Below are 41,178 nucleotides of genomic sequence, written 5' to 3'. Positions count from 1 at the left end.
TTTATGTTGTTTTTCACTTAGTTTTATCTCGACAGCTTGCTTAACCATTTCCATTCATCCCCTTGGTTATTTTTTACAAGTCAAGAATAACATGGAAGGGAGAGTGAATTCAGCCGTTCTGCACTAGGAATATTAATGTCCAAAAGTGAAACCATCCAAAATATTATTAAACCAATTTTAGATTTCATGCAAACAATGCCTGGTTTTGTTTACTTAATTCCAGCAGTTGCTTTCTTTGGTATTGGGATGGTACCAGGAGTATTTGCTTCTGTGATTTTCTCTTTACCTCCTACTGTCCGGATGACAAATCTAGGAATCCGTTCCATCTCTACTGAACTAGTAGAAACCTCCAATTCTTTCGGAGGGACTGCTTGGCAAAGATTAGTCAAGCTTGATTTACCGATGGCCAAAGAAAATATTTTTGCTGGTATCAATCAAACGATTATGCTGACATTATCCATGGTTGTTATTGCTTCTATGATTGGAACGCCTGGATTAGGTCAGGGTGTTTTAGCAGCTGTACAACGTTCCGAAGTTGGGAATGGTTTTGTTTATGGTATAGGCATCGTCATTCTTGCGATTATTATAGATCGCTTTACACAAGCAATGAATCGTACAAAAACAAAAAAGACTTCAAAGAAGAAAAAAATAATTGTTACCATAATTATTTTATTAATTGTTATATTTTTTGTTGTAATGAGCGTGTTTTCTTCTTCAAATGAATCAAATGCAGGAACGATTACGCTTGCTTATGCGCAACAAGATGACCAAATTGTTGCTACGAATGTCATCTCACAAGTTTTAGAAGAACAAGGGTACAATGTTAATATGAGCTCATTAGATATCCCGGTTGTTTGGGAGTCTGTCGCTAATGGACAAGCTGATGCAATGACAAGTGCTTGGATACCAATTACCCATCAGGCACAATACGAAGAATTTAAAGATGACCTTGATGATTTAGGTCCTCAAATTGATGGACAAGCAAAGTTAGGATTAGTTGTCCCGTCATATATGGACGTAGATTCCATTGAAGATTTAGATGATCAAGCAAATCAGGAAATTATCGGCATTGAACCAGGCGCTGGAATTGTAACTGCGACGGATGAAACATTGGAAGCTTATCCAAACCTTGATGGCTGGGAGCAGGTCGTATCTTCAACAGGTGCGATGAATGCACAATTAGAGCGTGCCATTAATGCAAATGAAGAAATCGTCATTACAGGTTGGAATCCTTATTGGATATTTCAACGTTATGATTTGAAATATTTAGAGGACCCAGAAGGCACAATGGGTGATGCGGAGAGTATCAATAAAATGGCCCGTAAAGGGTTAGAAGACGATATGCCGGAAGCTTATGAAATTTTAAGTAACTTTGAATGGGATATTGACGATATGGAAGCTATCATGTTAGAAATCGAAGACGGTAAAGATCCAGAAGATGCTGCAAGTGATTGGATTGAAGAGAACCGCGATATGGTAGATGAGTGGGTTGAATAAAATTTTAACCGAGTAAGAGGAAATGCCACCTTCAAATGGACACTTAAACATTGAACAGTTATGGAGATCCTAGTCTCGAAATTCTGATATCCTCCCCTGAAGCAGACACTTTAGGGGAGGATTTTTATATAATTCTTTAGAATGCACGGCGGGTTTTATGGATAATTTTATATTATTGAACATCTGAAATAATATGTCACTCTATTAGCAATATATCCTAAAAAATCAAGTCGTAGTTTCTCTTCGAACTTTCACATTTTTAATTGTCCAATCGTAATGACTTAATAGACCCTTTTAAAGAAATAAATCCCTATTCACTTTTTGCATGAATTACTTCAAAACGCTCACAAACAAGAAGCATATCTTCCGTAAATTCCCGTCCAATTGCATGCAATTCATTTCTAAAGAACTCTTCATGGACTTCCCACCAATATTGGTAAGTCCTATCCCCTTCCCCTTCTGCAATAGCAAATGCTTCACCGACCTCATTCATTGGAGTGATCGTAACCTCTACTGTCTTCGTGATTGCTACAGGCTTATCTTCACTATTTAATATAATATTATAATTTCCCGTTGTTGGAAGCGGTTCATTCTCCAGTTCATAAAATATATGCCCTGAACAGGTTGCTGTTTTAATACCATCTATCACTAGCTTTGCAAGCGTATCAGGATCAGCCCCGAATTGCCATGCACTAACTGATTCAGGCTTCGATTGATTCTTCCAATATGCATTCCAGTATGCTTCTGCTGTTTGATTCATTATTTATATCCTCCATATCTTGCTCATGTGACTAATTCTTTCTCTTTCATGCTCTATTAAATTTCCCTGTATCTTCTTCAGAAAATGTTCTATCTCTATTGGTTGAAATATTACTCATCACACCTCTTTTTTATTCTATTATTTATATTTAAAATTCTAGATACCTATTTTAAGTTGTTATTTTTTCTTAAAACCTTCACTTTTTAGATAACTTTCTTCTTTTATATAGAAAACGTATTCTTTCCTAATAATATCATGGAATTAAAAATTAGGAGCTGCGTGTGCAATGATTAAAGGGAATGATGAGTTTGTTAGTGAAAAACAATTAAAAAAGTATGCAGAGCTTTATTTTGTTTTTTTCTATTTTAGCAGTCAGTCTGCTACTAATAGTTATTATGTTTATTACGTTGCCGCAATTAGGAGATGAAAGAAAAAACCTCATCAAAATGAAAGCTCAATCTTACACATTTGCTGTTATCATCTTTTATCTGTTGATAAGTATTGGCGAATCAATTTATGTAACTTATTGGACAGATAATAGTTTTGCAGGCATTGACCCACTAATTCTTCTTGTTGTGATTTCAGTTATTTATTTAACTACTTTATTATTCACAAAGAAAAGATACGGTGGTTGAATGAAGAACAGAATTCGCGAACTCAGAAAAGCCTCAAAATTATCGCAAGAAGAAATTGCAAAAAGATGTAAAGTATCCAGACAAACGGTAAATGCGATTGAGAATAATAAATATGACCCAACGTTACAACTAGCTTTTAATTTAGCTTCCCTATTGGGTACAACTGTTGATGAATTGTTTATCAATGATGCTAAAGCGTAATACTTATAAGTCCCTTTATGTGTGATTAAGGGGCTTTTATGTACTCCTTCTTATTTGAACAGACCTTTAATTTGATTTTTGAAATACTAAAATAAGCCAGTGTTGTGCTTGTTTTTGTTTTCCCCGCAATTATTTATTATATCTTTGAATACCGGCTGTCTTTAAGGTTTGTTTAGCATCCAATTACATTTTACCTTATCCATATGCTTTATCCGCTCTTGCTTGAAATTTCTTTGTCTATCTGCTTTTCCTGATGCCTCCAGCAACATTCGCTATTTTCCCCCTTTTTTCAACACAAATGTCAGAATTTGCGCTTTCCCGGGAAATATCACAAGTCATTAACGAAATATTTTCCTAAAAAAAACAGCCAAGAACCTTATAAATTAAGATGCTTGACTGACTACCCTGTCTCATGTCCAAAGGTTAAATTTCTACTTAAGTTTTCGTACAGATGAAAACAGCATTGGAATACAGACCATAATAAATGGAAGTATCATTATCCTCACTCATACACTCATTACAAATATCTCCTAAGGTATTTACATCAACGCAAAAGAGAATACAGATGATACTTCAGCGTCTCCATCATTTGTTCCTGTGTAAACTGCTCCGGATTTAATAAATGATGCATTGCCATTCCATCAACAATTGCATGAAGCCTGTTAACTTCCAGTTCCAAGTCTAGCCCTTCTTTAGCAATTTCTAATAACTGTATGGCACGAATGACATTTTTTAATCCTTCGTGCATATCGTTATAAACTTTATTACTCAATTCTTGAAGTGTTTTATCGACCAGGACCTTTGCGGAAAAAGCGAGCCACACCTCCATTTCGATTTTCCGTTCTTCATCGATAGGCAAAACTTCACTTACCCCCTCCGTTACAAAATGCAAGGGATCCTGATCTTTTGAATACGTCCTTGCCTTCGCTCTTTGCATAACGCGATCTGCTACGAGTTCCATAGAAAAGTGCAGTAATTCTGACTGTGATGCAAAATAATATCTTACCGCACCAACCGAGAGGCCGGAAGACTGCGCAATTCTTCTTACGGTTGCTTGTTCAATCCCCTCTTCCACGATGACTTTCCATGTCGTTTCTGCAATTTGGATTTTACGTTTTTGATGATCCACTTGTTTTGGCATGTTTTTATTTTAGCACACTTGTATTAAATAAACAATCGTGCTATTATTTAATTTAATACAGTTGTACTAAATAAATACAAAGGATGTGCTTCATTTGATTGGTTGGTTAATTATAGCTTGTGAAGTTGGATTTTGGATGTTTGTTTTAGCTGGATTAGGCTCCAGATATATATGGAAAAAGAAGAAATTGGGAGCCTTTCTGTTGATTTGTACACCTATTGTAGATCTTCTATTGCTTATTGTAACGGTGATTGATTTAAAAAACGGTGCTGTTGCTACTACTGTACATGGAATAGCTGCAGTTTATATTGGTGTAAGCATTGCTTTTGGCCATCGGATGATTCGATGGGCGGACGGACATTTTAATTATCAGTTTGGAAACGGTGAGAAGCCGATAAAAATAAAGTACGGAAAAGCGCATGCCAGGAAAGAGCGTGAAGGATGGTACCGGCATTTGCTCTCCTTATTCATTGGCGGCGGGATATTAGTAAGCATCACTCTTTATATTAACAATGATGCTCAGACGGAATCATTGATGCATATCACGTTGCTCTGGTCTCTCGTTATCTTCATCGATTTTATAATAAGTTTCAGCTATACACTTTTTCCGAAAAAGCAAAAAGGATAGTAAGTTTTGGAAGGAAGGATTATGATAAAAGTTGTGTTCATCAGGAATATGTAAACGTAAAATAAATGTTTAAGGACTTGGCTTAATGCCTCGATGATTAAGGTTTATCTGGAAAGGCTGAGGCAGTTTTTTCTTTCGTTACGTTGCACCCGGTCAAAAAACACTGTATATATGCACGCATTAGCGGAAAAGACAAATTCAGCATTCATATACCATTTTTAAGAATTCGAGGGTGCTTCCATTTGTATTTTGCATAAACGTTTCAGCATCTGTAAAGCCAACTTTTCTATAAACTTTTATTGCTCTTTGATTGAACGTCGCTACTGATAATATTATTTTTTTAGGCTTGTGCTTTAATTCAACAAAATTCAAAGCCTCCTTTACAAATTCCAAACCGCTCCCTTTTCCAGTTAAATTTGGTCTCATACCTAAGCCAATTTCAAACATCCTATCAGCAACCTCATTAATACTAATGAAAGCAACCAACTCATTTTCTTTTGTTACAGCAAACGTTGAGTCACCTCGTTGTTCAGAATCTAAAAATTCATCTAAATCTTCTTTGTCAGCTTTCATATCATAAAAAGAATAATCTCCATCATAATGCCAGTTAAAAGCAATATCTTCAGCCTGCTCTTGCGTCATCATAGTAAACTTATATAGCATTTTTTTATCCCCCTTCCGCAACTCAAATTACATTTCTCTTTTTAACATGACTGCCTCCGTGATTTAACCAAGCAGTAATGTTTATAACGTAAATTTTAATAACCTAAGTGTACCACACATTTCCATATTTTAAGCTTTAATCATAAAGTCATTGATCGTAATAAGACTCCTTTGATATTTTCCTTATTATTAGTATTGTGTTGAAAAAAGGAAGGTTTTCATTCATATATGACGTTTATATCTCAAAGAAATATAATTGTTCTCTGTTATATCGTGATATGCTTTTTGCTCATGCTGAAATTGGAAACCTTTTGCTTCATAAAAAGGAATTCCTTTTCGATTTCCCTTTTGAACGGAAACCCATTGTTCTATCGCCCCAAATTCCTTTTGTTGATGAGTAATTGCTTGAAGCAGCTGCGTACCGATTCCTTCATTTCTTCTGTCAGGATTTAGATACAGTACAAATATCTCACTCGTAGTACCATGAATCATTCCACCCCCGCCGGCACCTACTACCTCATCATCTTCCAGAGCAACAAAGTATCCTCCCCACTCCTTGGATGAATGTGTAACTTCGTTTAATATCCTTTGAGGATTATAAAAATCTCTTATCACTTTTTCCATATACAATTTAGAGTAAATATCACGGTACGTTGACCAATTGCTTTCTATACAAACTTTTGCTATCCCCTCCACGTGATTCGAATTTGCTTTGCATATTTTCATCCAGCCTCTCCTCCTGCCCAAGATTCATTATATATTTTAACTCTATAGCTATTTGTCAAATATTTTCCTTACTCTATTCCTATTCAAAATATTACATTATTCCCTCTATTCTATAAGTGATTAAAAATCAAAAGACATTTAATTGCATTTCAATTGCTATCCTTCCAGTTACTTGAAAAGAGATTTCTTTCAAAAGTATATTACAACAAAAAGGTAACTGCATTCTCTGATATACGAGAAGTCAGTTACCTTTTTTAATGTTTATTTTTTGACCAGAAACTCGCTCCCAGCAATACCTGGTGTCGTCATCTCTTTTGGATCCAGAATCGTATCCAGTTCCTGCTCTGTCAGAAGGTCATGTGCTTTGCAGATTTCTTTGATAGTCAGCCCGGTTTCAATTGCCTGCTTAACTACCTTGGCAGCTGTTTCATATCCTAAATGAGGATTCAATGCGGTGATGATGCCATAGCTTTCTTCCACATACTCACGACATCTTTCTACATTTGCTTCTATATCACTCACTGCATAGCGTGTAAATACATCTAAGCCATTATTCATTATTTGCAGAGACTGCAGTAAGTTAAAGGTAATAACAGGTCCCATCACGTTCAACTCAAATTGACCGGCTTCAGATGCCATACAAATCGACTGATCATTGCCCGCAACTTGAAAAGCAGTCTGATTCACCACTTCAATCATAACTGGATTTACTTTTCCAGGCATTATAGAAGAGCCCGGCTGTTTTGCAGGGAGACTGATTTCCTGAAGACCTGTCATTGGTCCAGATGCCATCAAGCGCAAATCATTACAAATTTTGGACATATTCATTGCCAACACTTTCAATGATGCTGAAAGTGCTGTATAAGCGTCTGTATTCTGTGTGCCGTCCACTAAATTTTTCGCTGAATGGAGCTTTACACCGAGTTGTCTGGATAATTGTGTTACTGCTTTTTCCATGTACTCAGGTTTGGCATTAAGACCCGTCCCGACAGCTGTTGCACCAATATTGACCGTCAGCATGGCCTCTGCTGCTTGCGTAATTCGATTTATATCCCGGCCGACTACTTCCGAATAAGCGCTGAATTCCTGGCTTAACTGGATAGGTACAGCATCTTGGAGGTGGGTTCGACCCATTTTCAACACATTCTGAAATTCTGCTTCTTTCTTCACCAGTTCCTTTTCCAAACTTTGCAAGGTTGAAATTAGCTCCTGAGACATGCGATAGGAAGCTATTTTTAAAGCTGTTGGAATCGTATCATTCGTGGACTGGGACATGTTGACATGCGTATTAGGCGAACAGAAATTATAATCCCCTTTTTCTTTTCCCAATATTTCCAACGCACGATTGGCCAAAACCTCGTTCATATTCATATTAATGGAGGTTCCTGCTCCTCCCTGAATCGAATCGACGACGAACTGATCCAATAGTTTTCCGTCGACCACTTCTTCGGCAGCGCTTACAATTGCTTGACCAATTGTCTCTGGCAACATCCCTGTATACATATTGGCTAGCGCCGCTGCTTTTTTCACCTCGGCAAGTGCGAGTATCAGCTCTTTGTGAACGGGAATTTCCGTGATAGGAAAGTTCTCAAGAGCACGTACCGTTTGAACGCCATAATAGGCATCCTGCGGAATTGTTTTTTGACCTAAAGCGTCTTGTTCTGTTCTAAATTCTGTGTTCTTCATTATATACACTTCCTGTACAAATACTTATCTACCACTTTCATTATACTATCAAAAGATAATAATTCCTACCCCTTCCCGGTTTTCCTGTTCGATCTATATATTCTGCTTCATTTCTGCGATGAAATTAATTATAATATCTACCTAAATGAAAAAGCGTACTTTTATTCAATTAAACCAGTACGCCTCTTTCGCAGTATTTATGATTACAATGTCGTAATAACCGGCCCTTCCTTCGTCAAAATAATGGTATGCTCATATTGGGCCACAAAACTTTCATCCGTTAGAAAAGTCCAACCGTCATCAGATTGGTAAACTTCTTCTTCCGACGTCGAGATAAACGGTTCAAAGGCAATCACCATATCATCCTTTAAAATTTCATCATCCCAGCGCGAGTAGTAATTGAAAATATGATCAGGTTCTTCATGAATGGAACGTCCAATGCCATGTCCAGTGAGATTTTTGATAACTGTTAAACCATGCTGTTTAGCAACATGATGTACCGCTTTTCCAAGTGCACTCTTTTTCGAGCCAGTTTTTGCTTTATCCAGTCCAGCGTCGAATGCTTCTTTCACGACGTCACATACTTTCTGTACAATCTCCTCTCCCTCTCCGACTACAAACGAAATTCCAGTATCTGCGAAATAACCATTTTTTGAGCCTGAAACATCAATATTAACAAGGTCTCCTTCTTGAATCGCCCGCTTCCCCGGAATTCCATGTGCTACTTCTTCATTTATGCTGATACATGTATACCCAGGAAAATCATATTCTCCTTTTGGCGCAGATTGAGCGTCTGCTTTTTCAAACATCTCCCCTGCAATTTCATCCAGTTCTTTCGTCGTTATTCCGGGTTTAGTACGTTGGACTAATTCATTTCGAATCGCTCCACAAATTTTACCAATTTCTTTTAATCCATTAAAATCCGCTTCTGTCTTTGCAATCATTACATATCCTCACTTATCTAGTATTTTTATCATCCGTTATCCATTTATATTCAAGTATAAACAAAACAACTATTTCTTCAAGGAAAAATCCGTTCAAAATGCTGAAATCAGAAAAAATGTTTTTTCCTTTTTAGAAAAGTAATTTTTTAAGTGTTAATAATCATAGTTTTTACCAATAAAAAAGAGAAGAAACAATTTCCTTCTAATAAAAATTCGTTTCCCCTCTTTCTTCTGAGTATATAGCTGTTGATAGTAATCATTAGGTGAATGCCAGTATCACCCATATAATAATACTAATGGTCTAATAAAACTGTTATCTTTCAATAAGGCTATTTTATCCCATATTTGTAAATTTTTTAGTATAGAAAGAATTCTACTTTTTAAATCGGTTCCCTGTATTCATATATACGAGCATAAATATAACGATTGCAACAAATAATACCATTCCTAAAACGAATAGCCAATCTCTTCCATATATATCACTCAGTACCCAAAGCAGCACTGAAAGAGATATGGCAAACATCATTTTCCCCATGAATTTACAGAGAGCAACGGTATCATACTGCTCCTTGTCTTCTTTAGGCAACATATTATAGCCCGAAATCAGAAAGGAACCTTTTCCATTGATTAGAAAAATGCCTGTCACAATAAATAATCCAATCATAATCTTTGCTACTATCATGTAAATCACCCTCTCACAAGTGATATAAAGTGAAATTTTATTCAGTGATTATATTTTCCTCCAAAAGGAGTTTTACTATATAATAGTATTTTATAAAGCTACTCCTCCTGGCTATAACATTCTTCCTTCTCTAGAATTTTAAAATACATTTCTTCTTTGACTTCATAAAAGCTGAATCTGGATAATCATTCACTTTCTATTTTTCCTTCTAGCATATAAGGTAATCTTACTTTACCCACTAACCACTCTTGAAATAAAATTACATAAGGGTTACTATTCCCGCCAATTCCAGCTAACACACTCAAGTCCTCTGGACAATATACAACGGTATGCAAAGTCCCGAAATAGGCCTTGTAATCCGTAAAAAACAATGGCGATGTTTCATTGTTAAAAATATGATACATAGACTTTGGCGTTAACTTGCTTCTTTCCAATGTTTTCAAATATTCTTTTCGACGCAATGACATTTGAATAGATGCTCTGTTCTTTTGATGGAGATGCTCTGATTCAAAATGATTTGTACAAATAATCCGTCTACTCTGATAAACAACTTGTTCTTCCGGCGATACCTCCACCACAGCATTATTTCCTGCTTTATCCATAATAGAAAAGTTTACACTATATTGATGCGGAATTTTTTGAATCAAGGAAATGGCTTCCTTTGTGTCAGCGCATTGTTCCAAAACCAGCCGGCAAATCGTTGTTGCTAAAAAACCAGTTTGACTGCTCTTTTCATTTACCATATGCAAGCCGATAACAAGCCCCTTCTCATTCATACCGTCCAACCTGCCAGTAACTTGCTGGCTGAATCCGATACTTGCATACCCTGTATCCGGTTTAGACAGCACAAGTCTGGCATCATAACATACATCATTAAAATCATAATTTCTTACATAATATGAATCATTGGCCATGGTCGTACAGCCCATGAAAGGCAATCGCATATCATAACCGCTAAACAGCTGGATTGCTGTGTTTATATGAATATCCATTCCTGCAGCCAGCCCCTCTATCTCATCCCAAAGCGTTACGGACAAACGCTTAATATATTTTTTTGCTTCTATTATATTTTCGTTTGTCTGTAAGGCTGCTTGCTCCTTCCATTTTGGATCTAATTTTAATACAGAGCCCTGCTTTAATCCAATGTCATATGCATTTCCTTTTAATAGAACAACTTCCACCTGCAGCTTTTTTCTTTTCGTCATAGTCCCCTCCCATTTGTGTGACAGGAATCATAATATCCGCGGTTTCCATCTGGTCACCCCGATACCATTCCAAGATAGAACCGGATGGGGTCCAGTTATTTACTAAACAATATTGCATTAATTTACGATAAGCGGTTTCAATTGTTGAAAAATCCTCCTTCAGCGCAAGACCAATACATAAGCTTTCCCTCATTTTTTCTGAAAAAGCGTCTGGAAAAAATGCCATATTTATTTTAGCGTCTACACCAAAGCCAATTTCAGCTTTGACCTGTTTGTTGGATCCGGATATATATCGTAAATACAAATTCTTCGTTGGAATACCCTTCTGCTTTAATTGTATACGTCTATCATAAAACGCCTGCTTAAATTGTCCTGCAGCCGATTCTGCTTCAAACCAAATAACTTCCTCTGCTAGCTTTTCAAACATATAAATCGTTTCTCCACCACTATCACTTTCCAAATAGTGGAGACTGATTTCCAGCTGCTTTTGATTTTCTTTTATGGTTTGAATCCACTTCTGCTTCATTTGCCTCTGGCTTTTCTCACCCGCTTTTAAGTAAAGTTGAATATCATGAATCGGAGCTCCCGCTGTTCGCAAGCTTGCGATTAGCTTGGCGAGCGGTACTTGCTCCTCAGCATACATGCGATAGTTACTGTTCTCTTGTCTTACTGATTTCAAAAGCCCCTTTTCTTCATAAAAGCGAAGAGTGCTTTTCGGTATTCCGGTCTGCATAGAAAATACCTTTATCGCCATCAACATACTCCCCTCCTGTCGTTTTTCTAGTTTAAGCATAAACCTTTATGTTACTTGAATGTCAAGCCTTATTAGAAAGCTTGACATGGAATTCAATTGCGATGATGATGTTTCCATTAAAAACACCTCTAATAGAGGATGTTCAAAAAGTCCAATAAAAATGACACGGCGAATTTCTGCGTTGACGAATTTTTTCCAATACTCACGTATTATAAAGCATACGCTCCGTTTGTAAAAAATTCGTCGCCTTGAACTTCTTGGTCCTATTTATCGTACTTTTTTGAACACGCACTAATATTAGTTTGGAATCTAACTTTAGAGGTGTTTTTAACATTTGATGCATTAAAGAACTGTAAACTATATCCCCGAACCACATCCTTTGTAACGAATTATTTTCAAAATGAGTTATGCGATACCACGGAATTCTTATACTAAACAACGGGCGTTACAGGCTGTATATCCTTCGATACATTTATCACAAAACAAAGCTTATGGCATCCAGTTAATGTGTTTCTTGCGTTCGATTAAATAACTTCACATTATCAATAGCGGGAAGTTGTCGTAAAACAGAGCTGCATAGCCAAAAAATACTGAAGATAATCATCGAAACGCCACAAATCATAACAGGAATTTCCGGTGCAAATGTTTCCCCTAAAACGCCGCCAATTAATGCACCTGCAGGCATCCCCAGTGAGGCTGCACTTGTTATCAAAGTAATGACTCTTCCGATAAACGTTGTCTCCACCTGTTTCTGTATGGATGAAAAGACAAGGATATTCAGCACTCCGATCGATATTGCGCCCATACCAAATAAAACCATGGATGCTGCGAGTGGTAAAATAGCGGTTCCTAGCCACAAGATTCCTGTACCAACGTATGAAAATATAATTAATTTTCCGAAATCAAAGTGTTTTATCTTCGGTGTAATCATTGTACCTGTCATAATTCCTAAAGACATGGAAGCAAGGTAAAATCCATATATCGCTTCTGTTCCATTTCCTTTAATAAGGGAGAAAGCAGGTAAATTTGTTGTCATGATAATCATGGCTATATTTACAAAAATAATGGAAAAAATCATTTTAGGAACTAAAGAATTTCTAATATAATGAAAACCTGCCCGTAGATCTATATAATAAATATGAACAGCAGAACGGACGGACTGTGATTTTTCTCCAGAAATAGCAGGCTGCTTAAAATTAAAAAATGCATAGGAAAGACTTACTAATAAGAGGCATCCAGCAGTAATTGAAATAGCTGGAACGGTGCCGATTATCGTGATGATAATACCTGCACCTGCAATAAACGCAATATCCATCGCTTCACGAATCGTCTGTAAATAGGAGTTTGCATCTATAACATTATCTTTCCCTACAATAACTGGCAGTATAGTTGATTCGATGGGATACGTATACTGTGTGAATAAAGCAATGATAAATAGCAAGCTTATGACATACCAGACATGTAACCCGATTGTGTAATGTAATAATGGAATCGTAAGCAAAATAACCGCTTTGATCAGGTTGCTGTAAACGAGACTATTTTTATATTTTGCATAATTAGCTAAGGGAGCAATTAAAAAAGATAATGCTCCGGCAGAGGTTATCGCAAAAAATGCAAATCCAGAATAGAGGACACTTCCGCTCAATTTTAAAACAAGCAGCATCCCTGCAACAGAATAAATACCATTTCCCAGACCATTAATAAAAACACCAGCAATTAGGATAAGAAAATTTCTTTCCAATATAAATGGGTTTATTTTTTTCATTCCTCTTCCTCCCCGCTAAATTCTTTGATCAGAAATTTAACTGTATAAGCGGATTGCTCTTCATGATCTTTTTCTTCATAAGATAAATGCCCATATTTATAAAAAAGAGCCTCTATATCCTTATTCAATTGATCAACCAGTTTTTCGGATAAATAGATATGTGAAGTTCTACCATCAACATGCCCTTCTGGAGATATCTGGTCAGGATTCTTAAATAACATGGCTTTTGCTCTATAAAACTTTTCAACAATTCCTTTTTCTGTTCGCGTACTTTCCACTTCTAAAATATCGTGCTTGACAAGTTGTTGAATATGATAATAAATCGTCCCTGGATTTTTCCCCATTAAATCAGCAGTTTGTTTAGGTGTCATTGGTTGTTCATAAAGCAATGCAATCATTCTTGATCTTAATGGATTAGATATTACTTTTTGCTGTTCCCAATTTATTTCCATTGTTTTCGCTTTGTCAAATTCTTTTCTATTCATGTTATCACCTTTCGTTTTATTATTTGTGTTTATAAATCGATTTGGAAATACAAAATTATTTATTTGTATTTATAATACGATTTGGATTTCCAAATGTCAATGATTTTTCTGACTATTATTATTAAATCGTTTAGTTGGAAAATAAAGTTTGTTACTATAATAAGTAGATTCGCTTCAATCAATGAAAATGTATTTATCTTCGTTTAAAATCGGTAATAACACCGTATCCATTCAATCATTGAGCTGAGCATAATAAATAAAAGGCAGGTGAAAAATACGGCATACTGTATTGCAATAATCATTGTCTCTGCTATTGTGGTTTTGGTTTAAAAACAACAATCGGCAAAAGCGATTCTTCTCTCGCTTCCTCTTTAGGTATGTCACATAACTTATGAAAATTATGATTACAATACTTCTTGTATTATTACTTATATTAGCAGGCATGTACTTGAGAAAATTGTATTGGGGAGCGCAAGTAAAAAAAAGCGGTAAAAGAACGTGATTTGCTTGAAAAAGAACAGTCTGATAGAAGTCATTAAGAGAAGGAAAAAGTGAGTGAGGGGTGCTTTCTGCTAAAATTAAATGGAAAAAATAATCGTACATTTCATTCATTATCAAAGAGCCCAGACTATATATTGGTATAGCCGGGGCTCTTTTATTTATCTTATTTCCAAAATATTTATCTCAGCTTATACACTCGCAATATCAATCGAAAAAGCATACGTTTCATAGACCGGATTTTTTTCCGCTTCTTCATCCTCCACGATCAGATAATACGTATCCCGTTTATCATATACTCTGGCTTGAAAAACAAATTTTTCTTTCGATGTCCGTTCCATTGCTTGAGAGGAAGAGCTGTCAGCAATAATAATATTTTCATTCGAGATGCGATTGCCAGTTTCGTCTGCAAAATAAACCCTTAATCTTCGCGGCAGCATCTTCTCAGCTACTTTATCCATTTGGAAAAATTCCAGATACATCACATTATTGGTGATTTTTCTTGTCGGTGTAGTCAGTTTGACACCTACCTTTGTCACGGTATTTGCAGATGACCTGTGGCGGTCGTTTTTAAATGTAATAACAGGAATGACCATTTCTTGCAACATTGCACCTCCATGCACATAGTTCGCTCCTGCTCCTTGAATAGCAAAACGGTTAATGCCTCGGGGAACTGTAACATATAATGGACTATCCTTCTCAAGCAGATAGTTCATAGGATAAGATAACGTTCCTTCAATCGACGACGCTTGGTCTGAAATAGAAAAACGTCGTTTAGTGACGATCGTATCTTCCGGTTTATTCGGCAGTTTTTGGCTCTTTTCCAAGCGGTCCCGCTGATAGAGGAACCCATGGTCTGCCGTCATTAGAATATTGGCGGCGCTCAAGGTATTAACCAAGCGATTGACAAGCACGCGGATATCGTTCATTGCTTCCTCTGCAGCTTGAAATACCTCCATTTCCGTATCCGCATTATCTCCCCTTGCATCGATAACATTGTGGTAAATATAAATTACCTTTTTCCCTTGCACAGCCTGCCGTAAATCGGCCCGATTCATGCTGGCAATCTCCTGGTACGGCATAGCCAGTGCATCCTGTGATGCATTCTGAAGGATTTGATTTCGATTCGCTATTCCTTTTGAAGAAACACTATCCAGCATCACGTCGCCATCGTTTGTATAAGACATGTGCTTATGCGGCAACAACGAAGCCATCCCCAGCGCCGTATAAGAAGGCAGCACACCTTGCATGGCCGATAACTTAGCTGCTCCGCCTCGTTCGTTATTTAATGCATCTGTCAATTCATTAGCAATTTCGTATCGTAATGCATCGGAAATAATAACAAAAATACGTTCTCCGTTTTCCAGATAGTTTTTAACAGATTGCTGATAAAAATCATTTTGCTGTGGAACATCAGGGATTGGCCATATCTGATGTTCCGTCCGCTCTTTGCTTCCGTTCCACTTCATGGCCAGCTCATCAATAAAACGATTTTCATAAACGTTTTCTATCTTTTCACGCACCGCATACAGACGTTCTTTGTCCACAATAGTATCATAAGCTACATAAAATTTTCGATAAGCCGTATCAACTCGATAATATGCATTTGTGTATGCTTGAATCATCTGGTTTGGTGACTGTTCCGGAATAAAATAATCCCATTTTTCCATCTGCCTCAGCAGTTGAATGGCATGATATAATGCTTTGTATTCATTTTCATACTCTGGATACCAATGCAGTCGTCTGCGTGTTGCAATAATATCCAGATAGCGGTCATAAGATGTTAAATCCTCCAAGATTTGTTCCGTTAAGTACTGAATCATCTTTTCGTCAAATTGAGGAAAAATATCCATATTTACCGTATGGTCCACGTCCCAATTTGTAATATAATCACTTGCTTGGAGCGTATCCGCTGCCTCTTTTGCTAATTGGTTAAATACTTGGCGCTCTTCCCGATGATTCATCCACTGATTCATCAACACGATGATATTCGTTGTACTATTACTTATGTAGGGCTTCCAGTTTTCCGGTAAATCCAGTGCATCATTTTGCTGTGCCAAATAAGTAAGCATTAAAGAAATCAACAAGGAATGTAACGATTTGTCAGATAGTGTATATCCGTAATACTTTTCAACAAGCTGCCAAAAAGCAGGCTCGGCATCATATTTTTGAATATTTTCCCATACTGAATCATCTCCATCCTGTTTCTTGCGCATCAATGTCCGGATAATATCATCCATGATATTCGTTGTACTTTTAGTCAGGGCAGCCAATACGGTTATATCGATGGCTTCTTCCGTATAAGTAGTAACCGGATATTTACGAAAAGATTGCAAGCGGGATTTATTATTGAAGAAAGCTTTATATTTTCGGAAAGCTTCTTTCAAACGGTCATCCGTAATTCCAAGTTCGCGCATAATGATGGTCAATTTGTCCGTCACAAATTCCTGACCAAGTTTATACTGATCGTAAAGCCAATCTTCATGTGGGCTTGGCTTTGACATATTGGAATAAAGCAAGAAGTGAGAGTCTGTGTCCTTTTTCTCCAGCTCATATTTCGTTGCAAATAGATTATGTTCTGTCACTTTCCAAACACGGACTGACTCCAGTTGGATTTCATCAATATCGTCTGTAAATTCGCCTTCTTCATCATACCAAAATACAATATGACGCTTTCTTCCATTGGTTAATTCTTTTTGAAAGGAATCTTGTAATAGACGGTGTACTTCGTTTAGGTTCATGTTGCTCCCTCACCTTATGTAGAACTTTTTAAATGTTTGGATGTATCCTATCATTATGATTTAGATATCAAGCCTATATTAATATATCATAAATTATTTTGCAGTTTTATTCAAAGTGGCTATAGATTCACTTCTGCCTTGACGTTACATAACACGTATATTAAAGTAATATGAAGATAAAATATAAAGAGTGTACTCTTTCCCCGCTACCATTTTACAGGGCTGGGGTGTTTTTTATTTGAGACAATAGCTATATACACAGAAATACATAAGTTGCTATAATACAGGCAAGGTAAAGACGCCAGCTGCTCATTTTACCTTGCCTGTTATTTTTAAATCTTCGCCAGTAAATTCCCTTCTATCGGCTTCTTGCCTTCCCCCTGTGGAATTTCAATGTTTTGGAACTTAGCATAGTTGACTTTCACGCCGTCATCCAGATCCAAATCAATTTTTTGATTGGCGATATGTGCAATCAGCTGATCATAATGTTGACACTCCAAGAGCTGCTTCTGCAATTTCTCTTTTTGCTTTTTCAGACGCGTCTGTTCCTGCTTAGATATATCCGAATCCAGCATCATATCGATTCTTTCCATTTCATCTTCATATTTCCGCTGTTGCGCATGCAGATAGTCTGTCCGAACTCGTGCCACCAGTCCTGGCTGATAACGATGCAAGTAAACAAGGGCCTTAAATCCATCCTGCTTCCCACTGTCAAACAGCCAGTAAATTGGCCGTTTCTGATAGGTTTGTACATGGTCTTTGTAAAATTCCTTCAAGAAATAGCGGCGAATCCGCTGTCTGGATGTTTCACTGGCTTTTCGCGTTAAGGTATCGGCAATAAAATCCAGATTTTCTTCCAGATGTTCCTCTCCAAATGTTGTCTTTAGGAGCGTTATGAACCGATTGACGATATCATCCTCAAAATACACATCATCAGTAATCGGAATCACATTTTCCTGATCTGGTTGAAAGGTTTGATAATTATCCAGTAAGAATTCTCCGCCAGCAAATGCCAACCCTTCTTCATCGAGTGAATAACGGCCGAACATTAAACCAACTGCATAGGAAAAGAATGATTTTACATCGCGAACTTGATCTGCGCGATTAACGGTAACATCTTTTTCCTCTACATCAGGTGTTAGTTCATCTTGAAGTCCGTAAAGATTGATAAAAATACGATTGAGTTCTTCTTCGTTTGCTTTTAAGGTTTGAAACCGATTTTCTGCTTCCTGTTGCCAGTTGGTGAAGGCTTCGGAAAGCTGGGTTGTTTCTTGTTGAAACTCTAGGAATGGGTGGGTTTTGAAATCCCAGGATGTTTCGAAAGAGTCCCAGTCGGCTTTGGAGATGGAAATGTTATCATAAATCAACTTTTCAATAACTAATTTCTTTTTATAGTCATTTATTATAGGGATACTTGCAATTTCTCCCACTTCATAAGTAATTGTTTCACCACCCACTAAATCGGCAAAATATTGTCCTACTTTAGAATTTAATATCCCTAATAAATAAATACTTGACTTAGAAAAAATCGATGGTCCAACAGCTGCAAAACAGGCATTTTCAAAATATCTCAAATGAAGTTTGCCATTAGTTACATAAGTCCATGTAATTCCATCCATAAAGTAATATTTTTCATTTCTTACTACAGACTTCTCTAAATTTTTTAATTCATATCCATTTTCTTCCCAATTAATCACAAATTCGTTGTTTCCAAACCATCGCTTAAATTTTCCGCCTTTATTTATTGGAAACCACCTTTTACTTGAATCATAGCTATTTAATGATGAATAATGTCTATTAACTTCAAACCAAAGTCTTAAAAATTTATTATCATTTGATGTACTAATACCCTTTTTTACATCTGCATACTGTTTTAAAGCATTATAATTCCTGTAAGAATCTAATGCTTTTTCAGATATCCAGTAACAGACAACATTTTTTGGGGTATATTCAAAGCTATCAAATTCTTTAATTACCGTCTGTTCTTCTGTTGAGTGCAATTTCGGAATACTATCTCGAACATCTTTATATTGGACATAATTAAATTTTGATTTATATTTCTTTAATTGCATATTTCTCCATACAGATACTGACGTGCCAAATGCAATACCCAATACCATATTCTCCATATGGAGTAGACTAACTAGCATTTTTTCAGTAATAAGTTTATGTCTTAATTGTTCAAAACTTGTTAAGAACATCCAATTTTGCATAGTGACAAGAACATTAAATCCGGTCTTTTTTACTTTTCCAAAGTTTGATTCCATAAATACTGAAAACAAATCCATTTTTGATAAAGGAAACTTATTACCAATAAAACTATGTAGTTTTTTATCCATTCCTTTGCTTGATAAATACGGCGGATTCGTCACCACCACATCATACTTCTTATCCAAAATCACTCCCTGATCAATCAGCCGCTCCACAACCGGCAATACATAATCTCTAAAATCCACCGCAAACATGTCGTCCAATTCAGCCTCTTGCAAATTATGTACCCGTTCCTTCAATGCCTCAAAATCAATCTCCGGAACTTCCAAAATCGATCCAAATAATTTGCCATCTTTAAAGGTGTTTATTAACACCTCAACATCCTCGCGCACATCCGTATCCCCAACAAATATATCCATATCCTGCTCCGTAATCGTATTACTCTCTTCAAAACCACGAATATTGGTATGAATCGGCGAACGAAAAATACGATGATTGTAACTACGTGCTTTCATCATCACAGAAAAATAAGCAAGTTGTGCTGCACGAGGGTCGATATCCAGCCCATACAGGTTATTTTCCAGGATTAATTTAGGAATATCCTGTCCGCGATAACCTTGTGATTGATAAAGTTTATAAAATACTTCAAACGCATAGACAAGAATATGGCCAGACCCCATGCACGGATCAAAAAATGTGATGGATTCCGGTTTTAAATTGGTATCTTTTAGTACTTCCAACTGCTGCACAACATGCTCAGGCTGCTCTGCCGCTTCCAAATAATATGGAAGCTGTTCCTGTAATGTCTTATCGGGGTGAGACTCCAGCCATAAACGACCTAAAGAGTTATCCACCATATATTGAACAATCCATCGCGGCGTAAATAATTCCGTTGCAGCCGGGATATTTTCTTTGCTGATTTTTTGGTTTTTCTTCAATGCCGCAAAAACCTCATCCTTTTTCTCGGAAATATAATACTGGTATAACCAACCAATAATCTCGACTTCTTGGGTCCAATCATCTTCTGCAATGTCGTTCACCATATCATAAATAACCGACGTTTCTGCTAATAGCTGATTCGGTAAAAGTAATTCCGTATAATCTGCTATCTGCTCAAACATCATCGGCATCATTTCACCCAGCTTATTACACTGCTTCACCAATATGTACTTAAACAAGTCTTCATCATCGTTCGCATCCTGTAATTCATATACTTTCTTCTCGTCAAGATCGAGGTCATCCACCAACATCAATATTTCTGTCATCGCATCCGGTTCCATTTTGCCTGATTCAATAGAAGAAAAAATGCGCACTCCCGTTGGCAAGTAATCATTTACCTCCATAAACCGCAACGCAATAAACCGGTTAAACCACGTATAAGCGACTTCCTCCATCACTTGTCCATAGCCTTTTTGTTCTATTTCCTGAAGCAGCTTTTCCCGCTGTTTTATCTCATATTGTTTATAATACTTTTGATTGATTAAAAAACCGTCCTGATAGACCTCGGGCTCTTTAACCTGTCCTTCCGTAATTCCCAGTTCAAATGCTTTTTGTACTACAGCTTCCATTAACTTTTTCCGTGCACTTGTCGCAAACTTCTTGATTGCACCTTTATCCATATCTGTTCCTCCTCATGCTACAAAGGATAGGCCCTATTATGAGCCTACCCTTCCTGCCTTTTACACCAAATGAATCGTTGTATCATCATCCAATTCATCCAATAGTTGTTTTCTTAATTCTTCTACAAATTGATCCACGTCTTCCGTTGATTTCATCGTTTTAGTTCCTTTGATTAATAGATTTTTACTTAGTGTTTTCGTTTGTTGCTGCTTAATAGGAGTTGTTTCCATTTGCTCAACTGGTTCTGAATCCGCTCTAGCTGGGGTTGACTCAACAACCTCAGTTGCCTGGAAAGCTACCTCTTGTCTTGCTTGCTCTAACTCTTCCAAACAACGCACTTTCAATCGGTCACTTTCCACCTGCATAGAAACTGCTTTATATAAGTCGTTTGTTCGATCCAAGCGTTCTTTTAAATCCTCGAATCGAGAACGAAATGTTGTCGCAAACTTTTGCTTCAAGTCCTCATCCTTTGCTAGTTCGTCCATAACCGTCTGCAAATCAGTTTCAATGGTTGCCCGCACTGGTTTACATTCTTCTTCCACCAAATCAAGAAATTCTTCATCAAAAGCACGGTATAGTTCCGGTAATTCCTGAATCCGATCATATGGCTTCACATGATTAACTATGTTGTCCATCTTCCCCACCAGCTCAATAATATGATTATCAGTTACATAAGTTCGATTATTTTCAAAAATGGCCAATTTCTTTTTAGCTGCGTCATATTTATCTTTCTGATTTTCAAAGAAATCTTTAACTTCTTTCACGTCGTAGGCATAATCTTGCAATTCATGGCGCTGTTCCCGCAGCTGTTTAAACCAGGTTGTCGTGTCCTGAATTTGCAGAATCGATTCGATTACCTCTTTCCCATCTTTCACAATCGCTTCCCCTGGATAATTAGCCGTGCGATACTCCCTTAATAAATCAGCAAGCTTTTCTTTTTCCAAATACAGATGCTCATTGAACTTCTGTTTCAACCCATCTTCATCACTTGGAAGCGCAGAGATACCAAAGAGTTCCTTGCTCAAATCTCTAGCATTTTTGAGCAATGCAGAAGAAATGCGTTCCCGTTTTTTCACAACAATCCGGTCCACATAATCTCGTTTTGTCAGATAATCAATCAAACGATTATCATTCAACTGCAGTTCATTATGATTCATTCGCAGTTTCACTTCTTGCGCTTTAAATAATTGTAGTAAAAAGGATGTAGTATCTAACTCCAGCCAACCATAAGGCTGTTCTGAGAAGTAAGCTGTTATGCTTTTAATCGTCATTGGCTGATTACGGGCAGTTAATCTAGCTACATAATTGTCCACTTCCTTGATGGCCAGTTGATTCGGTTCATTCCCTTCATCCATCGAAAGCTGTGTTGATTCACTCGCAATTGCTTGCAATTCTTTTGGTGTATCAACAAATTCCGTAACATAATCTAATTTATGATATAGTGACTTAATCAATGTCCGGAAAGCTTCATTGATGCGATCGGCCGGTGATTTCTTGTTAATGCTCAGGACTTGCGAATTCACAAATACATCTGCCGATTTCAATGCTTCTGTTACATAGGTTGTAATCCGTTCACGCCGTTCGGAAACTTCCCGTGATTTACGTGTTTTGATATCCTCTACCGCTTGCGAGACGGCAGTGCCGCTCTTGATTTTCAAATAAGCTTGAATTTTTAGTATCTCTTCCATTTCTTCTAGGTAAGATGTGTCTGATGGAAGTTTAAAAATCACATTATTTTCCCGTAACGACATCATTTTCAATTCCGATTGATTATAATCCATCGCTGCATCGGCATAAGGAGTCAGCACGCGTATGCCGATATCACTGGATTGTGTTCTTACGGGGCGATCATCGATGATCGCATTAAATGGAAAATGATGCTTGGTGGAATAACGGAATTTTTTATCCCGATAAATTCCTTCAAATATCTCTTCTCCAATTTTCATGACCACTTCCGATGTTTCCACATGCATGTTTTTTATTTCCCGGTTTACATCCTGCTCATCATTTGTCAGGAAGACATACTCCTCCCCATTTTTTTGGATGAGGGTTTGTCCAATTAATCGGGAAAGGGAACTTTCAATGATTTTCTTCCGTTCCAGCTTATCCGTATCCATATGGTCAACCATCAAAGTAGCGATATTTTCCAGACTTGCCGGCATCTCTTTGACATATTTTATCAAGAACAACAGTTTCAACACATCAATATCATATGATTCCAATTTCTCGTTATTTCCTGCTTGGATGATAACGGTGCGGATACTCGAATCCAAAAACGTTTCAATCGTTTCATAGAACGCCGAAAATGGTACAAGCAGTCCTTCCTCCTCATCGGCAAAACGGATGGCAGATTCCTGAAAAGCGCTTAACAAGGAACGTTCCCCTTCTGCCAAGTGTTTACCAGAAGCACCATGAATCCGGACACCGGTAAATACTTTTTGCAGGAGATTAAACTGATAGGGAACAAACGGGTACACACCGATAAAATCTTCCTGGTTTGCATATTTTTTCATCTCTGCACTGTTTTCCGTAAAAGTTAAGAGATTTTGCAGGATAAATTGATTTTTTCGGTAGACCTCTTCCAAGGTCTCTGTCCCTGCCTCATTCTTTGTCAGGATTCTTTTACGGATTACTTCGTCCACGAAAGCACTTGAAAGACTTAATTTCGTGTCAAAACGTCCCTGAATCTTGGAAAAGTCATTTCCCTTAACAGCCAGAACCGAATCAATATCTTCTTGACTCGTCACAGCAATCCATGCTTTCCCTTTACATTGTTGACCAAGTTCGTGCACAATCGTTTGCAAATTCAGCATCGCATTGGAATTATCACCAATGAATTGCCCGACCTCATCGATCATAAACGCAATATGATGGTTATCTCCTTGCTCATCGATATATTCTTTCACACGTTTCGCAAAGCGATCAATACTGATGGAAAATTCCTGTTCCGCACGTTCAAACCAATTCCGTGCTGCCTCTTCACTCATTTGCGTGGACTGACTCAGCGCCTCGATAATCGCATCTTCTTCATAGTAAAAATCTTCGCGTGCATCTTCCCATTTACTGTCGGAAATTTCCTGGAAGTTTGCCTTAAACGTTTCATACGTTCCATCTCGATGCATCTTCCGTTCAATTTCTGCAATCCAGGGAATCGCACCGCAGAATCCTTGCATCTCATTAAATACTTTGTTTAACACTTTAACAATCGAATCCTTGCCTGCCATCGCATCTGATTCACTTTTTGCATCAATATCAAATAAGACAACATCTGTGGTAATGTCGCCTGCTTTTTGCATATCTTCCCTTATTTTGGAATTTTTGATTTTATCATCAAAATAATCTATGGCACGCTTTCCATTTATCTCTCGATTCTCAACCAGATAAGATAAGATTTTAAGGAAATGGGATTTACCAGATCCAAAGAAACCAGATATCCATACTCCTATCTCATCTGTCGGCTGCTCAATCCCTTTTCGATAAGCAGCAAAAAATTCGCCGATATGTTTATGTAACTCATCTGTAACAACGTATTCCTCAAGTTCCTGCTGAATATTTTCACTATCATCCTGACCTATTTTAATAACACCTTTAATATCTCGGTCAATTTCTCGGTCGAACATTTTGCGTATCTGCATATTTGATTTGTACCTCCTACTCACTTACCAATTGAAATGCACGATAGTAATTTTCGTCTTTTATCTCCCCAAACAGCTGTAGCTCCTGCCCGTCGTAACGTCCAGGGAAAAACAACACCACCGGAATCTGACCGGCTGCTTTATGTAAATTGTTTAAAATAACATGCGAGCGAATCATCGGAAATACTTTGCCAATTCCCGTGATAAAAATAATATCATTTTCTTGTACGCGCTCTGCAATGTATTGAATAACCAAATCATTGTTCAAAGTCAGTCGCAATGCTTTTCTCGTAGCATTTAAAACATAAGAACTACCTTTTTTCTCCTCCATTTGGAAATTCTTTTGCAAGTACCCCTTGTCATCAAGAATTTCCAGCACTACTTCATATAAATCAAACTCTACGATACGTTGACTGGAACTATCGTGGTTTATTCGATCTTTTAAAAAGGCAACATGATTCCGTACCAGCATCTCATATTCTGGATGATAGTCAAAAATATGGTAACCAACCTCATTCCCAAGTCCTTTATTCTCTTGGAAAGAAGAATCCGTAATCCGCGGGAATATTTCATCCAACCGTTCATGGATTGTTTTCATGCTATCTCGCCCCCTTTCCTATAATAGCATCAATGTAACGCGTATCCTCTGCATTTCGCATATAATCCAAGACGTCCGGATGAAGCAACGGGATTTGTATTTCCCGTTCGGATGAATTATTCAACAAACCAGCATCCGTTAATATCCGTAAATACACCTGTTTCAATTTATAAAAGGTATATTCTTTCCAATTTGCAACGACTTCACTCTGTTGTCGCTTTGCTTCAAAAAAGGCATTAAAATCTCTATCTTCCAACACTGGCTCATGAACTGTCAGCTTTTCCCGGAAGATTTCATGCATAAACTCAAAAAACAGACGGTCTGTTTTAAGTATGGCATACAACGTAATAAGCTTACTTGTATGGATATCGGTTGTGACTATTTTATTAATGAGAAATGTATCCAGTGTTTTGAGCCGTTTCAAAACCGTTGTGGTTATTTCCCGTTTACGTTGTTCTGTTTTTACTTGAAATAAATTTTGATGAATTACTTCTTTTTTTATGACTTCCTCACTAAAACCTGTTGCATATAATTCGGCAACTTTATATGTTTCATTATAGAGGAATGGTTTTGATTTTATAGTTGAGCGATATGGTAATGTGTTCAATTGCTTCCAGTCCTTTATAAAGGAATATTTGGTTTTATTTTATCATGGAATGGGGCGGAATGATAGCACTGATGGTTGTGAGGTATAAATGTGGTTGGTGGAGAATAGGATTAAGTATACTTGGCCAAGTATTAAAAAAGAGTAAAACTACGTTAGGAAGTGAAGTTTTTCAGTTTACAAATAAAAATAAGGAGGTTTATTATGAAAAACTTTCCTGTTTTTATAAAATATAATCATAATATTAGACATCAGGAAATGACCATTAAAATATATATAACACCATATATCGACAAGAAACATCCTTATAATGGAATCAAAAAAGTAATATTAAATATTGTTTCAAATATGATTATTTTAATGAAAGTATTTTATTAAAATAAAATTTAACAGCATTTAACAGCATTATGAAATAGATTCATCAAATCGGGCCCGATTTAAAACCTAGATTCCCGGACACTCGTAACGAGGTGAATGATAAACCCAATGGTACCGGTCATTTGACTTCCCATATAATCGTTATGTGTATTTAACACATAACGATAGGAATAAGAAGCAAAAAAATGGAACAAAGACTATTATTTCAAGGTTTTTCTGACTTCCTAGTTATGTGAAGGCGGGAGTCAAGGTTAAAAAGATCATTTTTCTTTAACAAGGTCATTCTTCTCATTCTAACGTGTGATTTTACTTTACCATTGTTCCCCTGTGATTTCTGATGTGATATTTTTAAAGCTATGATTCGTGATTTTCATAAGTTCACGAGGAGTAGCTTTTTTTCATTTCAATCTATTTAATAATTTCTTTCTAAACTTTGATGTGGTATGATGCCGGTTGCACAGGCGGAGGTAGAGAAAGAGCCATAATTCCCCTGTAAACTTTGATGTGGTATGATGCTTTTTTGGCTATTTCTATGATTTCCAAGCCATAATTCCCCTGTAAACTTTGATGTGGTATGATTCAGCAGCCAGAGGCGGTCACGTCATTATCGCCATAATTCCCCTGTAAACTTTGATGTGGTATGATAGAGGTCATTAACGGAAAGCATGGTTCAGGGCCATAATTCCCCTGTAAACTTTGATGTGGTATGATTCCGTGTTTGTCGTAACCAATATCGGTAACGCCATAATTCCCCTGTAAACTTTGATGTGGTATGATCCGGAATAGTAGGTGTACCTCGTCGGCATCGCCATAATTCCCCTGTAAACTTTGATGTGGTATGATACTACCAAATTATCAATGAACGGTATTTGCGCCATAATTCCCCTGTAAACTTTGATGTGGTATGATTGTTAGATAATGGCAGAAGGAGAAATCTACGCCATAATTCCCCTGTAAACTTTGATGTGGTATGATAAATGCAACAATAAGTGTACTTCTTGCGGAGCCATAATTCCCCTGTAAACTTTGATGTGGTATGATCTTTCCCCTTTTGTATTACCTGTAATATTAGCCATAATTCCCCTGTAAACTTTGATGTGGTATGATTGATAAGGCAAATAACACCTTCTTGGACCTGCCATAATTCCCCTGTAAACTTTGATGTGGTATGATGAGTATCTGAAATAGATGCTGAAATTAAAGGCCATAATTCCCCTGTAAACTTTGATGTGGTATGATTCCATGTTCCGGATGAATAGGGTTCTTCGTGCCATAATTCCCCTGTAAACTTTGATGTGGTATGATAATGTGGGAAGGAATAAAGCAGGTTCTTTCGCCATAATTCCCCTGTAAACTTTGATGTGGTATGATTTGCAAATTTTAGAGTATTCTTCCACATCTGCCATAATTCCCCTGTAAACTTTGATGTGGTATGATCGCATGGAAGACTTATACGTTTGGGACGAAGCCATAATTCCCCTGTAAACTTTGATGTGGTATGATACATGGCCATAAAACCCTTGATACATCCCCATTTCAAGGGTTTTATATTTTTGAAAAAAGTTCTAAATTCCCTTTATGTCACCCCTTTTATTTTGTTTTTCAAAAAACCTCATGAAAAAAATGCCTGCAATCAAAAATTGCAAGCACTTTCTTAAAAGAAATCAATTTTATTTGCTCCCAGCTCTTCTTCAGGGGTAGTCGTCCCTAACAAAATCTCCATATTTTCAAATTGTTTTTCCGTTATCTTTAACGCACGTATTGCACCATTCACAGAAGGAATATTCTCTTTCACCCTTCTCATATGTTTCCGAGCACCATCTTCGCCATTACAAATCCGGGTATATATGGAGTATTGCAACATTGTATAACCATCATTTAATAAAAACTTTCGAAATCGAGCATAGGCTTTTCGTTCTTTTGGTTTAATTACCGGCAGATCAAAAAAGACAATAATTCGCATGTATTTACTCATACGTGTGAACTGCGATATTCGTAAGTTCAGGCAAAACCAATATACTTGCATCTTGCTGCCGGCATGCAGATACAAAACTTTTCACCATTTGATCAACTCCATGTGTAATACTTAACTTTTCTTCGTTCCAAACTGCTTCTATATCAAGAACTTGAAACAAACCTTTACGTATCGCTGGCGACCATTCCATTTCGCCAGTTACATTTAAAGCAATAACGACATCAACAAATGGCCGCAACACTTCCATGAAATCATCGGCCAAATTAAACGCATTGGTCTGGCTATCATGAAACACGCCAAAAGTCGGTGTAAACCCATATCTTATCAACGATCTGGCAACTAGAGACCGGATGATACTATATCCATAATTTAAAGAAATATTGAACACATTATCTTGCCTTCGCTGAAACCCAACACCAAATAATGATTCAAAGTATATTTTCGCACCATATGCCTCTCTGTTTGTCCGGTCACCCGACTCAACACTTCTGCTGACAGAATATACTTTTTGGGCTTCTTCACCTTTATGAATCAATTCTAAACATCTTGCCTGATTCTCCAGCTTCTTAATGACAACCTTTTGCCAAATCCGTTTTTTAAAGGGTTTGCTAAGGTCTCTTTGCATTTCTAAAACCGTTCTTTGTCTGGAATGCCGATGGAAAGGCTGCACAATTCCGCTCGGCATTCGCTTTCTATCACAGATAATGAGCTCTACATGGTACTCAGTGCATTTTGATAAAAGTCCGTTCGTAAGCGTGATTGCAGGATCCTCCAAAGTAATCGTTACGATATCCTCTAATGGTACTTTTATGGAATCTTCTTGTTTAATAATTAACTGCTCCTGGGACGTAGATAATTTTGCTGGATTTCGAATAACCAAATGTCTAAACGCCATAACGTTTCTCCCTATGAACTTTTGATAAGTTACCCAGAGGATCAGTTTGATATTTTTCAAGAGTTTTCAGTCCCTGAGACCCAACGCCATCTTTAAAACTATTCATGTGATCAATGATATTGATTCTAGCATCTCCTGTGTGAACTCCTTTAAAGTAAAAGATTCCCTCATTCCATGTAACAATATCTTCTGTATAAGATTTTACATTCCTTAATTTAGGAACTTTAATACGCACTATGTCATTCGGAAATAAATTAAATAGAAATTCATATTCATCTGTTATACCTAACCATTCTGCGTAAGGTTTTTTAGCCGTTATAAACCTATCCGGCACCTTCTTCGCCAAAACATCACTCACATAAACCGGCGCTAAATAATACTTCCCGTTCTCTTTATGACGAAACACCTCTGTTCGGGCAATACTGGCATTTTCAGCTACTGTTTTATCGTCGAGATGATAGACTCTGTTAGCAGTGGATTCAATTTTTACACTGCGAATTACCGGAGCTGTTTCCGGGTTCTTGGACGGTTTATACAATGATATGCTGAAGGCTTTAGCTGCATCCTTACCATATTCCAAATATCTTTCCTTAATAGCCTGATAGGTTTTTGGATCTGTTTCTTTTCCGTACATTGGAAAATCGCCATTTTTATCAAACTTGATATTTTCAAGTCTTTGTTTCGTCACCATTAAATTTAATCCTTTTTCGGTATAACCGCGATGCCGACGAATGGTTTCTTCATGAATTTGTCCTTTTACCGAACGCTTTGGCATTCTCGAAACAAAGATGGGTTTAACGCGATTAATAAAATCCTGATCGTAACCAGATAATGCCAGGGTTTCTAATGCCAATTTCAACTGATCTGGATCTTGCAGCATTCTTGCCTCCAGCTCTTTAGTGAATCCCGGCCACGGCTCTGGAAAACGTTCTCCTTTTCGCCTCAATAATTGGGAAGGATACTGCTCACTATACTTAAAATATTTACTTACTTTATCTTGAAATGGAAGACTAACTGCAACAAGTACCGCGTCAAGGGCATGGTGCAAGTCGTTTTCTTGCCTGTTTTTATTGAACCCCCACCGCTTTCTCATTAAGGAAGTATAAGCACCGTTCACAGTAAACACACGTTGTTTCCGGTCTTCACCTTCTCTGAATTTCAAATTATCTTCTATAAATCCTTTTAAAAATCTAGTAATGTAGCGCGTGTCATTTAAATGTCGGGATTTAAAGTTATCTTCTTGCTCTTCATCAAGATTTTGTTTCAACAACAAATCCTTTTTCTTTTTCCGGATTTTCAATGAGTTTACATAAGAAATATACTGCTCCCACCTGCGGGCATCACTACGACCAAACCATTCATATGGCGTTTTGTTTTGTTTATTTTGGTTTTCTTTTGATAATACAAGTACTTTATTTGCATTACTGTCATCAAAACTGCGGCTGTACGGAATAATATGATCCACTTCTGCCTCTCCATGTTGAAACAACTGGTCCATTGAAATAGGCTTTATCGAATATGCACATTTTCCGTCTTGTTCTTCCCATAATTTGTATTTTAATATATCATGTCCGCGTGGTGAACTTATCTCTGGATGAAGCTCCTGTATACGGTCTTTCGCTTTTTCATTAACCGTGCGATTTTTATTATATTGTTTCTCTAGATCCCGCCGATCTTTATAATGTCTTCCCATTTCTCTGGCCAATTCAATATACACTTCATCCGGAGACCCATATCTTTTTATAATCGCATTAAACACTTTTCTGGTTTGTGATAATGCCCGAATCACAACCGGATTAGCAATGTCATCTGCAGGAATAACTGGAAGTAATTTTTTCTTTTCCTTATCTACTTTTTGATTGAATTGATAACCGGCGTTTTCACATGCTTGGTGATAAAGAAAGCCTTCTTCCAAATAAGGAATAATGTTGTTTAATGCCTTCAATGAAAGATGACCAAATTTGGCATAAGATAAATTTAAAAGCTCTTCAATCAACTCTGAGTGATAAGCTCTATTCGCTAAATTACGTACTTGTTTTCCATTACTTGTTACCAGCTCATTGAGCAGATAGTCGCGTGTATCATTATCGTCTTTGTACACTGTCACAGCGTATGCGAACGTGTCAAAATCAATGGGCCGGTACGACTCTGCCAATGTTTTACCTTCTGTCTTTTCAATAATCTTTTTTATTTCATAGTGACCTGCAAGCGAAAGAAATACCTTGTCCTCGTTTTTAACATTTGTTTTTCCTGGGTCATAAAATAATTCATTAAATCGTTCATGGTCAGCTAAAGACAATACTTTACGGATATCTTTATATTTCACTTCTTTTTTGCCCATTAAACTATCCATAACAGCCTGACGCTCTTTATCTGTTAAAGCACGTTGAGGTTCTTTTGTAGAAATGATACGCAAACGATTTATCTTATCCAGTGCTCGAAATTTTTCAAATGTATAAGAAAACTTTGGCGCGCGCTTTTCATTTATTTCAAACGTACATGACCCAATTCGTTTTTCTATATCATCTTGTGTGGAAAATGGTCGTTGTGAACTCCAGATATTTATGTATGTTTCCTCATTTTCCTTTTTGGCAAATCGATTTCCAAATTCACGCTGCTTTTCAAAAATGTTTCTAATTTCTCGTTCAATTTCACTCCGTGCTAAAACATGAGAATACTCACCGCCCTTATTACGCTTCCTTCCACAGAACTTTTCATCCATGACAAGCATTTCCGCAACAGTACGGTACGCTTTCTCTTCCATCAACTTCGAGTTTTCGTTCACTGCTTGTTTCAGAACACCGCCTTCCCCATCTTTGGTTTCACTTTTACGATTAGATTTAAATCCTCTGTTTTTAGCGTAGTGAATTAAGATACGGGCAAATTCTCGATCTGAAAGGTGACGTTCCAATCCATTTACTCGTACCAGCCAAACATCCAAATCACCATCTTGCCATTCAAACAAATTATCTGCTTCTACTTCAGACAAAAGCCCCTTTTTTATAATAAAATCACGAACACGGCCAACCCGATAACGGCGACGGCGCAATCTTTTACGCATAGACCTCGCCTCTCGTCTGGGGGCAGCAAGGGAAGACCCATTCTTTGGATTTTCAGCCACATCAAAAACTCGAGCATTCATATCCTCGATACGATTCTTATCTAAATTAATAACTGCCCACCCAACAGACGAAATACCTATGTCCAATCCAACACTGTATCGCATTTAAATCACCCTAAATATGTATTTTTAAAACATTGAAAAGACAAACTTTTCAGTATGCAGTAAACCAAAAGAAATTATTAAAGACTATGTTAATGACAATCGCTATATGTCATAGCGTATAAGTTTTAGTACGATAGACCTGCTTTAAGTATAAAAAAAATGACTAAAAGCATTTAGTCATTTTTGGGGAACTCCGTTTAACACGGAGCTAGGCGATCCCCAACGCCACGGCTTAATGCCTTACCATAATAACTTACCTGTAAACTTTGATGTGATATGATTCTATCGACTTTCCCCTCAGTCGATAATTAAATCGTAAATGTTTTCAGTTGTTTTGTCAATATAGTTATTTAAATTTTATCTACTCATTTTGCAACTTTAATTCAAAAATAACACACCAAACTAAAAAAGCACCCAGAACCAAAACAGTAACAAACTGTTTCAGCGCCAGGCGCTTTCACTTAAAAAATCGGTATAAACCTTACGCAGCACGATCTCCCGGTTTCACTTCTTCTTTCAATTTAAAGGAAAGAATGAATCCAATAATAGCTATAACAGCAGCTACAATAAAGGAAACATTCACGCCATGAACAATACCATTAACATCCTCACCAGGTATAGCCGCTGTAGACATGATGGTGACAAGCACCGCAGTTCCGACCGAACCAGCTACTTGGCGGAAGGTGTTATTCATTGCTGTACCATGTGGAATCAATTCGTTAGGCAACTGATTCAATGCCAAGGTAGTCATCGGCATCATCACCATCGCAATAGAAATCATTCGAATGGCATTCATCGTTGACAGATAAGCAAAACTTGTATCCACGGATAAGTTCGTAAACGCAAAGGTTGTTATACCCAGCAGTAATAAACCGCCTCGAGCAAGCCATTTGCCTCCAAACCTGTCAAACAGATAACCGGTAATCGGGTTGGAGAATCCCATAATAATGGCACCTGGCAACAATACAAGCCCAGATTCAAGAGCCGAGAATCCAACCATATTCTGCATATATAACGGCAAAATAACGTTTGTTCCGATCATCGCAGCGAAAACAAGCATTCCTAAAGCTGTTGCCAACGTAAATGTTCCATGCTTGAATACCCTGAATTCGAGCAGCGGTTCTTCCAAATTCAATTGTCTTGTGATGAACCAATAGAGAGATAGCGCACCAACAACAAGTGTTAAAATCACCTGCAGGCTCATCCAACCTGCATCACCAGCGACACTGAAACCGTATAGAAGTGCACCGAATCCTACTGTGGAAAGAATCACAGATAGAATATCCAATTTTGGTTTTTTTAGTTCTGTTACGTTTTTCAACAAGAAGTATGCCGCAATCATATCCAAAATAGCAATTGGCAGTACCACATAAAAGACACTGCGCCAAGGGAACTGATCTACGAGCCAGCCCGACAGACTCGGACCAATTGCCGGAGCGAACGCAATAACAAGGCCGAACAGCCCCATCGCTGTACCTCTTCTATGGACAGGGAAGGTTAAGAACAAGATGGTTTGCATCAGCGGCATCATAATACCCGCACCTGAAGCTTGTAAAATCCTTCCAACTAATAAATATGAAAAATCCGGTGAAATGGCTGCAATAAAGGTTCCTAAAGTGAATAATCCCATTGCAGTCATAAATAGCTTTCGTGTAGTGAATTTATCAATTAAAAAAGCCGTAATTGGTATCATAATACCATTTACGAGCATAAAAACAGACTGCAACCATTGCGCTGTACTCTCACTCAAGTTAAGATCTTGCATAATGGGCGGGAGTGCAGTACCTAGCAACGTCTGGTTTAAAATAGTAACGAAAGCACCTGATAGTAATACCGCAAAAAGCGGAATATATTTTCTTAATTCAAATGATTTTTCGTCCTCCATTATATACCAACTTCCTCATAAAATTTACTTCTAAACAACAATATTAAATAATAACATATATAAATTTATCTAGCAACCGTTTTATGGTAATCCATATTTAATCTATTTTTTATTTGATATTTCTTCTTCTTCCCAAGATAACGAACGATCATTGCATGTATCATAAAACGACGCCAAGAATATCTTTGACGCCGCTCCAGACTTTATTTTTCTTCGCGATACACCGACTTTTCCTCTTGAGCCGATGAATTGCCATTCTTGATAAAAAAGGTCAGCACAACTCCGATAAGCGAGAGTATCGTAATAACCATAAAGGCTTGATTTACACCATGAATCATCGGATAAGCTATATTCGGATCAAGTTCCGCAGATACTTCCGATGTCGTCATTACCGTAATAACGATAGCCGTTCCAATGGACGCGGAAACCTGACGCATGGTATTGGTCATCGCTGTACCATGTGGAATCAACTCCCTAGGAAGCTGATTTAAGCCAGCAGTTGTCACAGGCATCATAACCATGGACAAACCAAACATTCGAATGGCATACAAAATTGTAACCATGAGCATCGATGTAGAAGGCCCCAGATTAGCAAAGGCAAAAGTTGAAACAGTAATAATGATAAGCCCGATAATCGAGAGCCACCTTGCACCGAACCGGTCAAATATGCGGCCAGTGATTGGAGACATCATCCCATTTACGAGAGCGCCGGGCAGAAGCACAATTCCTGCTTCCATCGCCGTAAAACCACGCGCATTTTGCATATAAAGCGGAATCAGTGTTTCTGCACCAATCAATCCCATAAACGCAATCATTGGAATAATGGTTGACAACGTAAAGATTGGATTTTTAAATACCCTGAATTCCAGCATCGGTGTCTCCATACGCAACTGTCTGAAAATAAATGCTGTCAGAGCCACAACACCAACAACTAATGTGGTAATGGTAATGATACTCCCCCAGCCATTGTTTCCTGCACTTGTAAATCCATATAAAAATCCGCCAAAACCGAAAGATGATAACATAATCGATATAATATCCACTTTCGGGTACGTTAATTCCGTAACGTTTTTCATTACTCTTACAGCAAGTAAAATAACAATAATAGCAATTGGCAATATAATTAAAAATACTGCGCGCCAAGAAAACGTGGTAATTACCCAGCCGGATAAAGCAGGTCCGATTGCCGGAGCAAAGGAAATCACAAGCCCGACCAGCCCCATCGCTACCCCGCGGTTTTGTACAGGGAAAAGCAATAAAAATACTGTCTGCATCAACGGCATGATAACGCCCGCTCCACTAGATTGAATGGTCCTTCCCAAAAGTAACATCCCAAAGTTCGGGGCAAGGGCAGAAAAAGCTGTACCGACAGCAAACACAGTCATCGCCGTGATAAATAACTGCCTTGTCGTGAAACGTTCCATTAAAAACGCCGTTACAGGTATCATCACGCCATTAACGAGCATAAAAACTGTCGTCAGCCATTGCCCGGTGTTGGCACTCACATTCATTTCTTCCATAATTGGTGGAATTGCAGTAATCATCGTCGTCTGGTTTAAAATTGAAATAAACCCACCTGTGAGAAGCACAATAATGATGGGTGTTTTATTAAATGATTGCACTTTTGAGCGGTCACCTTCTTTCATATAACAAATTACAATAGAGACTATCTTACATGAATCATTTTGTTTTGTCGACGATTGTGCTTTTTATCACATTTTCCATTCCTATCTAAACTTGGAAAACATAATAAATAGACACAAATTTAAGCAGTATAATAAGTAAAATAGCTCAAAAAAGACAGAGAGAAAGGATTATTGTAGATGCCTTCATCACAAAAATCCTTTCTCTTTCCTGCCCTTATTAACTTACAATGGTGTTGGTGTATTGACTTGTTCATCAAAATGGATTTGTAACAACTGGCCTGCATGCACTAAACCAGATCCAAACCCATACATAAGTACCCGATCTCCATTTTTGACTTTTCCTTCTCTAATTCCAAGATCCAGCGCCAAAGGAATCGTTGCGGCAGAAGTGTTTCCGAACTTTTCGAGACTGTAAAGTGTTTTTTCGATTGGATGTCCTAGTTTCTCACAAATCGGTTCAATCAATCTTAAATTCGCACTATGCGGGATAAACCAATCCACTTCGTCCATGCTGGTTTCCGTTTTCTCCAACAGGTGCCGAATGCTGTTCGGTACATTTCTTACCACCCACTTGAAAACTTCTCTTCCATTTTGGACAAGATATTTCGTGTCTACTAATTCCACATCATTTACTTTGGTTGATAAGCTCGTCTGATAGACGTGCTGTGCGGCGCTTCCATCACTTCCTACATGAAATCCGATAAAATCGTTTGATTCCTCTTCTTTTTCCACCAGCACCGCTCCCGCAGCATCACCAAATAGAATACACGTATTTCTATCTGTATAATCTGTTATTTTGGACAGAGCGTCTACTCCAATCACAAGCACTTTTTGATGAAGACCAGATTGAATGAAGCTATGCGCAGTATGCAATCCATAAACAAATCCTGCACAAGCCGCACTCAAGTCAATTGCTCCCGCTTGTTTGATATTCAATCGGTTTTGTATGATGCTGGCAACGGACGGAAAAGGAAAATCCGGTGTACTTGTTGCCACCATAATCATATCGACATCTTCAACCGTCTTATTGTATCTATGCATTAAATCTTTTACCGCTGATACGCATAAATCACTTGTAAATTCATCGGAACGGGCTATTCTGCGTTCATGAATTCCTGTCCTCTGGACAATCCACTCATCGGTTGTTTCTACCATTTCTTCCAGGTCAAAGTTAGTAAGTTTTTTCTCTGGTGCATAACTGCCAATTGCAGTGACTCTTGTTCCTATCATCGTACCCCTCCTATATGTTTAGAAGTTAGTTTTATTACTTGGTGCTAATTGTAACATAAAAAAGTGTTGATAGCTTCCTGAAAGGATAGAAAAACATTCCATTTCAATGAAGTTATGTACTCAAAAGTTGTTCTCGTCGCACATTAGAGAAGATCTCCCTTCCCATTTCATTAAAAGGGAAGGGGTGACTCGTTCACAACCAATGATTCATTCGTTCATTTTAGATTAATTACGCTTTCTTTTCCTGATAAAATAAAAGAATATCAATTGACCTATCAAAACAACAATAAAAAAGACACCTAAAATAATAAATGCCAATAATCTCAATTCCGGAGTCTGTACTACACCGGATCCGTCTACATGACGAACACTAATAACAATAGCTGCTGCAGTAAATAATAGCAGCCAAATAATATTTGTTATCCACCATATCTGCCAATTCTTCTTTATCGAGATTAACGTAAAATTCCAAATCATCTTCTTTGATAAAGATATGATATTCTTTGCTGGCTTCCGGACGGCTAAAATTCTGTAGCCCTTTTCCGATAAAGTAACCCATCGATGCTATCCCAATAGCCAGGGCAACAAAACCAAATCCTAAACCGGATATTTCTATCTCCATTTCATATTCCTCCCTGTTTTAATTACCTTTATTTACGAAAAGCGTATGAAGAAAGTTTCAATAATGGAATAATTAGAAATAAGAAATATCTCAATAAATAAATAGTTTGCTAACTTAATACGTTTTCCCTTGCATTTCCCACTAAATGAAATAAAATTATTAACGAGGAGAAATATAAGTAATTTTGTCGGAGGGATAGAATGAGCGAATTGAAACAGATGAATCATGCGAATCTGCAAAACCTGCATGATAAAGCAAAAGAAGCATTTGAAGCTGCCAAGAAAGAAAATCTTTCCTTAAATATGGCCAGAGGAAAACCAAGCCCGGAACAATTGAAGCTATCATTGGAATTGTTAAATACAGTAACCGCTGATAATATGGACGATCATTTTTCCGTATTAAATTACGGAATGGTCGATGGTTTACCAGAAGCAAAAGAATTATTTAAAGAACTATTGGAAGTAAACACGGAAGAAATCATCATCGGAGGCAATGCCAGCCTGAATATCATGCATGATCTCATTTCTAAAGCATTAATTAAAGGCGTTATCGATAGCGACAGGCCTTGGGGAAAAGAAGATCATGTTAAATTTATCGCCCCGGTTCCCGGCTACGACAGACATTTCACGATTTGTGAACAGTACGATATCGAAATGATTTCTGTAGATATGCTGGAAGATGGTCCTGATATGGACAAAGTCGAGGAACTTGTCCGCAACGATGCATCAATCAAAGGTATATGGTGCGTTCCTAAATATAGTAACCCAGAGGGGATTACGTATAGTGATGAAGTGGTAGATCGTCTGGCGAAAATGGAAACGAAAGCAAAGGACTTTAAAATATTCTGGGATAATGCGTATGCGGTGCATGACCTTACAGATAATCCTCCGACTTTAAAAAATATGTTAGAAGCATGTAAACAAGCGGACAATCCGAACAGGGTGTTTATGTTTGCCTCTACTTCTAAAATAACTTTCCCGGGATCTGGAGTAGCCGCAGTAGCAGCAAGCAAAGAAAATATAGATTTTATTAACAGCCAGCTGAGCGTGCAAACTATTGGTCCTGATAAAGTTAACCAGCTGCGCCATGTCCGCTTTTTCCAAAACTATGATAATATCCTGACGCATATGAAAAAGCACGCAGAAATTATGAAGCCAAAATTCGATAAAGTCATAGAAATACTTCATTCTAAATTGGATTCCTATGGCATTGCATCATGGACAGAACCTGAAGGAGGCTATTTTATCAGCCTGGATACCATGGATAACTGCGCTTCTGAAGTCATCCGTCTTGCCAGAGAAGCTGGAGTAACCTTAACAGGAGCCGGCGCTGCCTTCCCATACGGACAAGATCCTAGAGACAGAAATATTCGCATTGCCCCCTCCTTCCCTTCATTAGGTGAAGTGGAAAAAGCAATCGATGTGTTATGTACGTGTATTATACTAGTGAGTACGGAGAAGTTTTTATAAAAGGAAACAAGCCATTTGGCGGTTAGACCGTCAAATGGCTTGTTATTGAATCAACAAGTTTTTCATATTGTGTTATCCTTCTCTATTTTTTGTCTGCAGGTAGTCATAGATCATCGATGACATCCCATCTCTTATTTTCCAACAAATACATATTAACGATCGAACCAATAAGCTAAGAATTTAAACTCTCCCCATTCTTTATACAACTGTTGCAATTGCGATTTGGGAGGAAGTTCACCAGCAAAATATTTATGCTTTACATGCTTCTTAAATTCGCTGTCTACTGGTAAAAAGTCATACCGCCCTAACAGCATTAAAATGGTACTAAGCGCATAAGGCCCGACTCCTCTTATCTCCTTTAATTTATAAACGACGTGTTCAGTTGCCATTTCCGGATTTGTGAGCTCATCTAATTCATATGCATGATTGCATAACTGGAATGCGAGTTCATAAATATATTCACTTCTATAACCTAATTTAGCGTCTTGATTTAAAAAAGACTTTTCCTTTTTCAAAACAGCTTCCGGTCCAGGAAACGTAAATAATCCCAAATCTTCCGAATACCTGTCTCCCAAAAGGGTCACAAAATTCGTTGTCATTGCAATCGTCCGGCTCCAGGTCGTATTTGTGGTAAGGATGGTCTTTACAATATCTTCAAAGATGCTCGGGGAGCGTAATAGTCTTCCTCTATTCTCTGTTACAATTTCCTGCATACCCTGGTCAGCACTGCACATTTTATAAAAAGCACTAAAGTCCTCGTCTAAGCGAAACATCCATTTCACTTTGCGAATAACCTCTTTACTTTCTTTACTCGTTAACGTTTCCTTATCTCCTATTTCTACAACCAATGTATCTTGTTCTTGTTTGATATGAAGCAGAACGATTTTACCAGTTGTTAATTTTTCCACCCTGCTCAACCTATCTCCATCCTCATTACGATAGAAAGGCGGTAATAAATACCACCCATGATCTGTAACTGTAGCATGAAAGTTGAATTTGTCTGGTAAGGTAATAACCTTCTTCAATGAGTTTTCCTCCTGACTAACAAACTATTTTTTTTATATCAAGATATCCTCTGTCGTACAAAGAATCACAAGCAGTATACATCGTTCCAAATGTTGGAGTAAATTTTGATTTCGTGTACTCCAACATTTCGTTTTCCCTTTTTACTTTTAATCGATAAAATCCAATTGTCTGTAATGCCTTAAATGTTTTCGCTTCTACTTGATGGATGCTTTCAACTCCTAATAGCATATCGATCACTGGCTTAGCGTTAATGTCCTGGATTGCGGTACTTCCTATATGCTGAATAGCTTTTTCATCTACGTTTAAAATATTTTTGATTTGCTTTTGTATCCTTAAAAATTCTACCGGCCATTATTCATCATGCGGAACTAGCTTTACTTCATTTCTTTTTCATCCTAAATTCATTACACTCCTCCATTTCTAATGTTCATTCATTCATTTATTAACTCTCTCTTCTTTAAACCATTTACGAAGTTGATTAATATGAGCTTGATGATATCTATTATGGTCTGCCAAATGCCAAATTCCCCATCGGATCGTTGCTTCTTTTCCATCTTCGTAATGGACAATCGTGTTCAATTGATTATCCTTCAGCTGATAACAAATCGACTGGAGCATATCAAATACCTCATCATAATCAGATAACAGCTTCTTCAACGAAACATCGTAAATCGGAGGTATTTCGTTATTTTCATCCAACATTGGTCCATACTTATTTTCAAGTTCTTCAGGTATCGAACCCCCTTTTATTCTATAAAACCAATTGAGGTCTATGTAAGCCAGATGTCTGATTAATTGCGCAGTACTATTATATTTTTGTTCCGGTCCTTTATAATCTATTTCCTCTTGCGACATATCTGCAACAATAGTTTTTAACCGATGATAATTATTTTCGAGAGCTCCATAAAGCATACTTACAACAGGATCCATTTTAGAAGGACCTTTTAAATCTAAAATCATTCGCCTTCTCCTCTCTAATATGGAATGAAATTTCCTTTTAATTTATTTTTATATCTCTCTATCCTGAATTATTCACAGAAAAACCTTTATAACGCGCAATTACTTGGCTGACAAGTAACGAAAGCGTATAAGTCATGCATCAAATAAATGAAAAAAGAACCCGTTTCTGATAAGGTTAAAGCATCAC

At 37.4% G+C, this 41,178-nt stretch carries 31 protein-coding genes, 1 pseudogene and 1 CRISPR repeat array; of the genes and pseudogenes, 5 read left to right on the top strand and 27 right to left on the bottom strand.

Features of this window, described 5'->3' with window-relative positions; translation table 11 throughout:
* Positions 1 to 135 precede the first annotated feature (135 nt).
* On the top strand, positions 136 to 1,497 hold the full coding sequence (locus ACFQ19_RS18615; protein WP_379594188.1) for an ABC transporter permease/substrate binding protein: 1,362 nt from the start codon (positions 136 to 138) through the stop codon (positions 1,495 to 1,497).
* A gap of 310 nt (positions 1,498 to 1,807) precedes the next feature.
* Here ACFQ19_RS18615 and ACFQ19_RS18610 read toward each other — a convergent pair whose 3' ends face one another.
* Positions 1,808 to 2,257, bottom strand: a complete 450-nt coding sequence (locus tag ACFQ19_RS18610; RefSeq protein WP_379594187.1) for an ASCH domain-containing protein — start codon at positions 2,255 to 2,257, stop codon at positions 1,808 to 1,810.
* A 635-nt stretch (positions 2,258 to 2,892) separates the two neighbouring features.
* On the opposite strand from ACFQ19_RS18610, the gene ACFQ19_RS18605 reads away from it, so the two are divergent.
* On the top strand, positions 2,893 to 3,093 hold the full coding sequence (locus ACFQ19_RS18605) for a helix-turn-helix transcriptional regulator (protein ID WP_379594186.1): 201 nt from the start codon (positions 2,893 to 2,895) through the stop codon (positions 3,091 to 3,093).
* Positions 3,094 to 3,637: 544 nt separating this feature from the next.
* Here ACFQ19_RS18605 and ACFQ19_RS18600 read toward each other — a convergent pair.
* Positions 3,638 to 4,234, bottom strand: a complete 597-nt coding sequence (locus ACFQ19_RS18600) for a TetR/AcrR family transcriptional regulator (RefSeq protein WP_379594185.1) — start codon at positions 4,232 to 4,234, stop codon at positions 3,638 to 3,640.
* 94 nt (positions 4,235 to 4,328) lie between these two features.
* Here ACFQ19_RS18600 and ACFQ19_RS18595 point away from each other — a divergent pair, with 94 nt between their 5' ends.
* A complete protein-coding gene (locus tag ACFQ19_RS18595) occupies positions 4,329 to 4,862 on the top strand; it encodes a hypothetical protein (RefSeq protein WP_379594184.1) in 534 nt (177 codons plus the stop codon).
* 198 nt (positions 4,863 to 5,060) lie between these two features.
* Here the strand turns inward: ACFQ19_RS18595 and ACFQ19_RS18590 are convergent, their stop codons facing one another.
* The 14 genes from ACFQ19_RS18590 to ACFQ19_RS18525 all read right to left on the bottom strand — a co-directional run bounded on the left by ACFQ19_RS18590 (position 5,061) and on the right by ACFQ19_RS18525 (position 25,682).
* Positions 5,061 to 5,525: a GNAT family N-acetyltransferase gene (locus tag ACFQ19_RS18590; RefSeq protein ID WP_379594183.1), complete on the bottom strand. Its 465-nt coding sequence runs from the start codon at positions 5,523 to 5,525 to the stop codon at positions 5,061 to 5,063.
* 222 nt (positions 5,526 to 5,747) lie between these two features.
* Positions 5,748 to 6,251 (bottom strand): GNAT family N-acetyltransferase, encoded by a 504-nt coding sequence (locus tag ACFQ19_RS18585; RefSeq protein WP_379594182.1) that lies wholly within the window; start codon positions 6,249 to 6,251, stop codon positions 5,748 to 5,750.
* A gap of 261 nt (positions 6,252 to 6,512) precedes the next feature.
* Positions 6,513 to 7,937, bottom strand: a complete 1,425-nt coding sequence (locus tag ACFQ19_RS18580) for an aspartate ammonia-lyase (protein ID WP_379594181.1) — start codon at positions 7,935 to 7,937, stop codon at positions 6,513 to 6,515.
* Between the two features lie 203 nt (positions 7,938 to 8,140).
* Complete coding sequence (gene map, locus ACFQ19_RS18575) at positions 8,141 to 8,881, bottom strand: type I methionyl aminopeptidase (protein WP_379594180.1); 741 nt, start codon at positions 8,879 to 8,881, stop codon at positions 8,141 to 8,143.
* Between the two features lie 373 nt (positions 8,882 to 9,254).
* Positions 9,255 to 9,563 carry a DUF3784 domain-containing protein gene (locus ACFQ19_RS18570; RefSeq protein ID WP_379594179.1) on the bottom strand — a complete coding sequence of 103 codons (309 nt, stop codon included), beginning with the start codon at positions 9,561 to 9,563 and terminating at the stop codon, positions 9,255 to 9,257.
* Between the two features lie 185 nt (positions 9,564 to 9,748).
* Complete coding sequence (locus ACFQ19_RS18565; protein ID WP_379594178.1) at positions 9,749 to 10,768, bottom strand: C45 family autoproteolytic acyltransferase/hydolase; 1,020 nt, start codon at positions 10,766 to 10,768, stop codon at positions 9,749 to 9,751.
* Positions 10,710 to 11,522: a helix-turn-helix domain-containing protein gene (locus tag ACFQ19_RS18560; protein WP_379594177.1), complete on the bottom strand. Its 813-nt coding sequence runs from the start codon at positions 11,520 to 11,522 to the stop codon at positions 10,710 to 10,712. The genes ACFQ19_RS18565 and ACFQ19_RS18560 overlap by 59 nt, the downstream gene beginning before the upstream one ends.
* 502 nt (positions 11,523 to 12,024) lie before the next feature.
* Positions 12,025 to 13,287, bottom strand: coding sequence for an MFS transporter (locus ACFQ19_RS18555; RefSeq protein WP_379594176.1), 1,263 nt, complete (start codon positions 13,285 to 13,287; stop codon positions 12,025 to 12,027).
* Positions 13,284 to 13,772: an ArsR/SmtB family transcription factor gene (locus ACFQ19_RS18550; protein WP_379594175.1), complete on the bottom strand. Its 489-nt coding sequence runs from the start codon at positions 13,770 to 13,772 to the stop codon at positions 13,284 to 13,286. The genes ACFQ19_RS18555 and ACFQ19_RS18550 overlap by 4 nt, the downstream gene beginning before the upstream one ends.
* A 689-nt stretch (positions 13,773 to 14,461) precedes the next feature.
* Positions 14,462 to 17,011, bottom strand: a complete 2,550-nt coding sequence (gene pglZ / locus ACFQ19_RS18545) for a BREX-1 system phosphatase PglZ type A (protein WP_379594174.1) — start codon at positions 17,009 to 17,011, stop codon at positions 14,462 to 14,464.
* Positions 17,012 to 17,343: 332 nt separating this feature from the next.
* Positions 17,344 to 20,841: a BREX-1 system adenine-specific DNA-methyltransferase PglX gene (gene pglX / locus ACFQ19_RS18540; RefSeq protein WP_379594173.1), complete on the bottom strand. Its 3,498-nt coding sequence runs from the start codon at positions 20,839 to 20,841 to the stop codon at positions 17,344 to 17,346.
* 60 nt (positions 20,842 to 20,901) lie between these two features.
* On the bottom strand, positions 20,902 to 24,477 hold the full coding sequence (gene brxC / locus ACFQ19_RS18535; protein WP_379594172.1) for a BREX system P-loop protein BrxC: 3,576 nt from the start codon (positions 24,475 to 24,477) through the stop codon (positions 20,902 to 20,904).
* Positions 24,478 to 24,493: 16 nt separating this feature from the next.
* Positions 24,494 to 25,075: a DUF1788 domain-containing protein gene (locus ACFQ19_RS18530; protein WP_379594171.1), complete on the bottom strand. Its 582-nt coding sequence runs from the start codon at positions 25,073 to 25,075 to the stop codon at positions 24,494 to 24,496.
* A gap of 1 nt (position 25,076) precedes the next feature.
* On the bottom strand, positions 25,077 to 25,682 hold the full coding sequence (locus ACFQ19_RS18525) for a DUF1819 family protein (RefSeq protein WP_379594170.1): 606 nt from the start codon (positions 25,680 to 25,682) through the stop codon (positions 25,077 to 25,079).
* 201 nt (positions 25,683 to 25,883) lie between these two features.
* Here ACFQ19_RS18525 and ACFQ19_RS18520 point away from each other — a divergent pair, with 201 nt between their 5' ends.
* Positions 25,884 to 26,057, top strand: a complete 174-nt coding sequence (locus tag ACFQ19_RS18520; RefSeq protein ID WP_379594168.1) for a hypothetical protein — start codon at positions 25,884 to 25,886, stop codon at positions 26,055 to 26,057.
* Positions 26,058 to 26,469: 412 nt separating this feature from the next.
* Positions 26,470 to 27,560: a CRISPR direct-repeat array (repeat unit 36 nt; unit sequence GCCATAATTCCCCTGTAAACTTTGATGTGGTATGAT).
* A gap of 151 nt (positions 27,561 to 27,711) precedes the next feature.
* On the opposite strand, the gene cas2 is transcribed toward ACFQ19_RS18520, so the two are convergent.
* From cas2 to ACFQ19_RS18480, 8 genes are all read right to left on the bottom strand, one after another.
* Positions 27,712 to 28,032, bottom strand: a complete 321-nt coding sequence (gene cas2 / locus ACFQ19_RS18515) for a CRISPR-associated endonuclease Cas2 (protein ID WP_379594167.1) — start codon at positions 28,030 to 28,032, stop codon at positions 27,712 to 27,714.
* Complete coding sequence (cas1, locus tag ACFQ19_RS18510) at positions 28,025 to 28,927, bottom strand: type II CRISPR-associated endonuclease Cas1 (RefSeq protein WP_379594166.1); 903 nt, start codon at positions 28,925 to 28,927, stop codon at positions 28,025 to 28,027. The genes cas2 and cas1 overlap by 8 nt, the downstream gene beginning before the upstream one ends.
* Positions 28,917 to 32,153 carry a type II CRISPR RNA-guided endonuclease Cas9 gene (gene cas9, locus ACFQ19_RS18505; RefSeq protein ID WP_379594165.1) on the bottom strand — a complete coding sequence of 1,079 codons (3,237 nt, stop codon included), beginning with the start codon at positions 32,151 to 32,153 and terminating at the stop codon, positions 28,917 to 28,919. Before cas9 ends, cas1 begins: the two co-directional genes overlap by 11 nt.
* A 481-nt stretch (positions 32,154 to 32,634) precedes the next feature.
* A complete protein-coding gene (locus ACFQ19_RS18500; RefSeq protein ID WP_379594164.1) occupies positions 32,635 to 34,038 on the bottom strand; it encodes an MDR family MFS transporter in 1,404 nt (467 codons plus the stop codon).
* A 203-nt stretch (positions 34,039 to 34,241) separates the two neighbouring features.
* The gene (locus ACFQ19_RS18495) at positions 34,242 to 35,684 is read right to left on the bottom strand and encodes an MDR family MFS transporter (RefSeq protein ID WP_379594163.1); all 1,443 of its coding nucleotides are present in this window, start codon (positions 35,682 to 35,684) and stop codon (positions 34,242 to 34,244) included.
* Between the two features lie 222 nt (positions 35,685 to 35,906).
* Positions 35,907 to 36,914: a ketoacyl-ACP synthase III gene (locus tag ACFQ19_RS18490; protein WP_379594162.1), complete on the bottom strand. Its 1,008-nt coding sequence runs from the start codon at positions 36,912 to 36,914 to the stop codon at positions 35,907 to 35,909.
* Between the two features lie 225 nt (positions 36,915 to 37,139).
* On the bottom strand, positions 37,140 to 37,391 hold the full coding sequence (locus ACFQ19_RS18485; protein ID WP_379594161.1) for a DUF3923 family protein: 252 nt from the start codon (positions 37,389 to 37,391) through the stop codon (positions 37,140 to 37,142).
* On the bottom strand, positions 37,285 to 37,536 hold the full coding sequence (locus ACFQ19_RS18480) for a hypothetical protein (protein WP_379594189.1): 252 nt from the start codon (positions 37,534 to 37,536) through the stop codon (positions 37,285 to 37,287). The genes ACFQ19_RS18485 and ACFQ19_RS18480 overlap by 107 nt, the downstream gene beginning before the upstream one ends.
* A 200-nt stretch (positions 37,537 to 37,736) precedes the next feature.
* On the opposite strand from ACFQ19_RS18480, the gene ACFQ19_RS18475 reads away from it, so the two are divergent.
* Entirely contained in the window at positions 37,737 to 39,005 is a 1,269-nt protein-coding gene (locus tag ACFQ19_RS18475; protein ID WP_379594160.1) for an aminotransferase, read from the top strand.
* Positions 39,006 to 39,157: 152 nt separating this feature from the next.
* Here the strand turns inward: ACFQ19_RS18475 and ACFQ19_RS18470 are convergent, their stop codons facing one another.
* From ACFQ19_RS18470 to ACFQ19_RS18460, 3 genes and pseudogenes are all read right to left on the bottom strand, one after another.
* Positions 39,158 to 40,030 carry a DNA-3-methyladenine glycosylase family protein gene (locus ACFQ19_RS18470; RefSeq protein WP_379594159.1) on the bottom strand — a complete coding sequence of 291 codons (873 nt, stop codon included), beginning with the start codon at positions 40,028 to 40,030 and terminating at the stop codon, positions 39,158 to 39,160.
* Between the two features lie 16 nt (positions 40,031 to 40,046).
* Positions 40,047 to 40,370: pseudogene (locus tag ACFQ19_RS18465) on the bottom strand (GrpB family protein); the annotation flags it as partial.
* A gap of 96 nt (positions 40,371 to 40,466) precedes the next feature.
* A complete protein-coding gene (locus ACFQ19_RS18460; protein WP_379594158.1) occupies positions 40,467 to 40,991 on the bottom strand; it encodes a DinB family protein in 525 nt (174 codons plus the stop codon).
* Positions 40,992 to 41,178 lie beyond the last annotated feature (187 nt).

This window comes from Oceanobacillus locisalsi (assembly GCF_042675985.1).
GTDB lineage: Bacteria > Bacillota > Bacilli > Bacillales > Amphibacillaceae > Oceanobacillus > Oceanobacillus locisalsi.
Note: the sequence above shows the minus strand (reverse complement) of the source record. Positions and strands in the feature narration are given on the sequence as shown.

Excerpts from the sequence above, each read along its gene's own strand:
- map (WP_379594180.1), bottom strand. The coding sequence starts at position 8,881 with ATGATTGCAAAGACAGAAGCGGATTTTAATGGATTAAAAGAAATTGGT.
- brxC (WP_379594172.1), bottom strand. The coding sequence starts at position 24,477 with ATGCAGATACGCAAAATGTTCGACCGAGAAATTGACCGAGATATTAAA.
- ACFQ19_RS18610 (WP_379594187.1), bottom strand. The coding sequence starts at position 2,257 with ATGAATCAAACAGCAGAAGCATACTGGAATGCATATTGGAAGAATCAA.
- ACFQ19_RS18500 (WP_379594164.1), bottom strand. The coding sequence starts at position 34,038 with ATGGAGGACGAAAAATCATTTGAATTAAGAAAATATATTCCGCTTTTT.
- ACFQ19_RS18560 (WP_379594177.1), bottom strand. The coding sequence starts at position 11,522 with ATGGCGATAAAGGTATTTTCTATGCAGACCGGAATACCGAAAAGCACT.
- ACFQ19_RS18570 (WP_379594179.1), bottom strand. The coding sequence starts at position 9,563 with ATGATAGTAGCAAAGATTATGATTGGATTATTTATTGTGACAGGCATT.
- ACFQ19_RS18615 (WP_379594188.1), top strand. The coding sequence starts at position 136 with ATGTCCAAAAGTGAAACCATCCAAAATATTATTAAACCAATTTTAGAT.
- cas2 (WP_379594167.1), bottom strand. The coding sequence starts at position 28,032 with ATGAGTAAATACATGCGAATTATTGTCTTTTTTGATCTGCCGGTAATT.
- ACFQ19_RS18520 (WP_379594168.1), top strand. The coding sequence starts at position 25,884 with ATGAAAAACTTTCCTGTTTTTATAAAATATAATCATAATATTAGACAT.
- ACFQ19_RS18585 (WP_379594182.1), bottom strand. The coding sequence starts at position 6,251 with ATGAAAATATGCAAAGCAAATTCGAATCACGTGGAGGGGATAGCAAAA.
- cas9 (WP_379594165.1), bottom strand. The coding sequence starts at position 32,153 with ATGCGATACAGTGTTGGATTGGACATAGGTATTTCGTCTGTTGGGTGG.
- ACFQ19_RS18580 (WP_379594181.1), bottom strand. The coding sequence starts at position 7,937 with ATGAAGAACACAGAATTTAGAACAGAACAAGACGCTTTAGGTCAAAAA.
- ACFQ19_RS18490 (WP_379594162.1), bottom strand. The coding sequence starts at position 36,914 with ATGATAGGAACAAGAGTCACTGCAATTGGCAGTTATGCACCAGAGAAA.
- ACFQ19_RS18605 (WP_379594186.1), top strand. The coding sequence starts at position 2,893 with ATGAAGAACAGAATTCGCGAACTCAGAAAAGCCTCAAAATTATCGCAA.
- ACFQ19_RS18555 (WP_379594176.1), bottom strand. The coding sequence starts at position 13,287 with ATGAAAAAAATAAACCCATTTATATTGGAAAGAAATTTTCTTATCCTA.
- ACFQ19_RS18550 (WP_379594175.1), bottom strand. The coding sequence starts at position 13,772 with ATGAATAGAAAAGAATTTGACAAAGCGAAAACAATGGAAATAAATTGG.
- ACFQ19_RS18480 (WP_379594189.1), bottom strand. The coding sequence starts at position 37,536 with ATGGAGATAGAAATATCCGGTTTAGGATTTGGTTTTGTTGCCCTGGCT.
- ACFQ19_RS18530 (WP_379594171.1), bottom strand. The coding sequence starts at position 25,075 with ATGAAAACAATCCATGAACGGTTGGATGAAATATTCCCGCGGATTACG.
- pglZ (WP_379594174.1), bottom strand. The coding sequence starts at position 17,011 with ATGAACCTAAACGAAGTACACCGTCTATTACAAGATTCCTTTCAAAAA.
- ACFQ19_RS18565 (WP_379594178.1), bottom strand. The coding sequence starts at position 10,768 with ATGACGAAAAGAAAAAAGCTGCAGGTGGAAGTTGTTCTATTAAAAGGA.
- ACFQ19_RS18475 (WP_379594160.1), top strand. The coding sequence starts at position 37,737 with ATGAGCGAATTGAAACAGATGAATCATGCGAATCTGCAAAACCTGCAT.
- pglX (WP_379594173.1), bottom strand. The coding sequence starts at position 20,841 with ATGGATAAAGGTGCAATCAAGAAGTTTGCGACAAGTGCACGGAAAAAG.
- ACFQ19_RS18485 (WP_379594161.1), bottom strand. The coding sequence starts at position 37,391 with ATGATTTGGAATTTTACGTTAATCTCGATAAAGAAGAATTGGCAGATA.
- ACFQ19_RS18600 (WP_379594185.1), bottom strand. The coding sequence starts at position 4,234 with ATGCCAAAACAAGTGGATCATCAAAAACGTAAAATCCAAATTGCAGAA.
- ACFQ19_RS18590 (WP_379594183.1), bottom strand. The coding sequence starts at position 5,525 with ATGCTATATAAGTTTACTATGATGACGCAAGAGCAGGCTGAAGATATT.
- ACFQ19_RS18495 (WP_379594163.1), bottom strand. The coding sequence starts at position 35,684 with ATGAAAGAAGGTGACCGCTCAAAAGTGCAATCATTTAATAAAACACCC.
- cas1 (WP_379594166.1), bottom strand. The coding sequence starts at position 28,927 with ATGGCGTTTAGACATTTGGTTATTCGAAATCCAGCAAAATTATCTACG.
- ACFQ19_RS18460 (WP_379594158.1), bottom strand. The coding sequence starts at position 40,991 with ATGATTTTAGATTTAAAAGGTCCTTCTAAAATGGATCCTGTTGTAAGT.